Source organism: Thiomonas sp. FB-Cd, assembly GCF_000733775.1.
In the GTDB taxonomy this organism is placed as follows: domain Bacteria; phylum Pseudomonadota; class Gammaproteobacteria; order Burkholderiales; family Burkholderiaceae_C; genus Thiomonas_A.
On record NZ_JPOE01000002.1, the window covers coordinates 2,047,998 to 2,104,732 of the forward strand.

Annotated in this window: 54 protein-coding genes and 1 tRNA gene (2 of these 55 cut by a window edge); 36 read left to right on the forward strand and 19 right to left on the reverse strand. The window is 62.8% G+C overall.

The annotated features are described in order from the left end of the window. From CD04_RS0109900 to guaD, 6 genes are all read right to left on the reverse strand, one after another. A protein-coding gene (locus CD04_RS0109900; RefSeq protein ID WP_231480524.1) for a BMP family ABC transporter substrate-binding protein crosses the window boundary here: on the reverse strand, positions 1–160 show its beginning. It extends 983 nt beyond the left edge of the window; the window shows 160 of its 1,143 coding nt (coding positions 1–160); the start codon lies at positions 158–160; the stop codon falls past the left edge of the window. A 432-nt stretch (positions 161–592) separates the two neighbouring features. Continuing rightward, positions 593–1,681, reverse strand: coding sequence for a BMP family ABC transporter substrate-binding protein (locus tag CD04_RS0109905; RefSeq protein ID WP_051849079.1), 1,089 nt, complete (start codon positions 1,679–1,681; stop codon positions 593–595). A 115-nt stretch (positions 1,682–1,796) separates the two neighbouring features. After that, positions 1,797–2,717 (reverse strand): ABC transporter permease, encoded by a 921-nt coding sequence (locus CD04_RS0109910; RefSeq protein ID WP_031406358.1) that lies wholly within the window; start codon positions 2,715–2,717, stop codon positions 1,797–1,799. Beyond that, a complete protein-coding gene (locus CD04_RS0109915; RefSeq protein ID WP_031406360.1) occupies positions 2,710–3,783 on the reverse strand; it encodes an ABC transporter permease in 1,074 nt (357 codons plus the stop codon). The genes CD04_RS0109910 and CD04_RS0109915 overlap by 8 nt, the downstream gene beginning before the upstream one ends. Further along, positions 3,770–5,329 (reverse strand): ABC transporter ATP-binding protein, encoded by a 1,560-nt coding sequence (locus tag CD04_RS0109920; protein ID WP_031406362.1) that lies wholly within the window; start codon positions 5,327–5,329, stop codon positions 3,770–3,772. Before CD04_RS0109920 ends, CD04_RS0109915 begins: the two co-directional genes overlap by 14 nt. Positions 5,330–5,342: 13 nt before the next feature. Further along, positions 5,343–6,755, reverse strand: a complete 1,413-nt coding sequence (gene guaD, locus CD04_RS0109925) for a guanine deaminase (RefSeq protein ID WP_081858000.1) — start codon at positions 6,753–6,755, stop codon at positions 5,343–5,345. Between the two features lie 375 nt (positions 6,756–7,130). Here guaD and CD04_RS24145 point away from each other — a divergent pair, with 375 nt between their 5' ends. Continuing rightward, the gene (locus tag CD04_RS24145; protein ID WP_197033070.1) at positions 7,131–7,268 is read left to right on the forward strand and encodes a hypothetical protein; all 138 of its coding nucleotides are present in this window, start codon (positions 7,131–7,133) and stop codon (positions 7,266–7,268) included. 358 nt (positions 7,269–7,626) lie between these two features. Here the strand turns inward: CD04_RS24145 and CD04_RS0109935 are convergent, their stop codons facing one another. Then, positions 7,627–8,886 (reverse strand): MFS transporter, encoded by a 1,260-nt coding sequence (locus CD04_RS0109935; RefSeq protein WP_081857884.1) that lies wholly within the window; start codon positions 8,884–8,886, stop codon positions 7,627–7,629. A 516-nt stretch (positions 8,887–9,402) separates the two neighbouring features. On the opposite strand from CD04_RS0109935, the gene CD04_RS23145 reads away from it, so the two are divergent. Continuing rightward, entirely contained in the window at positions 9,403–9,531 is a 129-nt protein-coding gene (locus CD04_RS23145) for a DUF3563 family protein (protein WP_197033071.1), read from the forward strand. Between the two features lie 746 nt (positions 9,532–10,277). Here the strand turns inward: CD04_RS23145 and CD04_RS0109950 are convergent. After that, positions 10,278–10,354, reverse strand: a tRNA-Pro gene (locus tag CD04_RS0109950). A gap of 30 nt (positions 10,355–10,384) precedes the next feature. Continuing rightward, entirely contained in the window at positions 10,385–11,314 is a 930-nt protein-coding gene (locus tag CD04_RS0109955) for a polyprenyl synthetase family protein (protein ID WP_038167689.1), read from the reverse strand. Between the two features lie 485 nt (positions 11,315–11,799). Between CD04_RS0109955 and rplU the strand changes: the two genes are divergently transcribed. The 4 genes from rplU (at position 11,800) to proB (ending at position 14,728) form a co-directional block, all read left to right on the forward strand. Next, on the forward strand, positions 11,800–12,111 hold the full coding sequence (gene rplU, locus CD04_RS0109965) for a 50S ribosomal protein L21 (RefSeq protein WP_031406374.1): 312 nt from the start codon (positions 11,800–11,802) through the stop codon (positions 12,109–12,111). 12 nt (positions 12,112–12,123) lie between these two features. Beyond that, a complete protein-coding gene (gene rpmA / locus CD04_RS0109970; RefSeq protein ID WP_031406375.1) occupies positions 12,124–12,396 on the forward strand; it encodes a 50S ribosomal protein L27 in 273 nt (90 codons plus the stop codon). Between the two features lie 123 nt (positions 12,397–12,519). Then, on the forward strand, positions 12,520–13,584 hold the full coding sequence (gene cgtA / locus CD04_RS0109975) for an Obg family GTPase CgtA (protein WP_031406377.1): 1,065 nt from the start codon (positions 12,520–12,522) through the stop codon (positions 13,582–13,584). After that, positions 13,574–14,728, forward strand: coding sequence for a glutamate 5-kinase (gene proB, locus CD04_RS0109980; protein WP_031406379.1), 1,155 nt, complete (start codon positions 13,574–13,576; stop codon positions 14,726–14,728). The genes cgtA and proB overlap by 11 nt, the downstream gene beginning before the upstream one ends. A gap of 74 nt (positions 14,729–14,802) precedes the next feature. On the opposite strand, the gene CD04_RS0109985 is transcribed toward proB, so the two are convergent. Both CD04_RS0109985 and CD04_RS0109990 read right to left on the reverse strand, forming a co-directional pair. Continuing rightward, entirely contained in the window at positions 14,803–15,363 is a 561-nt protein-coding gene (locus CD04_RS0109985) for a CNP1-like family protein (RefSeq protein WP_051849080.1), read from the reverse strand. Next, a complete protein-coding gene (locus CD04_RS0109990; RefSeq protein WP_031406383.1) occupies positions 15,360–15,920 on the reverse strand; it encodes an RNA pyrophosphohydrolase in 561 nt (186 codons plus the stop codon). Before CD04_RS0109990 ends, CD04_RS0109985 begins: the two co-directional genes overlap by 4 nt. A gap of 145 nt (positions 15,921–16,065) precedes the next feature. On the opposite strand from CD04_RS0109990, the gene CD04_RS0109995 reads away from it, so the two are divergent. Beyond that, positions 16,066–17,805, forward strand: a complete 1,740-nt coding sequence (locus CD04_RS0109995) for a proline--tRNA ligase (protein WP_031406385.1) — start codon at positions 16,066–16,068, stop codon at positions 17,803–17,805. A gap of 82 nt (positions 17,806–17,887) precedes the next feature. Then, positions 17,888–18,508: a transglycosylase SLT domain-containing protein gene (locus CD04_RS0110000; RefSeq protein ID WP_051849081.1), complete on the forward strand. Its 621-nt coding sequence runs from the start codon at positions 17,888–17,890 to the stop codon at positions 18,506–18,508. A 7-nt stretch (positions 18,509–18,515) separates the two neighbouring features. On the opposite strand, the gene ffh is transcribed toward CD04_RS0110000, so the two are convergent. After that, positions 18,516–19,871, reverse strand: a complete 1,356-nt coding sequence (gene ffh, locus CD04_RS0110005; RefSeq protein ID WP_031406388.1) for a signal recognition particle protein — start codon at positions 19,869–19,871, stop codon at positions 18,516–18,518. 197 nt (positions 19,872–20,068) lie between these two features. On the opposite strand from ffh, the gene CD04_RS0110010 reads away from it, so the two are divergent. The 11 genes from CD04_RS0110010 (at position 20,069) to CD04_RS21675 (ending at position 33,070) form a co-directional block, all read left to right on the forward strand. Next, the gene (locus CD04_RS0110010; protein ID WP_031406390.1) at positions 20,069–20,896 is read left to right on the forward strand and encodes an inner membrane protein YpjD; all 828 of its coding nucleotides are present in this window, start codon (positions 20,069–20,071) and stop codon (positions 20,894–20,896) included. Beyond that, a complete protein-coding gene (locus CD04_RS0110015; RefSeq protein WP_031406392.1) occupies positions 20,893–21,114 on the forward strand; it encodes a PP0621 family protein in 222 nt (73 codons plus the stop codon). Before CD04_RS0110010 ends, CD04_RS0110015 begins: the two co-directional genes overlap by 4 nt. Further along, entirely contained in the window at positions 21,098–22,822 is a 1,725-nt protein-coding gene (locus tag CD04_RS21670) for an ATP-binding protein (RefSeq protein WP_231480525.1), read from the forward strand. Before CD04_RS0110015 ends, CD04_RS21670 begins: the two co-directional genes overlap by 17 nt. An 18-nt stretch (positions 22,823–22,840) precedes the next feature. Further along, the gene (locus CD04_RS0110025) at positions 22,841–24,316 is read left to right on the forward strand and encodes a sigma-54 dependent transcriptional regulator (protein ID WP_031406396.1); all 1,476 of its coding nucleotides are present in this window, start codon (positions 22,841–22,843) and stop codon (positions 24,314–24,316) included. Beyond that, positions 24,297–24,914: a 1,6-anhydro-N-acetylmuramyl-L-alanine amidase AmpD gene (gene ampD, locus CD04_RS0110030; RefSeq protein WP_081857886.1), complete on the forward strand. Its 618-nt coding sequence runs from the start codon at positions 24,297–24,299 to the stop codon at positions 24,912–24,914. The genes CD04_RS0110025 and ampD overlap by 20 nt, the downstream gene beginning before the upstream one ends. Before the next feature lie 377 nt (positions 24,915–25,291). Next, positions 25,292–28,183, forward strand: a complete 2,892-nt coding sequence (locus tag CD04_RS0110035; protein WP_051849261.1) for a ribonucleoside-diphosphate reductase subunit alpha — start codon at positions 25,292–25,294, stop codon at positions 28,181–28,183. A gap of 161 nt (positions 28,184–28,344) precedes the next feature. Beyond that, the gene (locus CD04_RS0110040; RefSeq protein ID WP_038167693.1) at positions 28,345–29,589 is read left to right on the forward strand and encodes a ribonucleotide-diphosphate reductase subunit beta; all 1,245 of its coding nucleotides are present in this window, start codon (positions 28,345–28,347) and stop codon (positions 29,587–29,589) included. Positions 29,590–30,084: 495 nt separating this feature from the next. Next, on the forward strand, positions 30,085–30,573 hold the full coding sequence (locus CD04_RS23150) for a hypothetical protein (protein ID WP_031406405.1): 489 nt from the start codon (positions 30,085–30,087) through the stop codon (positions 30,571–30,573). A gap of 50 nt (positions 30,574–30,623) precedes the next feature. Beyond that, the gene (locus tag CD04_RS0110055; RefSeq protein WP_031406407.1) at positions 30,624–30,959 is read left to right on the forward strand and encodes a DUF167 domain-containing protein; all 336 of its coding nucleotides are present in this window, start codon (positions 30,624–30,626) and stop codon (positions 30,957–30,959) included. Between the two features lie 126 nt (positions 30,960–31,085). Continuing rightward, the gene (dcd, locus tag CD04_RS0110060; RefSeq protein WP_031406409.1) at positions 31,086–31,655 is read left to right on the forward strand and encodes a dCTP deaminase; all 570 of its coding nucleotides are present in this window, start codon (positions 31,086–31,088) and stop codon (positions 31,653–31,655) included. 356 nt (positions 31,656–32,011) lie between these two features. Continuing rightward, entirely contained in the window at positions 32,012–33,070 is a 1,059-nt protein-coding gene (locus CD04_RS21675; RefSeq protein WP_369792796.1) for an RNA-guided endonuclease InsQ/TnpB family protein, read from the forward strand. Positions 33,071–33,175: 105 nt separating this feature from the next. Here CD04_RS21675 and argH read toward each other — a convergent pair whose 3' ends face one another. Further along, entirely contained in the window at positions 33,176–34,573 is a 1,398-nt protein-coding gene (argH, locus tag CD04_RS0110070) for an argininosuccinate lyase (RefSeq protein WP_031406411.1), read from the reverse strand. Between the two features lie 54 nt (positions 34,574–34,627). On the opposite strand from argH, the gene CD04_RS0110075 reads away from it, so the two are divergent. Beyond that, entirely contained in the window at positions 34,628–35,668 is a 1,041-nt protein-coding gene (locus CD04_RS0110075) for a sensor histidine kinase (protein WP_231480526.1), read from the forward strand. Next, complete coding sequence (locus CD04_RS0110080; RefSeq protein WP_031406415.1) at positions 35,665–36,444, forward strand: LytTR family DNA-binding domain-containing protein; 780 nt, start codon at positions 35,665–35,667, stop codon at positions 36,442–36,444. The genes CD04_RS0110075 and CD04_RS0110080 overlap by 4 nt, the downstream gene beginning before the upstream one ends. A gap of 11 nt (positions 36,445–36,455) precedes the next feature. On the opposite strand, the gene CD04_RS0110085 is transcribed toward CD04_RS0110080, so the two are convergent. Beyond that, complete coding sequence (locus CD04_RS0110085) at positions 36,456–37,283, reverse strand: undecaprenyl-diphosphate phosphatase (RefSeq protein WP_031406418.1); 828 nt, start codon at positions 37,281–37,283, stop codon at positions 36,456–36,458. A gap of 574 nt (positions 37,284–37,857) precedes the next feature. On the opposite strand from CD04_RS0110085, the gene CD04_RS0110090 reads away from it, so the two are divergent. The 9 genes from CD04_RS0110090 (at position 37,858) to purT (ending at position 46,695) form a co-directional block, all read left to right on the forward strand. After that, positions 37,858–38,193 carry a cytochrome c gene (locus CD04_RS0110090; RefSeq protein WP_031406419.1) on the forward strand — a complete coding sequence of 112 codons (336 nt, stop codon included), beginning with the start codon at positions 37,858–37,860 and terminating at the stop codon, positions 38,191–38,193. Positions 38,194–38,204: 11 nt separating this feature from the next. Then, positions 38,205–38,570, forward strand: a complete 366-nt coding sequence (locus CD04_RS0110095) for a cytochrome c (protein ID WP_031406421.1) — start codon at positions 38,205–38,207, stop codon at positions 38,568–38,570. 361 nt (positions 38,571–38,931) lie between these two features. Next, the gene (locus CD04_RS0110100) at positions 38,932–39,123 is read left to right on the forward strand and encodes a 4-oxalocrotonate tautomerase (protein ID WP_031406423.1); all 192 of its coding nucleotides are present in this window, start codon (positions 38,932–38,934) and stop codon (positions 39,121–39,123) included. Between the two features lie 563 nt (positions 39,124–39,686). Continuing rightward, on the forward strand, positions 39,687–40,178 hold the full coding sequence (locus tag CD04_RS0110105) for a heme-binding protein (RefSeq protein ID WP_031406426.1): 492 nt from the start codon (positions 39,687–39,689) through the stop codon (positions 40,176–40,178). A gap of 167 nt (positions 40,179–40,345) precedes the next feature. Next, entirely contained in the window at positions 40,346–42,100 is a 1,755-nt protein-coding gene (gene gcl, locus CD04_RS0110110; protein ID WP_031406428.1) for a glyoxylate carboligase, read from the forward strand. A 4-nt stretch (positions 42,101–42,104) separates the two neighbouring features. Then, a complete protein-coding gene (hyi, locus tag CD04_RS0110115) occupies positions 42,105–42,878 on the forward strand; it encodes a hydroxypyruvate isomerase (protein ID WP_031406430.1) in 774 nt (257 codons plus the stop codon). 29 nt (positions 42,879–42,907) lie between these two features. Then, positions 42,908–43,798: a 2-hydroxy-3-oxopropionate reductase gene (gene glxR, locus CD04_RS0110120; protein ID WP_031406432.1), complete on the forward strand. Its 891-nt coding sequence runs from the start codon at positions 42,908–42,910 to the stop codon at positions 43,796–43,798. 137 nt (positions 43,799–43,935) lie between these two features. Beyond that, entirely contained in the window at positions 43,936–45,243 is a 1,308-nt protein-coding gene (locus CD04_RS0110125; protein ID WP_031406433.1) for a glycerate kinase, read from the forward strand. A 237-nt stretch (positions 45,244–45,480) separates the two neighbouring features. Beyond that, entirely contained in the window at positions 45,481–46,695 is a 1,215-nt protein-coding gene (purT, locus tag CD04_RS0110130; protein WP_031406435.1) for a formate-dependent phosphoribosylglycinamide formyltransferase, read from the forward strand. A 152-nt stretch (positions 46,696–46,847) separates the two neighbouring features. Here purT and CD04_RS0110135 read toward each other — a convergent pair whose 3' ends face one another. Next, positions 46,848–47,870 (reverse strand): IS1595 family transposase, encoded by a 1,023-nt coding sequence (locus tag CD04_RS0110135; protein WP_051849084.1) that lies wholly within the window; start codon positions 47,868–47,870, stop codon positions 46,848–46,850. 54 nt (positions 47,871–47,924) lie between these two features. On the opposite strand from CD04_RS0110135, the gene CD04_RS0110140 reads away from it, so the two are divergent. Both CD04_RS0110140 and pilB read left to right on the forward strand, forming a co-directional pair. Continuing rightward, positions 47,925–49,208: an RNA-guided endonuclease TnpB family protein gene (locus tag CD04_RS0110140; RefSeq protein ID WP_031406439.1), complete on the forward strand. Its 1,284-nt coding sequence runs from the start codon at positions 47,925–47,927 to the stop codon at positions 49,206–49,208. Between the two features lie 491 nt (positions 49,209–49,699). Then, positions 49,700–51,433: a type IV-A pilus assembly ATPase PilB gene (gene pilB, locus CD04_RS0110145; protein ID WP_031406441.1), complete on the forward strand. Its 1,734-nt coding sequence runs from the start codon at positions 49,700–49,702 to the stop codon at positions 51,431–51,433. Between the two features lie 9 nt (positions 51,434–51,442). On the opposite strand, the gene CD04_RS0110150 is transcribed toward pilB, so the two are convergent. Then, positions 51,443–51,682 carry a hypothetical protein gene (locus tag CD04_RS0110150; protein WP_031406443.1) on the reverse strand — a complete coding sequence of 80 codons (240 nt, stop codon included), beginning with the start codon at positions 51,680–51,682 and terminating at the stop codon, positions 51,443–51,445. Between the two features lie 17 nt (positions 51,683–51,699). On the opposite strand from CD04_RS0110150, the gene CD04_RS0110155 reads away from it, so the two are divergent. From CD04_RS0110155 to CD04_RS0110170, 4 genes are all read left to right on the forward strand, one after another. Then, entirely contained in the window at positions 51,700–52,569 is an 870-nt protein-coding gene (locus CD04_RS0110155) for an A24 family peptidase (protein ID WP_156030207.1), read from the forward strand. A 12-nt stretch (positions 52,570–52,581) separates the two neighbouring features. Next, a complete protein-coding gene (gene coaE, locus CD04_RS0110160) occupies positions 52,582–53,220 on the forward strand; it encodes a dephospho-CoA kinase (RefSeq protein ID WP_038167697.1) in 639 nt (212 codons plus the stop codon). Positions 53,221–53,352: 132 nt separating this feature from the next. Next, positions 53,353–54,105 (forward strand): cell division protein ZapD, encoded by a 753-nt coding sequence (zapD, locus tag CD04_RS0110165; RefSeq protein WP_031406449.1) that lies wholly within the window; start codon positions 53,353–53,355, stop codon positions 54,103–54,105. Further along, on the forward strand, positions 54,102–54,341 hold the full coding sequence (locus tag CD04_RS0110170; protein WP_031406451.1) for a DNA gyrase inhibitor YacG: 240 nt from the start codon (positions 54,102–54,104) through the stop codon (positions 54,339–54,341). The genes zapD and CD04_RS0110170 overlap by 4 nt, the downstream gene beginning before the upstream one ends. Before the next feature lie 284 nt (positions 54,342–54,625). Here the strand turns inward: CD04_RS0110170 and CD04_RS0110175 are convergent, their stop codons facing one another. The 3 genes in view from CD04_RS0110175 to argJ are tightly spaced (at most 7 nt apart) and all read right to left on the reverse strand, a layout consistent with a single transcriptional unit that may run on beyond the window. Continuing rightward, entirely contained in the window at positions 54,626–55,072 is a 447-nt protein-coding gene (locus CD04_RS0110175; protein ID WP_031406453.1) for an NUDIX domain-containing protein, read from the reverse strand. Continuing rightward, positions 55,072–55,977: an ATP-binding protein gene (locus CD04_RS0110180; RefSeq protein WP_051849085.1), complete on the reverse strand. Its 906-nt coding sequence runs from the start codon at positions 55,975–55,977 to the stop codon at positions 55,072–55,074. The genes CD04_RS0110175 and CD04_RS0110180 overlap by 1 nt, the downstream gene beginning before the upstream one ends. Before the next feature lie 7 nt (positions 55,978–55,984). Continuing rightward, positions 55,985–56,735, reverse strand: the 3' portion of a protein-coding gene (gene argJ, locus CD04_RS0110185) for a bifunctional glutamate N-acetyltransferase/amino-acid acetyltransferase ArgJ (protein ID WP_031406458.1). Its footprint extends 485 nt past the window's final position; 751 of the gene's 1,236 nt are visible here — the last part of the coding sequence; its start codon lies off the right edge, out of view; the stop codon is at positions 55,985–55,987.

A 56,735-nucleotide genomic window follows, 5' to 3' on the forward strand; every position in this document is an offset into this window, starting at 1 on the left:
AGGCCACGCGCAATGGGGCACTGCGCACGACGGCCCGTGGGCGGCTCACCGATGGCGTGGAGTTCTGTGCCCGCGCCCAGGGTGCGGAAGCGCAGGCGCTTGCCAGGCCAGCGAGAAGCTGCCTGCGACTGAGGTTTTGCACCATGGTTGTCCTCAACATGGCTCCCAAAATGAATGCCGCCAGCGGCAGGGAGCGGCTGCGCTGAGGCTCAACGCTCTATTGTAGAAAGCGCCGTGGGCATGCCTGTACCCAAGTAGGCCGCGCAACCGGAGCAATCCGCAGCAGCCGTGGCCTGGACACCCGATGACATAGGACCGATTCGTGCGGTGCAGGTGTCGGGCAAGCCCGCGCGTTTTCGTACCGATGCTCGGCGTGCGCCTGATCAGTCCCCCTCCAACCAAGGAGCAACTCGGGAGCCGAAAAGGCGCAGGTGCTGCGCGACGCGTCGCCACACCATTGCGGCGCGCCAAAGCGAAGGCACGCTCGGGCGCGAGCGCCCCTTCGCTAAGCACGTCCAATTCGCCCGTGGGCAATCCCAGATTGCACGGATCAGGGACGCGCGCGGCACAGCCGCCGCGCGCGCCTGCCCCGCTATTTGCCCGGCACTTGGCCTTCCACACCCTTGACGTAGAAGTCGATGCCATGCAGGAACTTGTCGTCGCCAATGGCACCCGCCGCCAGCACTGTGGCGCCGTTCTGGCCGAGGATCGGACCTTGCCAAATATGGAAGCTGCCGTTTTTGAGTCCGGCCTTGACCATCTCCACGCGTTTGCGAACGGCAGCGGGTACTGCAGGATTGATCGAAACCAGGTCGATCGCGTCGTGACGCACACCCCACCAGATCTGCTCGGGCTTCCACGTCCCGGCAAGCACTTTGCCCGTTTCATCCACGTACACCGGGGTCCAGTTGATGACGGCCGATGCCAGATGCGCCTTGGGACCGAACTTGGCCATATCGCTGTCCCAGCCGAACGCATATTTACCGAGCTTTTCAGCGGTCTCCAGCACTGCGGGCGAGTCGGTGTTCTGAAAGAGCACGTCGGCGCCCTGGTTGACCAACGAGGTGGCCGCCTCGGTTTCCTTCGGCGGATCGAACCACTTGTTCACCCAAACCACTTTGGTCTTGATCTTTGCGTTGACCGACTGCGCTCCCAAGGTAAAGGAATTGATGTTGCGCAACACCTCCGGAATGGGCACCGAGCCCACGACACCCAGCACCCCGGTTTTGCTCATCCCGCCCGCCACCACGCCTGCCATGTACGCGCCCTCATAGGTGCGCGCATCGTAGGTTCCGACGTTGGCTGCGGTTTTGTAGCCGGTGGCATGTTCGAACTTCACCTTGGGGAAGTCACGCGCCACGCGCAACACCGATTCCATGAACCCAAAACTGGTGGCGTAGATCAACTCATTACCCTGCTGGGCCAAGTCGCGCAAGACGCGCGCCGCATCAGGACCCTCGGGCACATTCTCGACGAACTGGGTCACAACCCTGCCGCCAAAATGGGCCTGCATGGCCTTGCGCGCCTGGTCATGTGCGTAGCTCCAACCGGCGACGCCCACGGGGCCGACGTAGATGAAACCGACTTTGAGCGGGCTGGCGCTGCGCGCCAGTGCGGGCAGCCCGGCAGCACCAGCAGCAAGTGCCGCCCCCAGATAACGAATCCGATCCCTGTTTTGCATGATGCGAGTTCTCCGATGGTTGTGACAGCAAACTGTATACACGTTTCGTGCCTGGGTGAATGACACCCGCTTGCCAGGCCTCCCCTGGGCAGGCCGGTGCTGCGCCGAACCACGCTCAGGCCGTCGGACGGAACACCTTACCAAGAGACGCCGGCATGTTGATCCGAATCCAGGTCGGGTTGCGTGAGATCAGCGCCAGCACAACGATGGTGGCGAGATAGGGAAGCATCGACAGCAGTTGCGAAGGCACCTGCACGCCGCGCCCCTGAAAGTAGAACTGCAGCATGGTCACGCCGCCGAACAGGTAAGCGCCCAGGAGCACGCGGGCGGGCCTCCAAGTTGCAAAAGTGGTCAGTGCAAGTGCGATCCAGCCACGCCCGGCCGTCATCCCCTGCACCCACATCGGCGTGTAGATGACCGAGAGGTAAGCCCCTGCAATGCCGCATAACGCACCACCCACCATCAGGGCTGCCAACCGGATGCGACGCACCGGATAGCCCAATGCATGGGCGGACTCAGGCGACTCGCCCACTGCGCGCAGCACGAGCCCCGCGCGGGTGCGGTGCAGAAACACGTGAATGCCCCAGGCAAGCAGCATCGCCACGTAGACCATGAGATGGTGCGAAAACAACGCGGCCCCAAAAAAGGGCAGATCCGACAGCCACGGGATGTGAACGTGGCCGAAGGGTGCCAAGTTGCGACCGACGTCGTTCATACCCAGGAAGGCCGACAGGCCCGCGCCGAAGAGAGACATCGCAAGCCCCGTGGCATACTGGTTCGTGCCCAGCCACAGCACGAGCACGCCAATAGCCGCTGCCAGCACACTGCCAACCACGGCCCCCGCACCAAACGCCAACCACTGATTGCCCGTGGCAACGGCCACGGCAAAGCCAGCGATTGCGGCCATCAACATCATGCCTTCGGCGCCCAGGTTGACCACACCCGATTTCTCGTTGATCAGCAGTCCAAGAGAAGCCAGCGCCAACGGCGTGCCTGCCGATAGCGCCGAAGCCAACAGCAGTGCGTACTCATGCATGGCGCATCCCGCGGCCCGTGATCCTCACGCGATGCGTCACAAGCGTATCGGCCGCAAGCAGGCAAAACAGCAGCAGGCCCTGGAACACGCCGGTCATCGCATTGGGCAGACCCAGGCGTGACTGCGCGAGTTCACCGCCGATATAGAACATGGCCATCAACACGCCCGAAAACACAATGCCAATGGAATTGAGCCGACCAACAAAAGCCACGATGATGGCGGCGAAGCCGTAGCCCGGCGAAACATGCGGCGTGAGCTGCCCGAGCGGCCCGACCGCTTCGAGCGCACCGGCCAGCCCACTCAGCCCCCCCGAGAGCAGCAGCACGGTCCACAGCGACTTGCGCGCCGAGAATCCGGCGTAGCGCGCCGCATCTGCGGCCTGCCCACCCACGACCAGCCGAAACCCCTGCAACGTGCGGCTCATGAACAGGCTCATGGCTGCCACGGCCAGCAGCGCGATGGCGAAACCGATGTTCAGCCGTGTATCCGGAATCAATTTGGGAAGCGTGGTGCTGGCCGCGAACAAGGCTGTTTGCGGAAAGTTGTAGCCCTCGGGGTCTTTCCAGGGGCCATACACGAGATAGTCCAAAAGGTTTTGAGCCACATACACCAGCATCAGGCTCGTGAGGATTTCGTTGGCGTGGAAACGATCGCGCAGCACGGCCACAAGGGCAGCCCAGAGCATGCCGCCGAGGACTCCAGCGACCAGAATCGGCACCAGAATCCAGCGCGTGGTGTCGTCCGTCGCCTGCAGCGCCACACCACTTGCCGCGATCGCTCCAAGCAGCAACTGGCCTTCGGCACCAATGTTCCACACATTGGCGCGATAGCACGCCGCCAGCCCCAACCCGCAGAGGATGAGGGGTGTGGCCTTAAGGCCCAGTTCGGACAAGCCGTAAAGCCCTTTCAATGGTTCGACAAAGAACAGTGCCAGCCCGTCAAGCGGATTTTTGCCCAGCGCCGCAAACATGAGCGCACCAAACAGAACCGTCGCCGCCAGAGCAATGAGCGGTGAAAGCACCAGCATGGTGCGCGAAGGCGCCGGTCGCGCCTCAAGCTGCAACATGGGAACCCTCCGCGGGAGTCTCACACAGCGCGGCAGACGCTTCATCCTCACGCCAAAGGCCACTCATCCATTGCCCGATGCGCTCCACCGTGGCCTGGCCTGTGGGCACCGCCGGTGACAATCGTCCACGGGCGATGACTGCGATGCGATCGCAAATTTCGAACAATTCGTCTAGCTCCTCGGAAATAACCAGCAGCGCGCAGCCTGCATCGCGCAGTGCGAGGAGCTCGCCGCGAATCTGTGCCGACGCACCAACATCCACGCCCCAGGTCGGCTGCGCCACCGCCAGCACTTTGGGGTTGCCGGCGATTTCGCGCCCGACGATGAACTTTTGCAGATTTCCTCCCGACAGGCTCTGCGCCACGGCCTGCGGACCGGTTGCGCGCACACCGAAACGCGCAATGATGCCCCGCGCCTGCGCGGCCACAACGCCCCAACGGATCCAGCCTTTGCGCACAGCCGGCGCGTCGGCGTGAGTGAGAAGGGTGTTTTCGGCAAGCGTCATGGCGGGCACGGCGCCTCGGCCGAGGCGCTCCTCGGGGATCACCCGAAGCCCGGCATGCCGCCTGGCCTCGGGACGGCTCGCTCCAAGCTCCTGACCGAACAAGCGCACACGTCCGGCGAGCGGCGCACGCGCGTCCTCACCCGACAGCAGCGATAGCAGCTCCTGCTGGCCATTTCCCGATACACCTGCGATGCCGAGGATCTCGCCTGCACGCACTTTCAGGCTGACCTCGACGAGTGAGACCCCAAAAGGGTCGGCAGCGGGCTGGCTCAGCTTGTCCAGTTCCAGCGCAACCTCGCCGGGCTTGCGCGCGTGGCGCTGTGGCATCGTGATGTCAGCGCCGATCATCAACCGCGAAAGACTCGCGTTGCTTTCCTTCGCCGGATCGACTTCGCCCACGACTCTGCCCGCGCGCATCACCGTACAGTGGTGGCACAGGGCGCGGATTTCGTCGAGCTTGTGGCTGATGTAAAGAATGCTGCAACCCGTATCGGCCAACCGGCGCAGCGTGACAAACAGCGTGTCGACAGCCTGCGGCGCAAGCACCGAGGTCGGCTCATCGAGTATCAGCAGTTGTGGTTCCGTGAGCAGCGCGCGGATGATTTCCACGCGCTGGCGCTCGCCCACAGACAAGGTGTGTACCCGGCGGTCCGGGGCGACATCCAGGCCGTAACCAGCTGACACCTGAACAATGCGCTTTGTCACCGCAGCCAAGCTCGGACCTGGCGGCAGGCCCAACCAGATGTTTTCGGCAACACTCAGCGTGTCGAACAGGGAAAAGTGCTGGAAGACCATGGCGACCCCGAGCGCGCGCGCCACGTGGGGGCTGCGCATCGAGACGTCCTCGCCATTGAAACGGATGCTGCCTGCATCGGGCTGCACCACACCAAAGATCACCTTCATCAAGGTCGATTTACCCGCGCCGTTTTCGCCCAGGACGGCATGAATCTGCCCCGGCGCCACGCGCAGGCTCACGCTGTCGTTGGCGACGACGCCCGGATAGCGCTTGGTGATGCCCTGCAGTTCGAGTCGCCACGTCATGGTGGTGAGGGGGTCAAAGCGACGAGCAGTCCGCAGGACCGAGGTCTCCGTAAGCATGACTCTGCGCATGCACATCAGCCTCCGGCCACAGCTCGTCAGTCGGAATTTTGCATCCTCGCACATAGACCGCCGCGACGTTGCGTTCGTCGGCAAGCGTCATCCATGCGAACAACCGCTCATGCAAGCTGCGTGCCATGTCCTGCCGCCGCTGCTGCACCGCGCCATCAGCCCAGCGCCACACCACCACGTCAGCCATGGTGCCGGCGCCGAAATGACCGATCTCATGATCCAGCTCCAAACTGCGCGCTGCGCCCCGCGTCGCCGCATGGAGCGCAGCCCAGGCAGGCATGCTCTGGCCCTGCAGGGCCAGAACCTTGTAGCCATCGGCCAATGTGCGAAGCTGGCACAGGCTTGTGCCGCCACCTACATCACTTGCGGGAACAACCTGTACACCCGCCGCGCGTGCGCGCGCCCAGTCAAACAACCCGCTACCCAGGAACAGGTTCGATGAAGGTGAAAACGCGATACTGGTCCCGGTCTGCGACAGCAGCGCTCGGTCGGTATCGTCCACCCAGATTCCATGAGCCAGGATACTGCGGCTCGTGAGCAGCCCGGCCCGTGCGTAGACGTCGAGGTAGCTGCGGCTTTGCGGAAACAGTTCGGCGATCCACTGCACTTCGTCGCGGTTCTCGGCCAAATGACTCTGCATGTACAAGCCGCCCGCGCACCTTTCATAAGCCTTCAGCAGCCCTCCAGCCATGGCCAGCTGTGCGGGGCTACTCGTCGCGGCAAAGCGCGGCGTGACGGCATAGGCCAAGCGATCCACGCCGTGCCAACGCTCAATCGAATCGACACAGTCGCGCTCGGCCTGCGTGGCGTCGTCGCGCAGTTCCTCCGGACAATTGCGGTCCATAAGCACCTTGCCAGTGACAAGCCTCATGCCCAAGCGCTGCGCCACGCTGAACAGGGCCTCGCTGCTATTGCGGTGCACCGTCGCGAATACGACAGCCGCGGTGGTGCCATGGGAGAGCGAAGCGCGCAGAAAACGCTCCGCACCCAGACGGCATTGTTCGGGATCGGCATAACGCGCCTCGGCCGCAAACGTGTAGCGTGCCAACCAGTCGAGCAAGGGCGCGCCAAACGAGGCGATCACATCAAGTTGCGGGGCATGCACGTGCGGATCGATGAAACCAGGAAGGACAAGATGCCCTCGCCAGTCCTCACGCACCCAAGAGGCATCGGGCGGCGCATCGGCAGCACGCACCCCCAGAATGCGGCCGTCTTCTACCAGCAACCAGCCATCCGGCTCGAACTGCACAGCGTCACCCCCATCCTCGCCCCACCCCGGATCGCCGAGAAAGTGAAGGATGTCGCCCCGCAACGCAACGCGCAGGCTTGGACGGGGCTGGGCAGACGGCTCGGACATTCCCTGGTGCTCGACAATACGCGATTCGAAGAGATATTCTGGGCGCGCCACCCGGCCATTGCGCCTTAATGTGCCAAGGCTCAAGCGTACCGCACGAAACCCAGGGTCGTCGCCCCAGGAAATGGGATGCTTCTGGCCGGCATGCCAGCTTGCCATCGCCCGTCCTCGGCTTGCCGCCGCCGGTTGCGCGGCAAGGGCCAAGCGCCTTGCCGCGCAACGCATGCAGCAGCTCACAGGCAGTCGCTCAGCTAGGTTCCGGCTTCGCGAAACCGCCTGAACGCGCCCGGGAAAGGCAGGGGCTCGGCGACAACTACGAGGTGCATCCTACACTTCGCTCTTATCTGTGCCCAACGGACCACCCATCGGAGAATCATCATGGCCAAAGGTCAACAACGCAGCAACAAAGAAGCGAAAAAGCCCAAGCTTGATAAATCCCCCGCAAAGCCGATCTCGCCGCTTGCGGTCAAACCCGCGATCACCACGGTTGTACCGGATCGGCACAAGAAGAAATAAAAATGCGGCGCGCCGCATGCAGCACCGCGGCGGGGCGGCGCTTCCCGCAGCCGAAGATGCGCGACGGCAGGTCCATCGGACGACGCCCCGCCACGTTTTCGAGAGTCGGCCCGTCCCGAGCGGCTGCAGTCGGTACCCTAGGCGTTCCGGAGTTGCTGCGCGCAACCTCCGTTTGTGAATCGGGCCTGCCGTGCGAGAGGATTCGCGTGCCCGACACCCGAGCAAGCTGGCACCACGAAAGCCGAGCCACGATCGATGGCGAAGGCTTCGGCCGACACACCGCGTGCCGCGCACCGGCAGGCACGCTCACCGCTGCTATGCGCCATCCATAGAAGCACTTCTTTGTACGGAAGCCCGTCTACCCGGCACGACGATCAGAGGTGGACTTGCGCCGCTGGCGCCACAGCAGCAAGCCGCCGAGCGCGACGAGCACGCAGCCAATAGCGACGTAGCCGTCGCCCAGGCGGTGCGTGAACGTGGCCATGCCGGCAAAGGCCAAGGGCCCGGCGAAGGCACCGCAGAAAGTGAAAAACAGGGTCCCGCCCGTGAGCACGCCGGCCATGCCGGTAGGGGCCAAGCGCGCGACCTCTGCGAGGTATACGCCGTTCCAGCCGGTCGCCGTGGCGCCGAACGCGAGTGCCAGTGCGAACAGTGCCAGCGGCGGCCAGTCCGGGCGCATGCCGCCAGCGAGCACGGCACACCCCCCCATGGCCACCGCAAGCAGTGCCAGCATGCGCGACGGGCGCACCCAGTGGTCGCTGGCCCAGCCCCACGCGATACGCCCGAGCACTCCGGCGGCCTGCGCGGTCGCCAGCAGCAGCCCTGCGCGTATCGGCGTGAGCCCGGCGCCGGCATGCCCCTGCGCGACCAGGTACGTCGCCATGCTCGCCTGCATGGCCGCGAAGAACACCGTGCAGATGGCGAGTTCGCGTACCGCCGGGTGGCGCCACACCATGCGCAAGGTGCGCAGCGAACCGGCGAGCGCCAAGCGGTGTGCGGGCTCGCGGCGTGCATCGAAACGTTCGCGCACGGGCTGCAGCAAGCCCGAGCAGACCAGGCAGGCCAGTGCCAGCAGCGGCAGCGCGCCCTGCCAGCCCATGCGCTGCTCGGCGCCGGGCAGCAGGGCCCCGGCGAGCATGCCGCCGAGCGGCACGCCAGTCTGCTTGATGGAAAACACGAGGCCGCGCCAGCGAGGCGCCACCTCGTCGGCGAACAGGTGCGAGCTGGCCGGTGTGGCCGAGCCGTAGCCAATGCCGATGAGCAGAGCGCCGGGCAGCAGCAACGCCACGCGACCGCTGGCGACCAGTCCCAACCCGCAGGCACTCAGTCCGAGACAGAACTGCGCCACGCGCACCGCGCCGTAGCGCACGACCGGCCCGCCCACGTTGATCGCTGAAAGCATCGCGCCGACGTACAGCGCGCCGCTGAACACGCCCACCGCGCTCAGCGGCAGCGCAGTGGCCGCAGCCACCGCCGGAGCGATCGCCGGCACCGCAAGCGCGACCATGGACACCAGGGTCTGCACCGCCAACATGCTCACCAGCGCCAGCGCCGGGAATGCCCCGGAGCCCTGCGCCGGCGGCACGCCGCCGCTTTGCGAGGCGCTCAAGATTCCCATGCCGCCACTGCGTCGGCGGGACCGTTTCCGAACATATTGTTGCTCACCATTGCATCGTAGCTCGGGGGGTCATGGCCACGCGCAGGGCGATGGCGTCGACCGCGGAGATGGGGCCCGCCTGGAACGTCGCGAGCACGCCACGCAGGCGTGGCTATGCGAGCCCCTGGAGGACAGGCGCATCGCCTGGCCGTGCCACATGCCTATCGGCGGGTGCCAGCGCCAAGGAGCAGGCGGCTGCGCGCTGCAGCCGCAGCAGGATTTCCGGCAAGCGCGGCCACCCCGGCCGGCCGAGCTGACAGCGCAGCCTTCTCAAATGCACGGCGGACTGCCGCATAGCCACAATTTTCGAGCCAAGCATTCAGACTGGAAATCCGAGCTGATGGCGCCAGCGGGATGCTGTGATGACGGCAAAGCAACACAGGTGATGTGGATTCTTGAATCCTGGCGAATGGCCATTACGGTAGATTGGGGACGACCCTCACCTAAATGAGGGGCTCCTCACCTGGGAGGAACATCATGAGCACGTTCATACGATTTCTGCACAAAGCTTTTCCAGGCCTCGAGTCGCAAGAGGGGCTCAACGAGGATTACCTTGCGCAGTCTGTCGACACGGCAGACCTTGAGCGCCGCATGCACGACCTATAGTACAGCGGCATCGAGCATGAGCCTTACCCGCTGAGCACGTCAGTGCCCGGCGTTTCGGGCTGGAGGCCGATGTGGTAACCAGCGACACCTCTGATTACGCTTGAGCTCAGGGCGCGAAACTGTGGTCCGGCGTGGCAAACACTTACGACCCGGCACCCTTCTTTTCTGCAACCAAGATGCTGCTACGCGTGCCGTTTGATGCGCAGCGTGAGCAATACGCGAGCCCGGTTCGAGCAGGACTCGTCGAGCGCAATGCTACCCACGTAGGTGTGTCGTGAGTAACCGTGGGTGTTGCCAGCAGAGGCCCTCGGAACTAAGGATAAGCGGTAGAGCAACCCGCTGCCGCGGCAGAATCTGAGGTGCATGGCGACGAACTTGGTGACAGGTGATGCAGTGTGCAGTCACCAAGCCTCGCCCAGTCTCCCGCGCAACCACATCAGGACCCATGAACAAGCTGCGCGCATCAAGAGTTGGCCAGTCCGCCTGCCGATAAATCTGCTTGCTAGACAGGTGCAGAGCTGGGTGGTCTGCACCACCGAAGCACCCGCGGCGCATCGTCCAAGGCCTGATTCGAGTGGCTTCTTGTCGTCATAAGTGTCCTTGGAAATCCAAGAAGACCGTGCGCGCGGCACCAACCGCGCCGATTTGGCACCGATTTGGCACAGCGGGCCCCGGAAAGCACAAAGGCCGCAGAATCTGCGGCCTTTGCAAGTTCTTCATTTTCCGAAGAAAATTCAGGAAATTCATGGTCGGGGTGAGAGGATTCGAACCTCCGGCCTCTACGTCCCGAACGTAGCGCTCTACCAGGCTAAGCTACACCCCGATGAGGATTCGCAGCATATCAGCATGCCGATCATGCATTGCGATCCAAAGAGTAAGAACACAAGTTTATCAGAGCCTCACGAGCAGGAGTGACTGCTAGACCCTCGATCAGGCTTCGCGCGCGGTTGAGTTCGGTCTGCGCACTGGCGTAGACGACGTCAAGCGCGCCGCATTTCTGAACAATTTGCAGAACTCGGGGCATCTCATCCGACAGGCCTTCGCGGATGGCGTCTTCAATGACCTTGCGCTCGGGCGGCGAGCAGCGCTTCATGGCGACAATCAGGGGAAGAGTGGGCTTACCCTCACGCAAATCATCACCGACGTTTTTGCCCATCTCGGCGGCCTTGCCGCTGTAATCCAAAGCATCGTCAATCAATTGGAAGGCTGTACCGATGCACCGGCCATAGCTGGCGGCCGCCGCCTCATGCTCCGCGCTGGTGCCCGCAAGCACGGCCCCAATGCGAGCGGCAGCCTCGAACAAGGTAGCGGTCTTGTAATTGATGACCTGCAGATAACGCTCGTCGCCGATATCCGGGTCATGCATGTTCAGCAACTGCAGAACTTCACCTTCGGCGATGACGTTGGTGGCGTCAGCCAGGATTTGCAGAATGCGCATGTCGCCAGCTTTCACCATCATCTGGAAAGCGCGCGAGTACAGAAAATCCCCGGCCAGGACGCTGGCCGCGTTGCCGAAAGTGGCATTCGAGGTCTTGCGCCCGCGCCGCAATTCGGACTCGTCGACCACGTCGTCGTGCAGCAGAGTGGCGGTGTGAATCAACTCGACCACCGCCGCAAGCAGATGATGGTGCGGTCCCTGATAGCCGTGCGCCTTGGCGATGAGCAGCAACAGCGCCGGGCGTAATCGCTTGCCTCCGGCAGAAACGATGTAGGCACTGATCGCATTGATCAGCTGCACCTCGGACGTGAGATTGTGCCGGATGGTCGCATCGACCTCCAGCATGTCCGAAGCTATTGGAGCAAGTATCGACTGAATCGAGTGCGAGGAGGTCACGAAGTGCGCTGGTCTAAGGATGGGTTCGCGCTGATGGCGGCGCGGATCATGGCCAAGAAGGCCTGCGGCATTTTATAGGCCTCGCCATGGCAGCAGGCCGGCTTGAACCCACACGGCAGCAAGGTATGCCACGTACCGAACCGTCGCGCGCCGGTCCCGCACACGGCAGCGAGCGCGAACATGACGCAACCGCTGGGCTCTGCTATGATGCAATGTTCATCGGCCAATGGAGGACTTGCGTGCTCCATGCGCTGATTCGTCGAGCCCAGGTGAGGACCCGTGCTCGAAGTACGGACGTTTAGCGACGTCAATAAGCGGTGCTGGCGGAAAAGTCAGTTGCGCATGGGGCGCAGGCGCTCGGTAGCTTGATACGAGCGGGTGAACCCATACAGCCACGACTTGAACGACGCACATTCAATTTCAGGAGTTGTCATATGTATGCGGTCATAAAAACCGGTGGCAAGCAGTACAAAGTCTGCGCCGGCGAAAAGATCAAGGTAGAACAGTTATCCGCAGACATTGGCCAAGACATCGTGATCGATCAGGTGCTCGCCGTCTTTGATGGCGCGGACACCCGTATCGGCACCCCGCTATTGGCGGGTGCGGCGGTGAAGGCCAAAGTCTTGGCGCATGGGCGAGGCGAGAAGGTGCATATTTTCAAAATGCGCCGTCGCAAGCACTATCAGAAGCGGCAAGGACACCGGCAGAACTACACCGAGCTGCAAATCGAAAGCATTGCTGCTTGAGGAGCAAGAAACATGGCACAGAAAAAAGGTGGCGGTTCAACCCGCAACGGGCGTGACTCCGAAGCCAAGCGGCTGGGGGTCAAGGCCTTCGGTGGCGAGGCCATCCCGGCCGGCTCGATCATCGTGCGCCAGCGCGGCACACGCTTTCATGCAGGCGTCAACGTGGGCATGGGCAAGGATCACACGCTGTTCGCGCTGGTCGACGGGCAAGTGCAATTCGGCCGTAAGGGCGAGCACAACCGCCAGTACGTCAACATCACCCCGCTGAACACGGCCGAGGCCTGAGTTTGGCTGGTGCCGGAGCCTTCCGGCACCTTCACTGGCAGTGCTCAAGCCCCGGCTTGCGGCTCCCTGGCATTGCGTCCAGAGAGTGGCAAACCGGGGCTTGTGTTTTCGGGTCCAAAAATTGTGAAATTCATCGACGAAGCGCAGATCGAAGTCTTTGCCGGCAATGGCGGCAACGGCTGCATGTCCTTTCGTCGCGAAAAGTTTATCCCCTTCGGTGGCCCCGACGGCGGTGATGGCGGGCGTGGCGGCCATGTCTATGTGCAAGCCGACTCCAACCTCAACACCCTGATTGATTTCCGTTACCAGCGCCTGTACCGGGCACGCAATGGGGAACATGGTCGTGGTGCCGACCAATTCGGGGCGGCTGGCGAGGACATGCTGTTGCGTGTGCCGGTGGGCACCCTTGTTCGGGATGCGGAGACCGACGAGGTGGTGGCGGATCTCACCCAATCGGGGCAGCGCATTGTGCTTGCCCACGGCGGAGCAGGCGGCCTTGGCAACCTGCGCTTTAAGTCCAGCACGAACCGCGCCCCGCGTCAAAGCACGCCGGGTCAACCCGGGGAACAGCGCAAGCTGCATCTCGAACTCAAGGTGCTTGCCGATGTGGGCCTTCTGGGCATGCCCAACGCAGGCAAGAGCACATTTATCGCCGCAGTGTCGAACGCACGCCCCAAGATTGCCGATTACCCCTTCACGACCCTGCACCCGCAACTAGGCGTCGTGCGTCTGGGCGAAGGCCAGAGTTTCGTCGTTGCTGACATACCCGGGCTCATCGAAGGCGCGGCCGAAGGTGCTGGCCTCGGGCACCAGTTCCTGCGCCATCTGCAGCGCACCCGTTTGCTGCTGCACCTCGTGGATGTGGCTCCTTTCGACCCCGCAGCCGATCCCGTGCGCGATGCGCGTAGCGTAGTTGCTGAGTTGAAGAAATACGACCCTGAGCTTGCGGCCAAGCCCCGCTGGCTTGTACTCAACAAGATCGACATGGTTCCGGCCGAGGAACGCAAGGCGCGCACCGCAGACATCGTGCGCCGCCTGCGCCATAAGGGGCCCGTGTATGTGATCTCGGCACTGGCGCGCGAAGGCCTTGAGCCCCTCCTGCGCGACATATTCGAGGCTGTTCGGGCCGCTGCACCCGCCGAGCCGGAGCCGCCGACCGATCCCCGCTTCGCCCAACATGAGCAATGAGTCCGTGCCTCCCACATCCGTGATCGCCGGGGCACGCCGGTTGGTCGTCAAGGTCGGCTCGAGCCTGGTCACGGATGAAGGTCGTGGCATCGACCATGGCGCCGTGGCGCTTTGGGCGCAACAGATTGTGGCACTGCACGCTCTGGGCAAGGAAGTCATCCTGGTGTCCAGTGGCGCCATCGCCGAGGGGATGAAACGTCTGGGTTGGGCCAAGCGACCGAGCGAAATCCCTGAACTGCAGGCGGCGGCTGCCGTCGGTCAGATGGGACTCGCACAGGCCTACGAAACAGCATTCAGCGCGCATGGCCGGCATTGCGCGCAGATCCTGCTGACGCACGCCGATCTTGCCAACCGCCAGCGCTACCTGAACGCCCGAAGCACCCTCGTGACCTTGCTCGCGCACGGCGTCGTGCCAGTGATCAACGAAAACGACACGGTGGTCACCGATGAAATCAAAGTCGGCGACAACGATACGCTTGGTGCGCTGGTGACGAACCTGGTGGAAGCCGACGCGCTCATCATCCTGACCGACCAGCGCGGCTTGTACTCGGCCGATCCCCGCAAGGACCCCTCAGCACGACTGATCGCCGACGCACGGGCCGACGATGCTTCGCTCGCCGCCATGGCCGGGGGCGCAGGCAGCGCCATCGGCAAGGGCGGCATGCTGACCAAGGTCTTGGCTGCGCGGCGTGCGGCGCAAAGCGGGGCGCACACGGTCATTGCCAGCGGACGGGAGCGCGAGGTGCTGCTGCGCCTGGCAAGCGGCCAGTGCATTGGCAGCCAGTTGCGCGCGGGTGCCGGGAAACTGGCTGCGCGCAAGCAATGGATGCTTGATCACCTGCAGACTGCCGGACGCGTGGTTGTGGACGCCGGTGCGGCCCACCACCTGCGCGAAGGTGGCGCCAGCTTGCTGCCCGTGGGGGTCGTCGATGTGCTTGGCGAGTTCGAGCGCGGCGATGTGATCGTCGTGCTCGACGATCAGGGCCGGGAGATTGCACGGGGACTGAGCAATTACGCGTCTGCGGAAGCCCGGCTCATCCGGCGCGCTCCAACCGCGCAGATCGAACCCATTCTCGGATTCATCGAGGAATCCGAACTCATTCACCGCGACAACATGGTCCTGACACAGCTTGCCGCCGGGTGACCGCCGCGCCGAGCCACACGCCGCACGGCCCGGGTCTGTCGCCGAGCACCTGGAAGGACGCTCAGCCCACGCCGTCAAGGCGTGGGCTGAGGGCCATGCAAACCCTGCCTGAGGTTTTCCACGATGGTCTCAGCGGAGCCCGCTGCGCGCCCATTCTCGCAAAGGTAGTCCGAGGCAAGCACTCCATGGATGCGTGTGAATCCGCCCACGTTCACGGCGATCCAATCCGTCTGCGGATTCCGAACCCACTGTTGTCCACCCGCACTCCAAACCCCGTAAACATGCCAGGCGTTTTGCGCGCAGTCCAAGCCCTCATAGCTGACATTGCGCACGCCTTCCGCGCTTTGCGCCACCAGGACGTAACGCACCACGGTGTCGCTGGCGACGCTGATACTGGACAGATCGACAAAAAATCCCATCGTCGAGCCGCCAGTGACGGAAACCTTTTGCAGCGCGGCCTCTTGCGGAGCCTTGGGAAATTGAACGGCGACGGCGCTTGCAGGGGGCTTCAATGGCCCGAACAAGCCCTCTTGATTTTCCGAGGCTTGGGCAAAGGCAAGACTGGTTGCCGAGCACAGCAGCAGGCTGCATGCCAGCGCACGCGCGGCCTGCCGCAATGGGAACGAGTGGATCATTCGGGAACCGGTTCGTGAGTGAAGGCGCCATGCAAAGGACGCCCATGGCGTAGATTGGCCCGCAAATAGCGCGTACGCGGCTCCAGTCTCGGCAGCAAGTGCGAAAGCTCCGACAGGGCCTGCTGGTAGACGTCACGCTTGAACTCGATCACGCTATCCAGTGCAATCCAGTAGTCATTCCAGCGCCAGGCGTCAAACTCCGGGTGGCTGGTCGCACGCAGGCACACATCACAATCGCGCCCGGTAAGCTTGAGAAGAAACCAGATCTGCTTCTGGCCTTTGTAAATGCCCCGGCTGTCGCGCCGCAGGTATTGCTGCGGGACGTCATAGCGCAACCAGTTGCGGGTGCGCCCCAGCACATGCACATGGCAGGGCTTCAGCCCGACCTCCTCGAACAGTTCGCGGTACATCGCCTGCTCGGGGTTTTCTCCGGCGTTGATGCCACCTTGCGGGAATTGCCAGGAATGCGCACTCACCCGCTTGCCCCAAAACACCTGATTTTTGGTGTTTAGCAGGATGATGCCGACGTTGGGACGATAGCCTTCGCGGTCCAACATGGCCAATATCCTTCATCTTTTAGAATCGTGATTTGATTATAGGCACCGGCTTGCGCGTTGCCGATCCCCTCTGGCCCTTTCCGCAAGACCGGCAAGGTCGGACACTGCAGCATCCCCTTCCCCACTGTCTCCAGGCAAACCCTTCATGCGCGTTTCCCGCTTTTTCATTTCGACCCAGAAAGAAGCCCCGGCTGATGCCGAAGTCGCCAGCCAAGCCCTGATGTTGCGTGCCGGGATGATCAGAAAGCTCGCAGCTGGCCTGTACACCTACATGCCGCTGGGGCTGCGCAGCATCCGCAAGGTGGAGGCCATCGTGCGCGAGGAAATGACGCGTGCCGGCGCCATCGAACTGCTGATGCCCGTGGTGCAACCGGCCGAACTCTGGCAGGAAACCGAACGCTGGGAACACTATGGCGCGGAACTCCTGCGCATCAAAGACCGCCACCAACGTGACTTCGTCGTTCAGCCCACGTCCGAGGAGGTGGTCACCGACATCGCGCGCGGCGAGATTCGCTCCTGGCGGCAACTTCCCTTGAATTTCTTTCATATTCAGACCAAATTCCGCGACGAGCGGCGGCCGCGCTTCGGCGTGATGCGCGCACGTGAGTTCACGATGAAGGACGCCTACTCCTTCGACCGGGATTACGCCGGCGCCCAGCAGAGCTACCAGACCATGTATGCGGCGTATCAGCGCATCTTCCAGCGTTTTGGATTCGAGTTTCGCGCCGTGGCGGCGGACTCCGGTGCGATCGGGGGCTCGATGAGCCACGAGTTCCATGTCATCGCCGAGACGGGCGAGGATTCGATTGCCTACTGTCCGCAGTCCGACTTCGCAGCGAACGTGGAACTGGCCGAGGCGCTGCCGCTGATTGCCCGGCGCGCAGCCCCTATGGCTCCGCTGCGCAAGACGCCTACGCCGGGCGCGGCGAAATGCGAGGACGTCGCCGCCCTGCTTGGCATCCCGCTTGAGCACACGGTCAAGTCGGTGGTCATGGCCGTGGAGGCGCCCCTCGGCGAGTCCCGCGTCGCGTCGACGGCTATCGTGCTTCTGCTGGTGCGTGGCGACCATGCGGTGAACGACATCAAGGTCAGCAAATTGCCTGGCATGAAGGACGCACGCATGGCCACGGAGGCGGAAATCATCGAACATTTCGGATGCAGCCCTGGCTACCTTGGACCCATCGGGACTGCACGTGCAGTGCGGATCGTGGCCGACCGCACTGTGGCGGCCATGCACGATTTCGTGGTTGGCGCCAATGCCACGGACTTCCACTACACCGGCGTGAATTGGGACCGTGATCTTCCAGAGCCCGAGGTTGCTGACATCCGCAACGTGGTCGCTGGCGATCCGAGCCCTGATGGCAAGGGTCAACTTGCCATTTGCCGCGGGATTGAGGTGGGCCATGTGTTCTACCTCGGCACCAAGTATTCGGCCCCGATGGGCGCAACGTTCCTTGATGAGAACGGGAAATCCAAAACGCTGGAAATGGGCTGCTACGGCATCGGCATCACCCGCATCCTCGGCGCCTGCATTGAGCAGAATCACGATGCGCGCGGCATGATATGGCCCGAAGCGATCGCACCGTTCACCGTGGTGATCTGCCCGATCGCCTACGACCGGAACGCCGCCGTGCGTGAGGCGGCAGACCGGCTGTACCTGCAACTGTTGGACGCGGATATGGACGTCGTCCTCGACGACCGCGGCGAGCGCCCGGGGGCGATGTTTGCCGACTGGGAACTCATCGGAGTGCCCCACCGATTGGTGGTCTCTGAACGGGGACTCAGTGCTGGCACGCTGGAATACCAGCACCGACGCGATGCGCAGGCCACCCCCATTGCGCTGGATGCGGTGCTGACGCATCTGCGCGCTCGCAGCGCCGCCTGAGCTGCGCCGCCCGCAAACGCACGACATACGCGCCGTGAATCTGCACCGATCGGGTTGGCTGCGCCGCCTCGCCACGTTTGCCATGCTGATGGGCATGCTGGCCAGGAGCGCGGCGCCCGCCTGGGCCGGTGACCAAAAAGAAGAACAGCTCTCGGACGCGGTACGCCTGGCGCTCGCCGGCCAAATTGCCGCCTCCACACCACAAACGCCCGATTTTCGAGACCCCAATCACCTTGTGACCTACCTGCTGTGGCTGGCCACGGAATCGACCCGGCTGCGCGGGCGTATGCCCAACCCTGTTGTGCGCGAGGCGTTTCTTCGCACCGTCTGGTACGAGGCGCACCGTGCAGGGCTTGAGCCGGCGCTCGTGCTCGGGTTGATTCAGGTGGAAAGCGGCTTCAAGAAATACGCCATTTCACCGGTCGGTGCCATGGGCCTGATGCAAGTTATGCCGTTCTGGACCAAGCAGATCGGCAATGGCGACAAGTTGGCCCTGTTTCGCATGCAAGTGAACCTGCGCTACGGCTGTGTCATCTTGCGCCATTACCTCAATGAGGAGCATGGTGACCTTTTCATGGCATTGGGACGCTACAACGGCTCGCGCAGTCAGGCCGCCTATCCCGATGCAGTGCTTGGGGCACGTCGAGAGTGGGTGGTGAATCCCCCAAGCGAACAGTTCGCCAGCCGCAGTCGCGCGCGCTGACCCGCATTCAGCGCCGCATCAATCCGGCGCCACCCATGCGCTGCATCATCTTGAACATCTTGCCGCCCTTCATTTTTTTCATCATGTCGCGCATTTGCTCGAACTGGCCGAGCATGCGGTTGACTTCCTGCACCTGCACGCCAGCGCCGGCGGCAATTCGACGCTTGCGCGATGCCTTGATGACGTCCGGCTTGCGACGTTCCTGCGGGGTCATCGCGCAGATGATGCCCTGCATGCGGCGCACGTCGCGTGCAGCCTTGTCCATGTCGGCCTGACCCGCGCGCGCCTGCATTTCCGCCGGGAGTTTGTCCATCAGCCCCTGCAGCCCCCCCATCTTGTTCATCTGCTGCAACTGCATGAGGAAGTCGTTGAGATCGAATTGTTCACCCGACTTCACCTTCTGTGCGAGTTGCTGCGCTGCCTGAATGTCAACGCTGCGCTGCGCCTCCTCCACCAGGGCCAGCACGTCGCCCATGCCAAGGATTCGATCCGCCATGCGCGACGGGTCGAAGGCTTCCAGTCCGTCAATTTTTTCCGACACGCCAGCGAACTTCACGGGAGCACCCGTGACGTGGTGGACGGAAAGCGCCGCGCCGCCGCGCGCGTCGCCGTCGAGCTTGGTCAACACAATGCCCGTCAGTGGCAGCGCATCATGGAACGCTCGCGCTGTGGCAAGCGCATCCTGGCCCTGCATGGCGTCGACCACGAAAAGCGTCTCGATCGGCTTGAGCACGCCATGCAGTTCGGCGATCTCGCGCATCATGTCCGCATCCACCGCCAGGCGGCCGGCGGTGTCCACCAGCAGCACATCGAAGTGGTGGGCGCGCGCATAATCCAACGCCCGCTTTGCGATGTCCAGCGGCTTTTCGCTGGGAGATGAGGGCAGAAATTCGGCCCCGGCCTGTTGTGTGACAGTCTGTAGCTGCGCGATGGCAGCTGGGCGGTACACGTCGCACGACACCGTGAGTACCTTTTTCTTTTGACGCTCCGTCAGCCACTTTGCCAACTTCGCCGTGGTCGTGGTCTTGCCCGCGCCCTGCAGGCCGGCCATGAGTACAACCGCTGGCGGCTGCACCGCGAGGTTCAGCCCAACGGCCTCGGGCCCCATCAGGGCCGCCAGCTCTTTGTGCACCACGGCGACCAGCGCCTGTCCGGGCGAGAGCGACCCTACCACCTCCTGCCCGAGCGCTTTCTCCTTCACGCGCGCGGTGAACTCGCGCACCACAGGCAGCGCGACGTCCGCCTCCAGCAAGGCCAACCGCACCTCGCGCATCATGTCGGCGATATTGGACTCGGTGATGCGTGCCTCGCCTCGCATGGTCTTGACGACTCGGGACAGGCGCTGGGTCAGGTTATTGAGCATAGAGTGGTCTGCGGTAGTCTGGCGTGTCCATGCGCTGGGGCAACGGACGGTGTAAACCGGATGGCGGGCCGGTGCGCCGGACCGGACTTGCCGAGGTGTCATCCAGCCGGGACGGGCCCCAGGTTCCTGGATGCGGGACAATGGGCCTTCCTCGCACGGCGGCAAAAATCGGCAAGGCCCTCGGTTAAACTCAAAACATGTGGATTTTAGTCAACGGCTCGGCCTTCGTACTCTACCTGCTGGCTTCGTTTCTTGCCCGTCCGCGGGGTGGGCGAGCGCGCGCGACCCAAGCCTCGGGTGAGCATTCCTATCGTGATGCGGCCACGGTAGCCATGCTGCTCGCGTGGCTTGCCCATGCCAGCAGTTTTGTTCTCGTCCTTCAGGGTTTGCATGATCCGGATTTCGGGTTTGCCCCGGCACTGTCGCTCACGTTCTGGCTGGTTGCTGCCGTGTACTGGGTGGAAAGCCTGTATTACCCGTTACAGGGTCTGCGGTCATGGATCTGCCTGCTGGCGGCGATCTCCCTGCTATTGACCTGGTTCTTTCCCGGTGACCGCCTGGCTCCACCGGGTGCGGGCATCGCGTTTTCATTGCATTGGGCCATGGGCATAGCGGCTTATGGCCTATTTGGTGCGGCGGTGCTGCATGGGTTCATGCTGTGGTCGGCCGATCGCGCATTGCATCGACGCCGGCCCACCCTGGCGGGGCTCGGCCCGGCCCTTCCCCTGCTGACCCTTGAAAAGCTTACCTACCGGTTGGCGGCGCTCGGCTTCGCCTTGCTCACCGCTTCCCTGCTCTTCGCCATCAGCTTCAGCGAACGACTGTTCGGGCACGCCTTCGAACTGAACCATCAGACGGTGTTCGCCGTGGCGGCATGGCTGCTGTTTGCGGTTCTTCTTCTGGGACGAGGCGTGCTGGGCTGGCGCGGGCGGCAGGCATTACGCTGGTTGTTCTCCGGTTCGGCCCTGCTGTTGCTGAGCTATGTCGGCTCGCGCTTCGTCCTTCAGGTCATCCTCCACCGATGAAATACCTGCTCGTATTCGTGGTTGTCATCGTGGGACTGACTCTGTTGAAGAAGAGCCACCAGCACCGCGAGATTCCCGGCGCGCGTAAGCCCCGCAAGCCTGCTCCTCCGGAGCACATGTACGCCTGCCACCATTGCGGCGTGCACGTGCCCCAGAGTCGCTGCGTGTGGAAGGGCGACAACCCCTACTGCTGCACCGAACATGCCCGCTTGGGGTGAATTGCGCTACGGCGACGCTGAAGGCAAGCCCGACAGCGGCTTTGCCTTCCAACCTGAACACCAAGCCAACGCCCACGCCTCCGCCCTGATTGACCGCATGATCTCGGGTGTGGCGCCAAGCCGGGAGCGCCTGCGCGCCTTCCGCTTGCTCGGCGCCGCGCGCCTGATGATGGGCGGAATTTTGCTGGGGTGGTTTTTGCTGACCGAGATGGGCCCGGCGCATGCGAGCCATCGTCTGGGGTTGTGGATCGCCCTGGGTTACGCCGTGGTGGTTGTGCTGCAGTTCGTGTTGAGCCTCAGCACTTCGCGCGGCTTTGCATGGCAGGTTCTGGCAGCCGTACTGACCGATTTGGCCGGTTATGCCACCCTGCAACTTTTGGCTGGCCAACCCTCGCGCGAGTTCGTCCTCAGCTACACGCTACCCGTGTTGGCAGCCGGCGTGTATGGGACCCTGCGCTTTACGCTCGCCACTGCCGCTGCCGTGTCGCTCATTCTCCTCGCGCAGGCCCTTTGGATGTTTACTGGCGGCACCAACCTGGCCGACCCTCAATTCCTCGGCGCCGGCTTCGTCGGCGCCGCCTATTTCGCCATCGGCGTGCTGGCCTGGCAGCTATCGCAGCGGCTGGTGCGCCAGGAGGAGCGAGCCCGTGCGAGTGAAATTCGAGCCAAGCGCCAACTCGCCATCAACCGCCATGTGCTCCTTGAGCAGCCCGACGGCGTGATGGTGCTCGACGCCACGTTGCGGGTGGAAACGGCGAACCCTGCAGCCGTTCGCATGCTGGGCTTGAGCGACCCCAACACCGCTGAGACGGAGCCTGTGCTCCTCACAGGCCACCCCGGCGCCCGCGTGCTGGCCGACGCAGTACGCCAGCACGCTGCATTGGGCCTTCCCCCTGCACCAGTCATTTTCGAGGGGCCTGGCGGACTGCGCCTGCAGGCGCGTGTGCAACTCCTGCGCCAATTGCCGGGCGAGCCAGGGTACGTCGTGTTTGTCCAGGATCTCCGGGAGATCAGCCATCAGATCCAGCAGGACAAACTTGCGGCGCTGGGGCGCCTTGTCGCCGGTGTCGCGCACGAGATTCGCAACCCCTTGGGTGCCATTGCCCAGGCGAACCAGCTCTCGGCCGAGCCCGGACTGAATGACGTTCAGCGCGAGCGCATGTCGGCGTTGATTGCACAGAACGTGGACCGGCTCAACCGTATCGTGGAAGACGTGCTTGACCTCGGACGATCCACCGCGCGCGAAGGCATCGATCTGCAACCCATGCGCATGCTGCGCGAATTGGCCACAGAGTTCGACCACGACGGGCAGGGACGTGTTGCACTGCTGGCTGACGACGAGGCGGCGACCCTGCATTTTGATCCGCAGCACCTGCGCCGCGTGCTGGTGAATCTGCTCGGCAACGCACGCCGCTTTGCCAGCACTCGCGCAGGCGCCATCCGCGTGCGGCTGCGCGGCACTGGACGAGTGCGCGAACTCAGCGTGGCCAATGACGGCCCGGTCGTGGCCCCGGAAAAACGCGCGCAGATGTTTGAGCCCTTCTTTACCACCGACAGCCGCGGCACGGGCCTGGGTCTGTATATTTCCCAGGAATTGTGTTCGCGCTACGGCGCCCGACTGGAGTACCGCGTCAGGCGCGAGCATGACCCGAAGGCCTTCGGGGAGTTCGTCATCATTACCACTGCCGCACTTGAAAACCGGCCCTGACCCAAAGCAGCCCGATCCATGTCCGAAGCAGCAGCCCCGATTCGCATCCTCATCGTCGATGATGAACCTGATTTGCGCGAACTCTATACCTTGACCCTCGTGCGTGAAGGCTGGCAGGTGGAAGAAGCCGAGAGCGTCGCTGAGGCGCGCGCGCGCATGAATCAGCACCGCTTCGACGTCGCCATCGTCGACATGCGGCTGCCCGATGGCGAAGGACTCGACATCCTGGCTTGGTCGGCCGCTCTCAAGCGCGGTGAGCGCATCATCATCGCCACCGCCTACGGCAGCGCCTCCACCGCTGTGCAGGCGCTGAAGATGGGCGCCTTCGACTACCTCACCAAACCCGTGGACTTGCGCCAATTGCGTCAAGTGGTTCGCTCGGCCATCGCTCAGGGTGCGGTTGCCGGAACACCGGAAAAGCAGACGGCAGCGCTGCAGGCCATGGTGGGCGAATCCGCGCCGATGCAGGCCGTCAAGGACACGCTTCGCCGCTCGGCCCGCGGCATGGCCCCGGTGTTGATCCACGGCGAATCGGGAACTGGAAAGGAGTTGGCGGCCCGCGCGGTGCATGAACTGAGCAATCGCGCTGCCGGGCCGTTCGTGCCGGTGAATTGCAGCGCGATTCCCGAGCAGATGTTGGAGGCCGAATTCTTTGGCTACCGCAAGGGGGCGTTCACCGGAGCAATGGCCTCGCACGACGGATTTTTCGCCGCTGCCGGTGGTGGCACGCTCTTCCTCGACGAAATCGGCGAACTTCCCCTGTCCATGCAAGCCAAACTGCTGCGGGCCGTGCAGGAACGCAAGATCCGTGCATTGGGCGAAACCACCGAAACGCCGGTCGACGTGCGCCTGGTCAGCGCCACCCATCGAGACCTTCAGCGTTGCGTGGCAGAGGGTCTGTTCAGGCAGGACCTGTATTACCGGCTCAACGTCATCGGGGTGGCCCTGCCACCGTTGCGCGAACGCCTGGACGACCTGCCCTTGCTCGTCGACGCACTGCTTCGACGCATCCGCTCCGACCACGAGCGCCCGGAGCTGCGTCTCAGCCCGGAGGCCCTCCTGCAGCTGCGCATGCATGCCTTTCCAGGCAATGTGCGCGAACTGGAGAATCTTCTGCACCGCGCGACCGCCCTGTCCACTTCTGACATCATCGGGCCGCAGGACCTGGATCCCCCGCCCGAGGATCTTTTTGCTGGACGCGGCGCCCCGCCGACCCGTGCACCCGCCGTCGACTTCCCGGCACCGGGATCCGGCTCGCCTGCGGTTGCGCCTCCCTCCCCCGCAGCGGCACCGCCGACCTGGCAGGCACCCGTCCTGCCGCTGGATTTGTCCACCTACCTCGATCGGATCGAGCGCGGCATCCTTCTCGAAGCGCTGCGCCGAACGCGTTTCAACCGCACGGCCGCCGGCCAGCTGCTCGGGTTGAATCTGCGCCAGATCCGCTACCGCATGGAGCGCCTGAACATACGCGACGATGGGCCCGACGCGTTCTGAACCCGCAGCACGCGCGCAGCCGCGTGCCCGGGCGCTGTTCGACCATGGCTGGTATCGCCACGCGCAGCACCGGCCGTCACCCCATTGCGATGCGCGGCCCTATGGCACGACACTGGATCTGGTGGTGCTGCACAACATCTCCTTGCCCGCAGGGCAGTTCGGCGGCGACTTCATCGATGCTCTGTTTCTCGGCACGCTCGATAGCCGCGCGCACCCCAGCTTCGCCGCGTTGGAGGGTCTGCGTGTATCGGCCCATTTTCTGGTGCGGCGCGATGGATCGCTTGTGCAATACGTCGGGTGCGAGCAGCGTGCCTGGCATGCCGGCGCTTCCTCGTTTCAAGGCCGCAGTCGGTGCAACGACTACAGCCTGGGCATTGAGCTTGAAGGCAGCGACACCATCCCGTTTGAGGCGGCGCAGTATGACACGCTCGCGGCCCTGGTCGCCGCATTGGTCGAGGCTTATCCCATCCGTTTCATCGTGGGTCACAGCGACGTCGCACCCGGGCGTAAGACCGATCCCGGCCCTTGCTTTGACTGGGCCGCGCTGCGCCGCGCAAGCGGCCTCGCTTCCACAGGTTTTCCCTTAGTCAAAACCTGATTTTTCCGGTTTTGCGGGGGGCGGCGATGTGGACAAGCTGTGAAAATGCTGTGCACTAGCTATGGGGTCTTGCTATCCTCCCCAACGCTAGATATAGTGCGAAACGAGTGCATCCCGCATGACGGCCGATCAGCTCTTCGGAGCTGAATCGGCAACGTTCTGCCCCGAGACGAGCCCGGCCCTGATCCACGAGACATACCTGTGCATCCGCCCGACAACCCAGCACGATCTTCGCCCCCCGATGCACGAGCCTCACATGCCCCTTCATCCCGCTGCCGCCTGTTCATGCGGCAGCGCCCCCGATGCCTGACCAAGATTCAAGGAGACCTTGCATGAACCTCGATTCCACGCCCACCGCCGCCGATGCACCCGCTGCGATGCCCATGCAAGCTCATGGCCCCGACGCTTCCCAACCGCAGGTCTATGGCGACTACAAGATCATCCGTCGCAACGGGGCTGTTGTGGGTTTCGAGCCGGCCAAGATCCACATTGCGCTGACCAAGGCCTTCCTCGCCGTGCAGGGCGGCCAAAGCGCAGTCTCCGCCAGCATGCGCGAGCAGGTGGAAGATCTGACGCAAGCCGTGGTGCGCGCCCTGATGCGCAGCCGCCCGGGCGGCGGCACGTTCCACATCGAAGACATTCAGGACCATGCAGAGCTTGCGCTCATGCGCGCCGGCCAGCATGAGGTGGCGCGTGCCTATGTGCTGTATCGGGAGAGACGCGCGCAGGAGCGCGCCAAGCAAAAGCAGGACGCCGCGACACCGGCGCCTCATGCTCTGCATGTCACCGACGAGGGCGTGCGCAAGCCGCTGGATGCGGTGGCACTGGAAGCTCTGGTGCGTTCGTGTTGCGCAGACCTCGGGGCCGATGTCAAGCCGGAGCCGATTCTCGGCGAGACCCAGCGCAATCTCTATGACGGCGTCCCGATGGCCGAGGTGTACAAGGCTGCCATCCTGGCTGCCCGGACCCTCATCGAGAGCGACCCCGGCTATGCCAAGGCCACTGCGCGTCTATTGCTGCACACCATTCGCAAGGACGTGCTCGGCGAGGAGGTTGTGCAGGAGCAAATGGCAACCCGCTACCCCCAGTACTTTCCCTATTTCATCAAGGAGGGCGTTGAACTCGAGCTCCTTGACGATCGATTGGCTCAATACGATCTGGCACGCCTGGGCGCCGCGCTCAAGCCGGAGCGCGATTTGCAGTTCGATTACCTTGGCCTGCAGACCTTGTATGACCGTTACTTCCTGGCCAATCGCGCCGACACCCGTCACAACAAGGATGGCCGGCGCATCGAGTTGCCACAGGCGTTTTTCATGCGTGTGGCCATGGGCCTGGCTCTCAACGAGATCGACCGCGAAACCCGAGCCATCGAGTTTTACGAGATCCTGTCGAGCTTCGACTTCATGTCCAGCACGCCCACGCTGTTCAACGCGGGAACACGCCGCTCACAACTGTCGAGCTGCTACCTCACCACGGTTGCCGATGACCTCGACGGGATTTACGAGGCGATCAAGGAAAACGCGCTGCTTTCGAAGTTCGCAGGCGGCTTGGGCAACGACTGGACCCAGGTGCGGGCTCTGGGCAGCCACATCAAAGGCACCAACGGCAAGAGCCAGGGTGTGGTGCCATTCCTGAAAGTCGTGAATGACACTGCAGTCGCCGTGAATCAAGGTGGCAAGCGCAAGGGAGCCGTCTGCGCCTACCTGGAGACTTGGCACCTCGACATCGAAGAGTTCCTGGAACTGCGCAAGAACACCGGCGACGACCGCCGCCGCACCCATGACATGAACACGGCCAACTGGGTGCCCGACCTGTTCATGAAGCGCGTGATGGAAGGCGGCAACTGGACTCTGTTTTCACCATCTGATGTGCCCGATCTTCACGACAAATTCGGCAAGGCATTCGAAGATGCCTATCTGCGCTACGAAGAAAGGGCGGCCCACGGCGAGATCAAGCTGCACAAGACCGTTCCCGCTGCGCAACTCTGGCGCAAGATGCTGACCATGCTGTTCGAAACCGGCCATCCCTGGATTACCTTCAAGGATGCTTGCAACGTGCGTAGCCCGCAGCAACACGTGGGCGTGGTGCACTCAAGCAATCTCTGCACGGAAATCACCCTCAATACCAGCGCCACGGAAATTGCCGTGTGCAATCTCGGTTCGGTCAACCTCGTCGCGCATCTCAAACAGCAGGGGGACGGTGCCTATGTGTTGGACCACGACAAACTCAAGCGCACTGTGTCGGTGGCCATGCGCATGCTGGACAACGTCATCGACATCAATTACTACGCCGTCGCCAAGGCGCGTAACTCCAACCTCAAGCACCGCCCCGTCGGCCTGGGCATCATGGGCTTTCAGGATTGCCTCCATCTGGCACGCATCCCCTATGGGTCGCAGGCTGCTGTGGAATTTGCCGATCGTTCAATGGAAGCGGTGTGCTACCAGGCCTACTGGGCATCCACGGAACTGGCGCAGGAGCGTGGCCGCTACAGCAGCTATCCGGGCTCACTTTGGGACCAGGGCATCCTGCCGCATGACACGCTCAAGCTTCTGGCAGATCAGCGCGGTGGCTACGTCGACGTCGATCTTTGCACGAGCCTGAACTGGGATGCGCTGCGCGAGCGCGTGCGCACCCATGGCATGCGCAACTCCAACTGCGTCGCCATTGCGCCGACTGCCACGATCTCCAACATCATTGGCGTGGACGCCTGCATCGAACCCACCTTTCAGAACCTGTATGTCAAGTCCAACCTGTCGGGTGAGTTCACCGTCGTCAACCAGTACCTGGTCCGCGACCTCAAAGCCCGCGGTCTTTGGGACCAGGTCATGCTCGCCGATCTCAAGTACTTCGACGGCAGTGTCCAGCCCATCGATCGCATCCCCGCCGATCTGAAGGCCCTCTACGCCACCGCATTCGAGGTCGACACGCAATGGATCATCGAGGCCGCGGCCCGACGCAGCAAGTGGATCGACCAAGCACAGTCGCTCAACATCTACATGGCCGGCGCTTCAGGCAAGAAACTCGACGACACCTACAAACTCGCTTGGCTGCGCGGTCTCAAGACCACGTATTACCTGCGCACGATGAGTGCGACGCACGCAGAAAAATCCACGGTGAAATCCAGAAAACTCAATGCCGTGCAGCAACCCGCGGGGAGCACGCCCATGTCCGCTGGCGCTGCAGCACAACCGTCGGTTGCACCGCCCACGGCTGCAACCGACATCAAGTTCTGCGCAATCGACGATCCTGGATGTGAGGCCTGCCAATAAATGTGAGGCCTCTGGATACTTGGCCCTTTACCTGCCTGCAAGGTTGATCGTTGGTTTTGCGCATCAGAGTGCGTTCCACGATCTCCCGATTTGCGAATGATTGATGCACAGCATATTGAATGTGCTTCATAAACAATTGATAATTGACCGAAGGAACAGACATGCTGAGTTGGGAAGAAAATACCGTAAACCCAAGCGCGCCTTCTGCAGGCAAGCCGGCGGGCTTTTCGCCGTCGTCTTTTACCTCCCCCTCTGATTTTCTCCATCCCGCAGCTTCCGCATCAACGGTTCGCCAGACGGACACCATGGCGGGAGTATTGGATGGGTCACCCGCCCCCGACGTCGCCACTGCGTATAGCCAACGGTCGGCATCCACCAGTCGCGTGAATGCCGAAGACAAGCGCATCATCAATTGCCGTGCTGATGTGAACCAGCTCGTGCCATTCAAATACAAGTGGGCTTGGGACAAATATCTGGCTTCCTGCGCAAACCACTGGATGCCGCAGGAGATCAATATGTCCCGGGACATCGCGCTGTGGAAAGATCCGAGCGGTCTGACCGATGACGAGCGCCGGATTGTCAAACGCAATCTCGGCTTCTTTGTCACGGCTGATTCGTTGGCGGCCAACAATATCGTTCTGGGCACCTACAGACACATCACAAACCCCGAGTGCCGACAGTTTTTGCTCCGCCAAGGTTTTGAAGAGGCAATCCACACCCACGCCTACCAATACATCGTCGAGTCCCTGGGCTTGGACGAAGGGGAAATTTTCAACGCGTACCACGAAATCCCGTCGATTCGGAACAAGGATGAATTCCTCATTCCCTTCATCGATACCCTCACCAATCCCGAATTCCGCACGTCGGCGTTCGGCGGTACTGAGCGCAACGATCAGGAACTCCTGCGATCGATCATCGTTTTCGCATGCCTGATGGAAGGATTGTTCTTTTACGTCGGGTTTGCCCAGATTCTGTCCATGGGTCGTCAGAACAAGATGACGGGCGCGGCTGAACAGTATCAATACATCCTGCGCGATGAATCCATGCACTGCAACTTCGGCATTGATCTCGTCAACCAGATCAAACTCGAAAACCCTCAGCTGTGGACCCGCGCGTTCAAGGAAGAAATCACGGCGCTGTTCCATAAGGCGGTTGAACTCGAGTATGCCTATGCGGAAGACACCATGCCCCGAGGCGTCCTCGGCCTCAACGCCTCGATGTTCAAAGGATATTTGCGCTTCATTGCCAATCGCCGCGCGCAGCAAATCGGACTGGATGCGATCTTCCCGAGTGAGGAAAATCCATTTCCCTGGATGAGCGAGATGATCGACCTCAAGAAGGAGCGCAATTTCTTCGAGACCCGCGTGATTGAATACCAATCGGGCGGGTCGCTGTCCTGGGAATAATCCTCAATTTGCAATTGACAGGCAAATCCAACCACATGTTCTTCAATTTCCCAGGATCCGTCTCTTGAAGCAGTGCGGAAGCCACGAATCGATGCACGCGTGCCGACCTCCATCTGCACCGTGGAGCCGCCTCCGCTCCCCCGTTTCGGCCGCGTCCAAAGGTGGTTTTACCCTTTGTTTGCATCCTGATCGTGATCATCCAGGCCTGAATATCCCAGTTGCGGGATACGCGCTTGGCATGGTTCAAAGTCCCGCGACGTTCGGAATCTCCATAATCCGGATCGCGGGTGTCCCAACATTCATCGAAGCGCAAAACCCTATAGCGCGCTTCGTGAGTGGCTCTTGGCCAACCAGCGCTGGTTGGCCCGGGGTTTTGCCCATGAGCGCGTCTGCAAATGTCCCGTATCGGAAACCGCCGGGAGGCGGGGCCATGAGGAGCTTTGGATGCTGCTGATGCGGATTGGCATTCATAACACTTGATCAAGGAGAATCACAATGGCAACTGCAACGAAGAAACCAGCGGCGAAGAAGGCGGCTCCGGCGAAGAAGGCGGCTCCGGCGAAGAAGGCCGCTCCGGCGAAGAAGGCTGCTCCGGCGAAGAAGGCTGCTCCGGCGAAGAAGGCTGCTCCGGCGAAGAAGGCTGCCCCGGCGAAGAAGGCCGCTCCGGCGAAGAAGGCCGCCCCGGCGAAGAAGGCCGCCCCGGCGAAGAAGGCCGCTCCGGCGAAGAAGGCTGCTCCGGCGAAGAAGGCTGCCCCGGCGAAGAAGGCTGCTCCGGCGAAGAAGGCTGCTCCGGCGAAGAAGGCTGCTCCGGCGAAGAAGGCTGCTCCGGCGAAGAAGGCTGCTCCGGCGAAGAAGGCTGCTCCGGCGAAGAAGGCCGCTCCGGCGAAGAAGGCCGCTCCGGCCAAGAAAGAACCTGCCCCTGCAGCGAAGACCGCCCTCAGCCCGCAAGCCGCATGGCCGTTCCCGACGGGCGACAAGCCCTAAGAGTGAGGTCATTCTGAAAAGCCTGGGCCTTGCGCCCAGGCTTTTTTTGTATGCATTCCGACTATCCAAGCTGGCTGCGCGTAGACAAATTCGGCGTGACCCTCATGGTCGCGGCACAGCCCGGCGCAAAAACCACGGCACTGGTGAGGCTCCACGACGGGGCCCTGCGCGTGCGCATCGCGGCGCCTGCACTGGATGGGCGAGGCAATGCTGCCCTGTGCGCCTGGCTGGCCCATGCGCTTCACCTCACACGCCGGGACGTGAGCATCAAGCGCGGCGAGAAGTCGCGTCGCAAACAGGTCGCACTGCAACTGTCGGCACAGGAAGTGCTTGCCAGACTGGGTCCGCTGCTTGAACGCGCGTGCACGCATCGCGAACCCGAGTGACGATTGATGCGTCGTGGCGAGATCACACCAGGCATGCCGCACCTGTTTCAATGCTGATCTGCGCGCCCGATCGTTGGCTGCGCAATTCGTCTCGTTTTAGCTGGATCAAACGTAAAGGCTCCGAGCATGACCATCAAATCAGACCGCTGGATCCGCCACATGGCCGAAGCACACGGCATGATCGCGCCGTTCGAGCCGCATCAGGTTCGGCATGCGGCCGACGGCCATCGCATCGTCAGTTATGGCACAAGCAGCTATGGGTACGACATCCGCTGCGCCCCGGAATTTAAGGTGTTCACCAACGTGCACAGCACTGTGGTGGACCCCAAGAATTTTGATGAACGCAGCTTCGTTGATATCGAGGCCGACGTGTGCATCATCCCGCCGAACAGTTTCGCGCTGGCACGCACCGTCGAGTATTTCCGCATCCCACGCAACGTGCTCACCATCTGCCTGGGGAAGAGCACCTACGCTCGTTGCGGCATCATCGTCAACGTCACGCCCTTTGAGCCCGAATGGGAGGGCTACGTGACATTGGAATTCTCCAATACCACGCCGCTACCGGCGAAGATCTATGCCGGTGAGGGATGCGCGCAGGTGCTGTTCTTCGAGAGCGACGAGGTCTGCGAAACGAGCTACAAAGACCGCGGAGGCAAATACCAAGGCCAGCAAGGCGTGACCCTGCCCAGGACTTGACCCGATGCGCGACAAGCCCGGCCGTTCAGGGCGGGGAAGCAAAGCGCGGATGCCACAGGCATCCTTGTTTGGCTTGAAGTGGCGCCGCATAAGCTGCACATTAAACCAGTCATGCAGCGACTCCAGGCGTTCAAGTTCGAGCTTCGTCCGAACGGCCCGCAGCAGCGCCAGATGCGCCGCTTCGCGGGCTCGTGCCGGGTCGTGTTCAATGAGGCGCTGGCGTTGCAAAAGGCCCGCCACGAGCGGGGTGAGAAAAAGCGCGGCTACGCCAGGCTGTGCAAGGAACTCACGGCATGGCGTAACGGGGGGCGCCGCTGCCTTCGGGGCGCGTCGCACCCTGGCTGGCCGAGGCGCCCGTGCATCCGTTGCAACAGGCGCTCAAGGATCTGGAACGCGCCTACACCAAATTCTTCGCCAGGCGCACGGACTTTCCGCGATTCAAGAAGAAGGGCCAGGGCGACAGCTTGCGCTATCCCGACCCGAAACAGATCAAGCTCGATGCAGGGAACAGCCGCATCTTCTTGCCCAAGCTGGGGTGGCTGCGCTATTGCAACAGCCGGGACGTTCTCGGTGTGGTGCGCAATGTCACGGTGTCCAGCAGCGGCGGCAAGTGGTTCATCTCGATCCAGACCGAGCGTGAGGTTGAGCAGCCCATCCCGAGCGCCACCCGCGCCATCGGGATCGACGTGGGCATTGCCCGCTTTGCCACGTTCAGCGACGGTGCGTTTCTGCCACCGCTGAACAGTTTCAGGACGCACGCGGTGCGGCTTGCGCGGTACCAGCGGGCGATGAGCCGCAAGGTGAAGTTCAGCAAGAACTGGAGGAAGGCGAAGGCCAAAGTCACAAAGCTCCACCAGAGGATTGGCAATGCCCGAGGCGACGCCCTGCACAAGGCCACGACCACGATCAGCCAAAACCACGCGATGGTGTGTATCGAGGACTTGCAGGTGAAGAACATGTCGCGCAGCGCTGCGGGCACGGCCGAGAGACCGGGCAGGAACGTTCGGGCCAAGCGCGGCCTGAACAGGTCCATCCTGGACCAGGGCTGGGCCGAGTTCCGCAGGCAACTGGACTACAAGCTGGCGTGGAGCGGCGGCTGTCTCATCGCTGTGCCGCCGCACAACACGAGCCGCACCTGCCCATGCTGCGGCCACATCGCGGCCGACAATCGCCGCACGCAGGCGCAGTTCAAGTGCGTCGCGTGTGGCTACGCGAATCATGCCGATGTTGTCGGCGCGCTCAACATCCTTGCTCGCGGGATGGAAATACTGCGAGACGAAGGGCAGGACACGGCGCACGCTTGCGCCGGGCGCAAGAGCGCAGCCCGGATCGCCTGTGAAGTGAGTGGAGCAGTCAGGCCGCCAGCAGCAGGAACCCGCCGAAGCGACTCAGGGACGGTTCAATGCCGCACCTGAGCGCCGTAGGAATCTCCGCCCTTCCCGCGCAAGCGGTGGCCGCAGGCCAAGGGGGGGATGAGGTCAACCGCGATTGCTGAGCGACAACGCCGCGGCTGCGCCCTCTCAGCCAGGCAACTCGGCGCGCAGCTTCGCGATTTGCGCGCGAACCTGCTCCGGAGCGGTGCCCCCAGGCACCGCTCGCGACTGCACCGATCCGTGCAACGTGAGCACATCGGCCACATCGGCCCGCACCGCCGGGTGCAGGGCTTGGAGCTCCGCAAGGCTCATCTCGCCCAGATCTCGCCCTGTTTGCATGCACGCGCGCACGGCATGCGCCACCACCTCATGCGCATCGCGGAAAGGCAAACCCTTTTTCACGAGGTAATCCGCAAGGTCGGTCGCCGTGGCATAGCCCTTGCGCGCGGCGCTTTGCATCGCCTGTGCATTCACGCGGATGCCCCGGATCATGTCGGCAAACAAGATCAGGGTATCGAGCAGGGTATCAGCGGTGTCGAACAGCGGTTCCTTGTCTTCCTGATTGTCCTTGTTGTAAGCCAAGGGCTGGCCCTTCATCAGCACCAGAAGTGCAGTGAGGTGCCCCACCACGCGGCCGGTCTTTCCGCGCGCAAGCTCAGGCACGTCAGGGTTCTTTTTCTGCGGCATGATGCTTGACCCCGTGCAGTAGCGGTCCGGCAGATCGATGAAGCCAAAGGCTGGCGACATCCACAAGACAAGCTCTTCGCTCAGACGCGACACGTGCACCATCGCCACGCTGGCCGCAGCGCAAAACTCAATGGCGAAGTCGCGGTCGCTCACGGCATCCAGCGAGTTCGCCGTGATGCCATCAAAACCGAGCTCTCGCGCCACCATCGCGCGGTCTAACGGATAGCTCGTGCCGGCAAGCGCCGCGGCACCCAGAGGAAGGCGGTTGACCCGGCGGCGACAATCGGCAAGGCGCTCCGCATCGCGCCCAAACATTTCCACATAGGCCAGCAGATGGTGGCCCAAGGTCACGGGCTGGGCCACCTGCAAATGCGTGAAGCCGGGCATGATCGTGTCGGCATGGGCCTCGGCCACATCCACAAGGCTGACACGCAAGGTCCCGAGTGCAACCTGAATGCGATCGATGGCATCGCGCAACCACAAGCGAATATCCGTGGCCACCTGATCGTTGCGACTGCGCCCCGTGTGCAGACGCTTGCCGGCATCACCCACCAGTTGCGTCAGGCGTGCCTCGATGTTGAGGTGCACATCCTCCAACTCCAGCTTCCAGTCGAAGCTGCCCGCCACGATATCCTTCTGGATCTGAGCCATGCCGCGTTCGATCTCAGCCAGGTCTTGGGAGCTAATAATGTGTTGGGCAGCCAACATGCGCGCATGCGCCAGCGAGCCCTGGATATCGAATCGGGCCAAGCGCTTGTCAAAATCCACCGAAGCCGTGTAGCGTTGCACCAACGCATCGACCGGCTCGGAAAAAAGGGCCGACCAGGCCTGCTGCTTACGGTCGAGGGATGAACTCATGGGAGATGAAATGGTTGCGTACAGCGCAATGGCGGTCAATGGCTGGAGATTGTATTGAGCGAACCGCAGTCACCGCACGTTGGGACGAGCGCGCCGCCCCTGCTTCCAATGCCCGACGCCTGTAACGCGGGCACAGCCATTCGCGCCTACGTGCTGGTGAACGCGGTCGTGCTGTTGCTCCCTCTCGCCTTTAGCCCGCGACCAAGCGAGTGGTGGGGCCTCCTGTTGCAAGGACTTGCCGTGGCTGAGCCTGGGGCAGCCATCTGGCTCAGCGTGATGTGTCTGTCGCGGCGATCCTGGCGCAAGCTGGGTGGCCTCATGCGAGTCGGTGTTGGCATCAGCGCGGGAGCGGCAGCCGGCTGGATCGCACAGGCCCTTGTGGACTCCGTGATCGCCGTGGGCGCTGGCAGCGCACTGCCCGACTGGCGTAGCGCGCTGGTGGGCGCCGTCCTAGCAGGTGGATTCCTGCATTACCTGAGCCTGCGCGCACAGGCGCTGACCCCGGCGACGGTCCAGGCACGCCTGGATGAGTTGCAGGCGCGCATCCGCCCTCACTTTCTATTCAACGCGCTGAACGCGGCAAGCGCCCTCGTGCGCGAGCAGCCACAACGCGCCGAACAGGTGCTTGACGACCTGGCGGAGCTGTTTCGGGCGACCGTGAGTCGACCCGGCACATTAAGCACGGTCCAAGAAGAGGTTGACCTCGCGCGCCGATACCTGGACATCGAGTCCGTGCGTTTCGGCGCACGCATGCAAATACGATGGGCGGTAGAGCCCGGGCTGGAGCATCTGCGCATCCCTTCCCTGACACTGCAGCCGCTCGTGGAAAACGCCGTACGCCACGGGGTCGAGTCCGGCACCGGGCCCTGCCTTATCGACGTGTGGGTGACGCCACGCGCCGGCATGGTCGAACTCGGCGTCGTCAACGACTACTCGCCAAGCGCCGCGTCAAACGGGCGCGGCACCCGCATGGCCCTGTCCAACATTGCCCAACGCCTGCACCTGCTCTACGACATCACCGCTGACCTTCACCATGGCCCTGTTGATGGCTTGGTGCCGCCACGCTACCGTGTTCGCATCCGCCTGCCGCTATGAACATCCTCATCGTCGACGACGAGCCTTTAGCCCGCACCCGCCTGCGCCGTCTGCTCGACGAACTGCCTCAATGTGCACAGTGCCACGTGGATGAGGCAGCCGACGTGGATACCGCCCGCCGGATGATGCGACATGGCGCGTACCACTTGTTGCTTCTCGATATTCAGATGCCGGGGGCTAGCGGGCTGGAACTCGCGGCCGAACTGGCGCAGCGCCGCCCGCAGCCAGCGGCGCTTCCTGCGGTGGTGTTCGTCACGGCGCACGACGAGCACGCGCTGGCCGCGTTCGACCACGCTGCAGTGGACTACCTCACGAAACCCGTGCGTCGGGAACGCCTGGCACAGGCGATCGAGCGGGTACGGCCTCTCCTGCTCAACGGCATGGCGCCGCAGGATGCAACTGCGCGCAACAAAATCGTTGCCCCGGCACTTTCCGTGATTGAACGCGGCGCACTCCTGCGCGTGCCTGTTGCCGAAGTCCTGTACTTTCGGTCTGACAACAAATACACGCTGGTGCGCACGGCTGCACGCCATCATCTCATCGACACGGCTCTTGGCGATTTGGAGGAACGCTTTGCCGCGCAATTTGTGCGGACCCACCGCAGCGCCCTGGTAGCAGTGGAGGCCATCGCCGGTCTGGAGCGCGTCACTGCCGCAACCATGCGAGCGACCGATGACAATGCCGACTGGGTGGTGCGCGTGCGCGGCGTCGCCGAGACCCTACCCATCAGCCGCCGCCAGCTTCCTGTGCTGCGTGGCCTGTTGCGGCAGGTTTAAACCTGCCGCAATCAGCCAATCAGCAACGCGATCACCCCAAACACCAGGCAATAGACCCCAAAAGGCCGCAGGGCCTTGACTTCGTGGCCATGGAACCAGCGCATCAGAAACCACGTTGACAGCCACGCGCACACGCCGGATAGGACTCCCGCGGCCAGGATTGTTCCCAGCAACCCTTGCGGAATGCCAGCGTGCATCAACTTTGGAACCTCCAGCAGGCCGGCAGCTGCGATGATGGGTGTGGCTAAAAGGAACGAAAAACGCGCAGCAGCCTCGTACCCGAGCCCTACGCCCAACCCTGCGACGAGCGTGGCACCGGAGCGCGAGAATCCCGGAATCAGGGCAAGGGCTTGCGCTGCGCCGATCAACAGTGCTCGCCCGTAGCCCATGGCCGGGAGATCGGCACTTGCGCGACGGTTTTTCCAGAAATCGCCAACCATCAGCATCGCCCCGTTGAGCATGAGCGCGACAGCAGCAAAGGTAAATCCGCCGAATAGTGCCTTGATCTTGTGCGCCAACACAAGCCCCAACAGCCCGGCCGGAATGCTGCCCACGACCAGCAGCCACAGCAACTGGGCTTGGGGATTGCCGGTTCCGCCGCGCGCCCTGAGCCAACCGGAAATGAGCTGCACCCAGTCCCGCCAAAAATACAGGAGCAAGGCTGCCGCAGTGCCCAGATGCAGGACCACCACAAACGGGAGAAACCAATCGGCATCGCGCGCGATGGGCCAATGCAGCAAGGCGGGCACCAAGATGCTGTGACCCAGACTTGAGATCGGGAAAAGCTCGGTCACGCCTTGCAGCGCAGCCATGGCCAGCAGGTAGATCGACGAATGCATGCATGCTCCAGAAAATTTGTGCGGATCGGCTGATCGCTGCACTGGATTCTTGCAGCTTCGCGCAATCCGCGATGCTTTTCTCGTTTTGGCGCCCCATTCGTCGCGCCCTTGCGATGGCCGCGATGGCCTCGCGTCTCAACAGGATCCTGGCGGGCTCGGGCCCAATTTCGTGCCGCTCACCTTGGCCCCAGACGAGACCGTGCGCAATTGGCATGGCCCAACACCTGCAGGCGCGGGTCACGGCGCGGCGGCACCCTGCTCACAGCTCTTGGCGCGTCTCGTTGGAGCAACGCGTCGGACAGCCATCAGCAGCGCGCAGGCGCTGCGTCGGCCCATCGACATGAGACACGCACGCAACGGGGCCGGGCTGCCCGGTCCCGTTGCGCCGAGACATCGCCTCGACAGATCTTGTTGCATTTCCAGCTGTGTTTTCAGCGTATTGCACTGCGCATGGTCAATTTGAGCGCTGATCTTCCATCGCTGCTTGCTCGAAAGGTGTCGCACATGAACGAGCTCCCTATAATCAGGAACTCCCACACGTCTCCTTCCCTTCAATGACTTCGTCAAGCCCGCGATGAAAAAGCTGATATTTGCGATCTCGCTCCTGCTTGCTGCCGGCGCACAAGCCCAAACCGTCACCGGTGATGCGGCCGCTGGCAAAAGCAAAATCTTCATGTGTGAAGGTTGTCACAACGTTGGCGGCGGCTACAAGGCCTCCTTCCCAGATGTCTACTACGTCCCCATGCTCAACGGGCAAAGCGCCGGCTACATCGTGCAGGCTCTGCAGGACTACCGCAGCGGGGCGCGCCGCAATCCAACCATGAAAGCTGTCGCCAGCTCACTGACCGACAAGGAAATGGCCGACATCGCCGCCTATTACGCCCTGCCGAAGGGCCAGAGCGCCAAGTGAGGAACGCATCCATGAAACGACTGTTCGCACAACTGACCGCTGCTTCCCTGGTGGTCGCCTTCTCTGGCGCCGTGCATGCTGCCGATATCAAGAAGGGCGAAGACCTGGTCAATAAAGGCGGCTGCATCGCCTGCCACGGCGCCGGACTGGATAAGCCGATTGCCCCGAACTATCCCATCATTGCGGGCCAGTACGAGTCGTACTTGTTCCATGCGCTTCAGCAATACCAAGCCAAGAGCCAGACCCCTTTGTATGGGCGCAACAACCCAATCATGGGTGGCATCGTGGGGCAATACAGCTCGCAAGATCTGCACGACATTGCCGCATATGTGGCCAGCCTGAAAGGCCCACTCTACATTCGCGACGAAATGCACTAACCAATCTCGGCTCGGATCCCCGGGGATTGACCGCCATTGAGGCGAATTTGTTGAGCTGAATCTGAATCCCGTGACACCCTGCAGGACCGCTCCTGCGGGGTTTTTTTATTGCGCCGACTCTCCACCGCGGTCCAGCGACGCGGCGCGCGACGAGCGCCCCGCGAAGCAAGCGTGAGGTGGACCGATTGCCGTCCGCACGCGCCGTCTTTGAGCGGCGCGCCCAGGACGACAAGGCGCAACGGGCGAGATCACACCAAATGGCGAAGGCTCGCGCCATGCGCCTGGCGCGCCCTCGCCCACCTCGTCATAATCGAGCCCTTGAGTCCGGTAGCGTGCCGGCTCGCTTTCAGGAGATGACTTAATGCCCGCGATCCGTATCGACATGTTTGAAGGCCGCAGCCCCGAGATCAAAAGGGAACTCGTGGAGAACATTACCCAAGCGGTGGTCGACACCCTCAAGTGCTCACCCGAAGCCGTTGACATCATTCTCAACGAGGTCTCCCGCGCACACTGGGCTACGGGCGGCAAGCTATGGAGCGATCGCCAAGGCTGAGCCAGATCCGGCATGCAGCTTCGCACGCGCGCTCTCTGCGAAGCTGCATGCGTCCCCCGGGGGCGTGGCCACTGTCCGATCACCCCTCTGATCGATTGGACCAAATCCTCCGAGCTGTAGCGACAACGCTCCTCGACACCGCGCGATCGGACGGGACGCAGGGGCCGCTCGCAGCCCCCTGCGGCATCCACTCGGCTCGACACGCCCGCCTGCCGTTGTGACCTTTTTGGCGCGACCATCTTGCTGAGTACAGGCTGCGACATCTTCGGAAAACCGTGAGCAAACCTGATCCAGCGGGCGCCACACCCGTCGAGCGTGTTGTGCTGCGTGCGCCCCGTATGGACAGCACGTCTGCCGTTTCCGCAAGCACAAGGCGTCGCTCGACCGCCAGATTGGATCATGCGCATGCCCGTCCACGTCGCATTGGCGCTCTTGCCTGGCCTGCTCCAATGCTCAGGCGGTCAAGGGACAATGCTCCGCGTATATGCTCTGTACACGTCGGGCGATAGCCGCCCCGTGCGAACCGCAACCTGCATTTCAACCGTCGAGGCGAGGAAAGTCCGATGCCAAACAAGCTCCTTCTGAGCCTATGCTCAACCCTTGTTGTTACGTCTGGCATGGCGCACGCGGCCGAGCCCATGGCCATCACGGTCAGCCGTCTGTCGATGGAAACAGCACTGAAGGCCGCCCAGAAAGCCATCCAAACCTGCCGCACAAAGGGCATCCAGGTTGGCGTGACTGTGGTGGATCGCAGCGGCCAGCCGCAGGTGATGCTCCGTGACGTGCTCGCGCCGGACCTCACCGTGCGCGTGAGTGCACTCAAGGCTTACACCGCTGTGTCGTTCAACGCTCCAACCTCGGCATTGAAGGCGCAGGCGCAAAGCAGCTTGGCGCATGTGCCGGGTTTGCTCTTTTCAGCCGGCGCCGTGCCGATTGCCGCCGGTGGCACCCTTTACGGCGCCATCGGCGTGAGCGGTGCGCCGTCCGGCGACACCGACGAGGAATGTGCCAAAGCCGGGGCGGCGGCCATCGAGTCTGACTTGGACATGCAATGAAAGCCGCCTCCTGCATCACATTACCCCCGTGCAGGGTTGTAATCCTTCGCCTTTCCCCCTATTTTTCGGCGCGTCGGTCCTGACTACAGTCTCGTGCAAGCCTTGCGGGCCGACCCGGCCCGCAAGCTGTGCCCCGTCGGGCACGGCCCAGATTCAGGAGATGACTCATGCCCAAAATGTCCGCGGCCGAAGCCGCCGTCTGCATCCTCGAAAAAGAGGGTATCCACCAAGCCTTCGGCGTGCCCGGTGCCGCAATCAATCCCTTTTACAACGCGCTGCGCAAGCGGGCGTCCATTGCGCATGTGCTGGCGCGCCACGTGGAGGCGGCATCGCACATGGCAGAGGGCTACACGCGGGCTGCCAGCGGCAATATTGGCGTGTGCATTGGCACGTCCGGGCCGGCGGGAACCGACATGATTACGGGTCTGTACTCGGCCAGCGCCGACTCCATCCCCATTTTGTGCATCACCGGCCAGGCGCCGCGTGCGCGGCTTTACAAGGAAGACTTCCAGGCGGTTGACATCGAGTCCATCGCCAAGCCCGTGACGAAAATGTCGGTGACGGTGCGCGAGCCGGCGCAGGTCCCGGGCGTGCTCCAACAGGCTTTTCACTTGATGCGGTCGGGCCGCCCGGGGCCAGTGCTGATCGATCTGCCATTCGATGTGCAGGTGGCGCAAATCGAGTTCGACCCCGACTTGTATGAGCCTTTGCCCGTGCACAAGCCGCGCGCCACACGCGCCCAAATCGAGCGGGCGCTGGACATGCTTGAGGCTTCCGAGCGGCCGCTGATCGTCGCCGGTGGCGGCATCATCAACGCCGATGCGTGCGATTTGCTCGTGGAGTTTGCCGAGATCACCGGCGTGCCGGTGGTACCCACGCTGATGGCTTGGGGCGTGATCCCTGACGAACACCCGCTGATGGCCGGCATGGTGGGCCTGCAGACCAGCCACCGGTACGGCAATGCCAGCATGCTCGCATCGGACTTCGTGCTCGGCATCGGCAACCGCTGGGCCAACCGCCACACCGGCTCGGTCGACGTCTACACCAAGGGCCGCAAGTTCGTGCACGTGGACATCGAGCCGACCCAAATCGGACGCGTGTTCATGCCTGACCTGGGTATCGCATCCGACGCCCGGGCGGCGCTCGAACTGTTCGTGCAGATTGCTCGCGAACGCAAGGCCGCCAGCCGCCTGAGAGACCGCAACAGCTGGGCCGCGGAGTGTCTGCAGCGCAAGCAGACCATGCTGCGCAAGAGCGACTTCGACGATGTGCCGATCAAGCCGCAACGCGTCTATCAGGAGATGGTTGCTGCATTCGGTGACAAAGCGCGTTATGTGACGACGATCGGCCTGTCACAAATCGCTGCAGCCCAATTCCTCAAAGTGGGCCAACCGCGCAACTGGATCAACGCCGGCCAGGCCGGCCCGCTGGGCTGGACGTTGCCGGCCGCCCTGGGCGTGCGCGCAGCCGATCCCAAGAGCGAAATTGTCGCGCTCTCCGGCGATTACGATTTCCAGTTCCTGATTGAGGAGCTCGCCGTGGGTGCGCAGTTCAAGCTGCCGTATATCCACATCGTCGTCAACAACGCCTACCTTGGCTTGATTCGTCAAAGCCAGCGCAATTTTGACATGGACTACTGCGTGCAGCTCTCTTTCGAAAACATCAATGCGCCCGAGCTCGACGGGTACGGCGTCGATCATGTGAAAGTTGCCGAGGGCTTGGGCTGCAAGGCCATTCGCGTGCGCGACCCGAGCAAGATCCAAGAGGCTATCGCCCAGGCGCGCGCCTGGATGGCCGAGTTTGCGGTGCCAGTGGTCGTGGAAGTGATTCTTGAGCGTGTCACCAATATCGCGATGGGCACCGAAATCGACAATGTCACCGAGTTCGAGCCGATTCTCGACCTAACCCCAGTGGAGGCCTGAAGCCATGCCCAAGTTCGCAGCCAACCTCACCATGCTCTACACGGAGCTGCCGTTTCTCGATCGCTTCGCCGCGGCTTCGCAGGGCGGCTTCAAGGCCGTGGAATTCCTGTTTCCCTATGCTTACACGGTCGAACACATCCGCGACAAGGCACTCGCCGCCGGCGTGCAGATCGTGCTGCACAACCTGCCAGCGGGTGACTGGGACGCAGGCGAGCGCGGCATTGCCTGTTTACCCGACCGCGTCAGTGAATTTCGCGAAGGCGTGGGCCGTGCGATTGAGTATGCCACGGCACTGGGGGTGCCTCAGCTCAATTGCCTGGCGGGCAAAGCACCGGCCGGCGCCGACCCGCAGCATCTGCACAACACGCTGGTGGCCAACCTGCAATACGCCGCGCGTGAACTGCAGCGACACGGCATCAAGCTCCTGATCGAGCCGATCAACATCCACGACATCCCCGGTTTTTTCCTCAACCGCTCAGCGCAAGCGCTCGCCGTCATGGACGACGTCGGCAGCCCGAATCTCTACCTCCAATACGACATCTATCACATGCAGCGCATGGAGGGCGAACTGGCCGCGACGATGGAAAAAAACCTTCCGCGCATTGCCCACATTCAGCTGGCCGACAACCCGGGACGCAATGAACCGGGCACGGGCGAAATCAATTATCGCTTCCTGTTCCAGCACATCGACCGCATTGGCTATCAAGGCTGGATCGGCTGCGAATACAAGCCCAAAACCACGACCACAGCCGGACTGGGCTGGCTGGCTGCACCTTGAACAGCGACACGACACATACGGAGATCGACATGGCAACTCTCGGATTTATCGGCCTGGGCATCATGGGCGCACCAATGGCAGGGCATCTGCTCGCCGCGGGCCACCAACTCTACGTCAACACGCGCGGCAAGGTGCCTCAGGCGTTGCTCGATGCGGGCGCGAATCCCTGCGCGAACAACACCGAAGTCGCGCAGAAGGCCGACATCATTTTCATCATGGTGCCCGACACGCCCGACGTGCAAAAGGTACTGTTTGCTGAGGATGGCGTGGCCAAAGGCTTGAGCACGGGCAAGATCGTGGTGGACATGAGCTCGATCGCGCCGATGGAGACGAAAGAATTTGCCAAGCAGATTAACGCCGTGGGCTGCGCATATCTGGACGCACCCGTTTCAGGCGGTGAGGTAGGCGCCAAGGCTGCCACGCTCACCATCATGGTGGGCGGCCAGCAAGAGATCTTTGAGAAGGTGCTGCCGCTGTTCCAGCTCATGGGCAAAAACGTCACCCTGGTGGGCGGCAACGGCGACGGGCAGACTTGCAAGGTCGCCAATCAGATCATCGTCGCGCTCAACATTCAGGCCGTGGCCGAAGCCCTGCTTTTTGCAAGCCGCGCCGGTGCCGATCCGGCCAAGGTGCGCCAGGCACTGATGGGTGGCTTCGCGTCGTCGCGCATTCTTGAGGTACATGGCGAGCGTATGGTCAAACGGACCTTCCAGCCCGGCTTTCGAATCAACCTGCACCAAAAGGACCTGAACCTGGCGCTCGCTGGTGCCAAGCAACTCGGGCTTTCGCTGCCCAACACCGCCATCGCGCAACAATTGTTCTCGGCCTGCGCTGCCCACGGCATGGACGGGCTGGACCACTCCGCCTTGTGCCGCGCGATTGAGATGATGGGCAACCACACAATCGCTCCTGACGCTTGACTGGTGGTTCATTGGCCATGGAAATGCCACGATTAGCCGAGGTGCGAATCTCCGCGACTTGACTCCATGGGCGGACTGCACGCGTTGCAAGCTGCAGACTTGCCCCCTTGCAATGGTGGATCCCCACGTTTTCGACCATGTCCCTGCCCAATCCCTCCACCGAGCCTGTTCGCTTTCTCCGCGCCCTGTTCGACGTGGCCGTCGCGCGCGCTCAGCCACGACAGGCCATGGCCTCGGTCCTGCCCCCGCCCCCCAAGGGCCGTACGCTTGTTCTGGGTGCCGGCAAGGCTGGGGGTGCGATGGCTGCAGCTTTGGATGCGCTCTGGCCGGAGCATGCGCCGCTGTCGGGGCTCGTTGTGACGCGCTACGGCTATGCACCTCCGGAACTGCGCGCACAAGGTGGGCGCATCGAGGTCGTGGAAGCCGCACATCCGGTGCCCGACGCCGCCGGCGAAGCGGCTGCAGCCCGCATGCTCGAATTGACCCGCTCCCTGACTCCGGACGACCTGGTGATTGCCCTGATATCCGGCGGCGGCTCGGCGCTTCTGGCGCTGCCAGCGGCAGGCCTGAGTCTGGCGGACAAACAGGCGATCAACCGCGCGCTTTTGCTCAGCGGCGCCACCATTACCGAAATGAACTGCGTGCGCAAGCATCTGTCCGCCATCAAAGGTGGACGCCTGGCCGCGGCCTGCGCCCCGGCGCCGGTGCTCAGCCTGTTGATTTCTGACGTGCCCGGCGACGACCCTGCCGTCATCGCCAGTGGGCCCACCGTGCCCGATCCCACCACCTGCGCGGATGCACTGGTCGTCCTAGACCGCTATGCGATCGACGTACCCCCGGGGATTCGGGAACGACTGCAGGCCGGCGAACTGGAGACGCCCAAGCCGGACGACGCAGGGTTCGCCCATAACCGGGTGGAGATCATTGCCACCCCTGAGCAGATGCTGCAGGCGGCGGCCGCGGCCTGCAGGGAAATGGGCATTGGAGCGTACGTCCTGGCCGATGACGTCGAGGGAGAGTCGCGCGACGTTGCACTGGTGCACGCGGCGCTGGCGCGGCACGTGGCACGCACTGGCCAGCCCTTCGCCAAACCATGCGTGATCCTCTCTGGCGGGGAAACCACCGTCACTGTGCCCAAGGGCACCACGCCTGGCCGTGGCGGGCGCGGCAGTGAGTTTTTGCTGGCACTCGCACTCAGCCTCAAAGGCCAGACCGGGGTTTGGGCACTGGCTGGCGACACCGATGGAATCGATGGCAGCGAGAACAATGCCGGCGCCTGGATCACGCCCGATACGCTGCACCGCGCCGCAATCGCGGGTGTCAAAGCGCGCGTCATGCTTGAAGCGCATGACGCTTACGCATTCTTCGAGGCCTGTGGGAACTTGCTCGTGACGGGGCCAACCTATACGAATGTGAACGATTTTCGAGCCATTCTGGTGCAATAAGCCATCCTGTGTCCACCGCGCCGCTCGCTCGGTTTGTCGCAAGCGACGACCGATCGCCGACGTGAGCATCCCTGCGCAGTCGCATGGCTATCGTCCTGGAATCAAGGGTCGTGTCATGAGCCTGCACGATGCGGGCCGGGGAGTTTCCGCATGGCGGGTTGCGGGCGTAGCCTCTGGCGTACCTGCAGTCCGATATGCTTCCTGTTTGCACCGTCACCTAGGCTCAGGAGCCAATGCATGACCCCGACTTACCGTATCGGCACTCCGCTCACCGCTTCTGCCCTGCGCGTCATGCTGCTCGGCGCCGGTGAATTGGGCAAGGAGGTCATCATCGCCTTGCAGCGTCTGGGCGTTGAGGTGATCGCGGTGGACCGCTATCCGAACGCCCCCGGGCATCAAGTCGCGCACCGCGCCCATGTCATCAACATGGCTGACCCACAGGCCTTGCGATCGTTGATCGAGGCGGAGCGGCCCCATTTGATCGTGCCTGAAATTGAAGCCATCGCCACTGACGCGCTGGCGGCGATCGAGGCCGAGGGCCTGGCGGAAGTCATCCCCACAGCGCGCGCTGCGCAACTGACCATGAACCGTGAAGGGATACGGCGACTGGCTGCCGAGGAACTCGGTCTTGCCACATCTGCATATGCCTTCGCCGATTCGCTGGAAGCCCTGCAATCCGCGATCGATCACGGCATCGGATACCCCTGTGTCGTCAAGCCGGTGATGTCGTCGTCAGGCAAGGGGCAATCCGTCATTCAGGGCGCGGGCGACGTGACGGCGGCTTGGAACCACGCGATGACCGGTAGCCGCATCAACTATGGTCGCGTCATTGTCGAGGGATTCATTCGCTTTGATTATGAGATCACACTTCTGACCGTGCGCGCCGTGGATCCGAGCACGGGCAAAGTCGCCACATTCTATTGCGAGCCCATTGGCCATGTGCAGGTGCACGGTGACTACGTCGAGTCCTGGCAACCGCAGCCGATGTCGACCTTGGCCCTCGAGCGCGCGCGGGACATTGCCCATCGCGTGACGGCGGCTCTGGGTGGACGCGGCATTTTCGGTGTCGAACTGTTCGTAAGGGGTGATTCGGTATGGTTCTCGGAAGTCAGCCCCCGTCCTCACGATACGGGTCTGGTCACGCTGTGTTCGCAGCGCCAGTCGGAGTTTGAACTGCATGCGCGCGCGATCCTTGGCCTGCCAGTTGACACAACGCTTCGAGAGCCCGGGGCCTCCGCCGTGATCTACGGGGGCCTGGATGGTCGGGCCATCGCCTTCGAGGGAGTGGCCGAGGCTCTGGCCATCCCACGCTCGGATCTGCGACTCTTCGGCAAACCTGAAAGCTTCGTCAAGCGACGCATGGGCGTAGCACTCGCAGCCGGCGCAAGCGTTGAGCAGGCCCGCGAGCGTGCGAAACAGGCTGCGGCCTGCGTCCGACCGGTCAGCGGCTAAGCTTCGCAGGGCAATTGAACACATGCACGCGCATTCCCCTTCCTGGCCCGGCCCGACGCACAGCGTCGCTCAGGCGAAGCCGTCCGGGCAGGAGGGGGTCAAGCGGGCGGGTTTCGCTTGTTGTTCCTTGCGAGGCTGGATAAAATAATGGGCTATCCATTTAGCTCCACAGGTCGAGCAAACCGGTTGGCGGCCGGTTCCGAGTGCACGTTGTCCCGTATGTTGACGTAGGTCGCTGGCGTTGTGGCGGCCGATTGCTGCAATAGCCGGTAGAACATCATGCCTCGTGATCGTGATGAGCGTCGGTTGAAGCGGAACGCAAATTCGTCGAGGTAATAGTCCACGTGTCGCGGATCGACGGCTCCCTGATGGGTGCCAAGCAACCAGCGTTTGAGCAACGAAATGACGCGATGGACCCCCGGCAAGGACACGTGCGCAGGGATCTTCGAGCCGAGTTGGACGAGCGGTTCATGAGCGAATCCGCCTTCCTGAAGTGGCCCGTAGATCGCCGATCCGTCAGTGCGGATCGTTGCGCCTGGCATGACGTTTTCGCGCACGAACGGGATCAAGGCGCCGATGGTTGGACCCTGCACGCGGTGAATCCGGATGCGGCCAAAGCCCTTGGGATCGTGTACTTCAACGGCCACCGCAATGGCGACCAGATGGGACGTTTTGTGCGCCTTGGAGCGCGCCTTGCCAGACTTCACCCGGGGGCCTCTGCTCAGGGGCAGATAGGCCTCGTCAACTTCAACCGTTCCGGCGAGCTTGTCGCGTTGCGGGCGGACCATCGCGCGCCGGAATCGGTGCAACATCGCCCAGGCCGTCTGGTAGCTGCTCAAGCCAAGCACCCGCTGCAGTCCGAGAGCGCTCACGCCATGCTTCTGACTCGTGATGTGCCAAGCGGCGGCGAACCAAACCCGCAGGGGCGTGCGGGTCTTGTCAAAGATGGTGCCCGCCGTCACACTGCTCTGGTGCGCACAGGATCTGCAGACCAATCGGCGCCGGCTCGCGCGAACGGGTGAGTCCATCACGCCGCATGCAGGGCAGCAAAATCCCCCCGGCCACCTCAATTTCTCGAGGTAGGCAACACACGCGTCTTCGGTCGCGAACCACTCTTCAAATTGCACCCATGTCTTCGGGTAGTCGCGACCAGCTACGGGGCTGACATCAAACATCTGACCATTGTCCGCCTTGTGGAGCTAAATGGATAGCCCATATAAAATACCAGCATGCAACGGCGCAAAGTCACGCTCAAGCTGTATCCCAATGCCGCGCAATCCGCGCGGCTTGAGGCGTGGACGCGGCTGCACTGCGAGTTGTACAACGCGGCGCTCGAGGAGCGCATCGACGCCTGGCACAAGGCCCGGAAGTCCATCTCTTACTACGACCAGCAGAACGTCCTGCCGCAGATCAAGGCTGATCGGCCCGAGCTCAACGAACTCGGCAGCCACGCCTTGCAGCAGACGCTGCGGCGGCTGGATCTCGCCTTCCAGTTGTTCTTTCGCCGGGTCAAAGCTGGTCAAACGCCCGGATTCCCGCGGTTCAAGGCCGCCAAGCGGTTCGCGGGCTTCGCCTATCCCGATTCCGCTGGATGGAGGCTCATGCAGCATGGCGGCAGTGGCGCCACGCTGCGCATCGGCACTGGCGAGGCTGCGATGTCCATCCGGGCGCGCGGCCGGCACCGCTTCGGGGTTGAGGCCAAACCCAACGACATCACGCTCACGCGCAGGAACGGTCAGTGGTTCGTGTCGGTGACGCTGCGCGTGCCCGAGTCGGCCTGTGCGCGCCGGCGCACGGGCGATCAGCGCCGCGGGGTGGATTTCGGGATCAACGACTGGGCGACGTTCGATGATGGACGGACCATCGATAACCCGCGCTGGCTGCGCGAGGAACTGCCGCGCCTTGCCGCGCTGCAGCGGCAGCGCGCCAGGAAGAAGGGATCGCTGCGCTTCAAACGGCTCGGGCGTCGCATCGCCCGGCTGCACGAGCGTATCGGCAACCTGCGCCGGGACTTCGTGCACAAGGAAACAACCAGGATGGTGCGGCAATGCGCCATCCTGGCGACCGAGCAATTGGCCCCGAAGACCATGAGCCGCAGCGCACGCGGCACGGTGGATGCACCGGGCCGTCGCGTGCGGCAAAAGGCCGGACTCAACCGGGAGATCCTCTCGGCAGGGTTCGGCATGGTGCATCCGATGCTCGCGTACAAAGCGGAAGAAGCTGGTACGCGGCTGCATCTGAGCAATACGCGCCAGATCAAACCGTCGCAACGCTGCTCGGCGTGCTGGGAACTCGTTCCCAAGACGCTGAGCCAACGCATGCATGTGTGCCCGTGCGGGCACACGGCGCCGCGCGACCGCAACAGCGCGTTGGTGGTGCTCATCGACGCATTCAATACGCAACACACGCCTGGGACGGGCGTGGCGGCGAGACCGAAACCTCTGCCCCGGCAACGTGGCAAGTCCAAGTCTGTGACCCGCGAAACCCCCACTACAGCGCCGTTAGGCGCTTAGTGGCGGGAGAGTTCATTCGCGGCGCCGATCGGCAGGCTTGGTCGGTGCATCATCTTTGGATTCCAGAGCACCGCCCGTCAGCTGGATGGGTGGTCAACGGCCGGACCGACGGATCGCCCGAGGCTCACCGGATGTGCGATCCCGATTGGTGCTGGATCGCGTTGCGAGGCGATGCAGCACCGGGAAACCACCAGAATCCCCGACGCCCTTCCGCACAGATGGTCCACGAAGGAACCGCGCTTGGGCGGCATCGGCCAGCACGCTGTGCCGGGAAGTGCGCTCGCCGGTGTTTGACCCCACGGCGCATCGGGTTCGCGAGAGTCGGCCATAGCGTCGGATGCATTTGGCCGAACTTGGCAACCGGACCCCAAAAAATGCGAAACTACGACATATTTCGCCTTTTGAGCCCTCATGGGCCGGTCGCCTGATTTACAAAGTGGCGCTCAGCCCGCATCATTGAATAGCCGTCTTTCCGAGCCATGTCTACTGTCATTGCACCCTCACCAACGCAGATCCGTGGGCCCTCGCAGCTTGCCGGGCTCGCGCATGCGCTGGTGCAGTCAGACCAGTTGCAGCGCGCTGTGGCCGAGCAAATTCAGAAGCGGGCGCTCGAATCGCGCGCGAGTTTCATCGCCACATTGCTGGCAAGCGGATTGATGAGTGCATCGGATCTTGCGCATTGGGTCAGCAAGACTTTCGCGCTGCCCATGCTCGATCTGGATGCTTTTGATCCGTCGCGGGTTCCTGCAGGCGCAATCGATGCGAAAATCGTCAAGGCCTACAAGGTTCTTCCCCTGATCAAGCGCGGGAACAAACTGGTGGTGGCTACCGCCGACCCGGCGGATCATGAGGCCGAGGACAAGATCAAGTTCCAGTCGCAGTCGGCTGTCGATCTGGTGGTCGTCGAGTACGACAAGCTTGCGCGGTGGATCGACCAGAGCACGCAGTCAGCCACCAGCCAGATCAGCGCGCTGATCGGCGACGACTTTGATCTTGCCGACTTGGACGACGGCAGCCCCGACGTCGCTGCTGAGAAGGATCTCGGCGCCGACGTCGACGACGCGCCTGTCGTCCGCTTTTTGCAGAAGATGCTGGTCGATGCGATCAATATGCGCGCATCTGACCTTCATTTTGAACCCTTTGAGAATTTTTACCGCATCCGGTTTCGCGTTGACGGGGAGCTGCGCGAAATCGCGCAGCCGCCCGTGGCGATCAAGGAAAAGCTTGCATCGCGCATCAAGGTGATTTCGCGTCTGGACATCGCGGAGCGGCGTGTGCCACAGGACGGACGCATGAAACTGCGCTTCGGCCCCGATCGCGCCATCGACTTTCGTGTGAGCACGCTGCCCACCATCCACGGCGAAAAAATCGTCATCCGGATTTTGGATTCCACGATGGCGAAGATGGGGATCGAATCGCTGGGCTACGAACCGGAAGAGAAGGAGCGTGTCCTGCGTGCGATCAAGCGACCTTACGGAATGGTTCTGGTCACCGGACCCACGGGAAGCGGCAAGACCGTATCGCTTTATTCGTACCTGAACCTTCTCAACCAACCGGGGGTCAACATCTCGACCGCGGAGGACCCGGCCGAAATCAACCTGCCCGGTGTCAACCAGGTCAATGTGAACGAAAAAGCCGGGTTGAATTTTGCGACCGCGCTGCGCGCGTTCCTGCGGCAAGATCCAGACATCATCATGGTGGGTGAGATCCGTGACCTGGAAACAGCCGACATTTCGATCAAGGCAGCCCAGACTGGCCACATGGTGTTCTCCACCGTGCACACCAACGATGCGCCCACCACGCTGACTCGCCTCATGAACATGGGGGTGCCAGCGTTCAACATCGCCTCCAGCGTCATTCTCATCACGGCCCAGCGCTTGGCGCGCAAGCTCTGCCCCCAGTGCAAAACCCTGATCGACATCCCCAGTACGGCGCTGCTCGAGGCCGGTTTCAAGGAGAGCGATCTGGATGGAACCTGGAAGCCCTACAAACCCGGCAAATGCAACGCATGCAACGGCAGCGGATACAAGGGTCGCCTGGGCATCTACCAAGCGATGCCGATCAGCGAGGAAATCCAGCGCATCATTCTCAACCACGGAACCGCGTTGGACATTGCCGAGCAGGCAAAGCGCGAAGGCGTGCGTACTCTGCGCGAATCCGGTCTGATCAAGGTCAAACAGGGACTGACCTCGCTTGAAGAGGTGTTGGCCGTCACCAACGAATAGACGATCGGCTTAAACCGGAACGTTGATGGCCACAACTGCAATGCGGACCCCCGCCGCCTTCTTCTTTTCTTGATTGCATGCATGCATAGGACAAGCAGCACGGGGCGGACCGCCACGCAACCGAATAAGGGCGGCTGGCGTCGAGAAGGTAGGCATCGCCTCGCTCAACCAGGGTTTGAACGCCATCTGCACTGCGACTTCATCCGCAATTTCGTAATCATCGTGCCTGTACCATTTTTCAGCAGCCATGGGGCCAAAGCTTAGCCATGCAGCACATCTTCATGGGTGTTCCCCCCGGCTTTTGGGTGTTCGCCGCCGGGGTTGCCGGCCTCGCCGTGGGCAGCTTTCTGAACGTCGTTATCTACCGGCTTCCGGTGATGCTGGAAAACGCCTGGCAGCGTGACGCCCAAGCCACCCTGCACCCGGAACTCGAGCCATCCAAAGGCGAGCCCTTTAACCTGTTGCATCCGCATTCGCGCTGCGGCCACTGCGGACATGCGATCCGCTGGTGGGAGAACGTTCCTGTCCTGAGCTGGATCCTGCTGCGGGCGCGCTGCTCGGGTTGTGGCACACGCATCGCGGCACGTTATCCGTTGGTGGAACTGCTCTCCGGCATCCTGAGTGCCTCGGTGATTGCGCTGCACGGCTTGTCGCCCTGGTCCTTGGGACTGGTGATGCTCCTGTGGGCCCTGATTGCCCTGGCCTTCATCGATTACGACACCACGCTCCTGCCGGACAGCATCACGCTGCCACTCCTGTGGCTGGGCCTGCTGCTGCACGCAACCCTGGATCCCAGCTTTCTGCCGCAAGCCGTGTGGGGGGCTGCTGTTGGCTATGCCAGCCTTTGGGCTGTGTATCAGGCGTTTAAGCTGCTCACGGGCAAGGAAGGCATGGGCTACGGCGACTTCAAGCTCTTCGCAGCGCTTGGCGCCTGGTTCGGCGTGGTCGCCTTGCTGCCGATCATTTTGCTGTCGGCGGTCGCCGGCGCCGTCATTGGCATTGTGCTGCAGTTCAGCGGACTGGCCGAGCGCGGCAAGCCCATCCCCTTTGGTCCATTCCTGGCAACCGCTGGCCTGATCATGCTCTTGCTCGGCCCCGCACAACTCATCGCCTGGGTGCTGCCCGGTGGCGCCTGATCGGGTACAGGCATGGTGGCGTCGTCCCCGGAGCTGACCCCGCGTCGTTTCACGGTGGGTCTCACAGGAGGCATCGGCTCGGGCAAATCTGCCGTGGCCGAGCTTCTTGCTGAAATGGGTGCCGCCGTATTGGATGCTGACCGCATCTCGCATGAACTCACCGCCCCTGGCGGCGCCGCCATCGCGCCCCTGCGCGCAGCGTTTGGTGATGCCATGATTACTGCACAAGGCGCACTTGACCGTGCCCGCATGCGCGCTGCCGTATTCGCCGATCCGGCGCTGCGCCACCAGCTTGAGTCCATCCTCCACCCGCGCGTGGGCGAAGTGCTGCGCGAACGGGCAGCCATGGTGAAGGGCAACTACCTCGTTCTCGTCGTTCCGCTCCTGGTTGAGGGCCTCGCGCGCTGGCGCGCTTACCTGGACCGCATTGCTGTGGTCGACTGTCCGCAGGCCCTTCAGGTCGCGCGCGTGATGCAACGTTCAGGGCTCAGCGCCGAAGAGGTGCGCGCCATCATGGCAACCCAGGCCACGCGCGAAGCCCGACGCGACGTGGCCGACGACCTGATCGATAACAGTACCAGCCTCGATGCATTGCGGTCGCGCACGCGCGCGCTTCATGCGCAGTATCTGCAGATGGCCAGCGCAATTTGAATTCCCGTGCCACATGCATGACAATGTCAACGAGCGTGCTTGACGCCTGCCCTTTTTTCTTCTGACTCTGAAGGGCGCGTGGTGGCATGGGCGTTTCACCCGATCGCTGCGCATCCAACCCCCAACCGGCCCGTGATCCTTTACGAATATCCCCTGAGCGAACGCGTTCGCACCCTGTTGCGCCTCGAATACCTGTTTCGCCGGGTGAATTTTCTGCTACAGCGTGCCCACCCGTTTGATCACCATTACGCTCTGCTGTCGATGTTCGAGATCATGGACGTCGCCACACGTCAGGATCTCAAATCGGATCTGTTGAAGGATCTGGAGCGTCAACGGCAGCAATTCCTTGCCTTTCGCGGCAATTCAGCCGTGTCTGAGCAGGCGCTGGACGAGGTGCTGGCGGAAATTGATGCTGCATTCCAAGGCTTGAGCCAGCAGCTCGGAAAACCTGGTCAGCCGCTGCTCGAGAACGAGTGGCTGATGGCCATCCGCAGCCGCGCCAGCATTCCCGGGGGAACCTGTGAATTCGACTTGCCCGCGTACTACGCATGGCAGCATCTGCCGGAAGACCAGCGACGGCTGGATATGGCGCGCTGGATGGAGGTCTTCAGCCCGCTGGCGATGACTGTTGAACTGCTTCTTCGCCTTCTTCGGGATTCCGGGACCCCCCACAAGACGCTGGCCGCGGGCGGCACGTACCAACAGAATCTGGCGGGACGCACGTACCAGCTCATGCGCTTGCGGGTGGACGGAGCGCTAGGCGTGGTACCCGAGACCACGGGTCATCGCCTCATGGTGTCGGTACGCTACATGCGGCCGGACGCTGATTGGAAGTTGAAGCCCGTGACAACGGACGTCGCCTTTGAAATTGCTCTTTGTCCATGAGTGCCTCTGAGAAATCACCCACGATACGCACGGTGCGCTGCCCGGCTTGCGGTGGAGCCAGTCGTTATGCCGTTGACAATCCCTGGCGCCCCTTTTGCAGCGAACGCTGCAAAAACATGGATTTCGGCGCCTGGGCCAGTGAGCAGTATCGTGTCGCGACCACGCCCGTCACAGGCGAGGAGACGGACGATCCATCGGCCCGGGCGTCCGAGCCACAGCAGGCGCCCAAACACTGACCCGGCGCGCGACAAGCCACGCCGTTCAGGGCGGAGAAGGATAGCGCGGATGCCACAGGCATCCTTGTGAGGCTTGCCGCTGGTTCGCTGGATGCTGTGTATTTATCCTGCCATGAAGGGCGGGACACGCCCGGTTCGCCTGTGAAGTGAGTGGTGCAGCAATGCCGCCAGCAGCAGAAACCCGCCGAAGCGACTCATTCCGGCTCGAAGCCGGGATGAGCGCCGTAGGAATCCGCATCCTTCAGGTCGGGGAGGATGTCAACAAGTGCGCGGTAAGCCCCGGGTCAATCCAGGGTCAAACGCCGAGCACCCGTCTGGTCACGCTCCTCGGCCAGCCATTGCAGCACGGGGAGGGTCCCAGGCAACACTGGCGTTACGCGCACCGGCAGGCGTTCCCAAGAAAGAGCTTGCCCCTCACAAGGCCGCAGATCACCCTCCCACTGCGTGACCTTGCAGAACTGGAGTTCGACCCGGGCGTGGGGGTAGTCCATCACGCAAGATCGCCAATAAGACGCCTGGACATGGGTGATGCCGAGTTCCTCGCGCAGTTCACGTGCCAGCGCCTGCAGAAGCGTCTCGCCTTGCTCGATCTTCCCGCCGGGAAATTCCCAATAACCTGCGTAAGGCTTGCCCGCAGGCCTGCTAGCCAACAGGAAACTGCCGTCTGCCCGCACCAGCACGCCGACCGCGACGGGCACGAGCGGACGCTGGACCTGCGAAGGCTCCTGCATCAGCGCGCCTTGCGACCGGCATAATCGCGCGCGAACTGCCACGCGATGCGCCCGGAGCGTGAACCCCTCTCGAGTGCCCACACCAGCGCCTCTGCGTGCGCACTGCTGGCCTGTTTGGGTGTGGCGCCGAACGCCTGCAGCCAATGCTCGACGATTCGCAGGTAGTGATCCTGATCGAAGGGATAAAAGCTCACCCACAGGCCAAATCGGTCGGAAAGGCTGATCTTTTCCTCCACCACCTCGCCTGGGTGCACCTCGCCACTTTCGGTATGCTGGTAAGTGAGGTTTTCGTGCATGTACTCGGGCAGCAGGTGACGTCGATTGGACGTGGCGTAGATCAGCACGTTGTCGGCCTGCGCTGCGATGGAGCCATCGAGCACGGACTTGAGCGCCTTGTAACCGACTTCCCCCTCATCGAACGACAGATCGTCGGCGAACACGATGAAACGCTCGGGGCGGTCCATGAGAAGATCCATCAGGTCGGGCAGATCGACGAGATCCGTCTTGTCCATCTCGATGAGGCGCAACCCCCTGGGCGCGTATTTGTTCAAACAGGCCTTGACCAGCGAGGACTTGCCCGTACCCCTGGCACCCGTCAACAGGACGTTGTTCGCAGGCCTACCTGCTGTGAATTGACCCGTGTTGCGCTCCACGCGCCGCTTTTGCTCGTCAATGCCCTGCAAGTCGTCGAGCGCGATCGGGGAGAGGTGGCGCACTGCCTGGAGCCAGGTGTGGTTGCCACGCTTGCGCCAGCGAAAGGCTGCAGCAGAGTCCCAATCCGGGGCAGCCGGAGCAGGCGCGAAAGCCTGCTCCAGACGGGTCAGAACCCGCTCGGCCTGATCAAGCAGCGCCGATAGTTGTCCTCCCCGATCCGCACCGGCGTGGGCATCATCGCGCTTGGCCATCGTTTTTTCAGCTCCGGTAGTCGGCGTTGATCGAGACGTACTCGTGCGAGAGGTCGCACGTCCATACCGTGGCGTGCGCGTCGCCACGGCCAAGAACGATGCGTACGCCAATTTCCGGCTTCGCCATCACCCGCTTGCCATCAGCCTCCTGGTATTGTGGGTGGCGGCCTCCAAGCGTGGCGACATGGACCTCGTCAAGATAAAGGTCAACCCCGCCCACGTCGAGATCCTCGATTCCCGCATAACCGACCGCGGCCAGGATGCGGCCGAGATTCGGGTCACTCGCGAAGAAGGCCGTCTTCACCAAGGGTGAGTGTGCCACGGCGTACGCGACCAGGCGCGCCTCATCGCGCGTTTTTGCACCTTGTACCGCGACGGTGATGAATTTGGTTGCACCCTCGCCATCGCGCACGATGGCCTGCGCCAATTCGAGCGCGACCGCCGTGAGCGCTTGGCGCAACAACTGCGCCTGGGGGCTGGCGACCGCGCTGATGACGGCAAGCGCTGCTCGGCCCGTCGCTGCGACGATGAGCGAATCGTTGGTGGAGGTGTCGCCATCGACCGTGATGCAGTTGAACGACGCGTCGGCCACCTCACGCGCGAGCTGCGCCAAAACAGCGGCATCCACCGGCGCATCGGTTGCAATGAAACCCAGCATGGTGGCCATGTTCGGGCGGATCATGCCCGCGCCTTTCGCAATGCCCGTGACCGTCACGGGCACCCCGTCAATGACGATGCGCGCGCTTGCCGCCTTGGGC

Excerpts from the sequence above, each read along its gene's own strand:
- CD04_RS0110090 (WP_031406419.1), top strand. The coding sequence starts at position 37,858 with ATGAAAAAGCTGATATTTGCGATCTCGCTCCTGCTTGCTGCCGGCGCA.
- CD04_RS0110000 (WP_051849081.1), top strand. The coding sequence starts at position 17,888 with ATGCTGATGGGCATGCTGGCCAGGAGCGCGGCGCCCGCCTGGGCCGGT.
- CD04_RS0110150 (WP_031406443.1), bottom strand. The coding sequence starts at position 51,682 with ATGGCTGCTGAAAAATGGTACAGGCACGATGATTACGAAATTGCGGAT.
- CD04_RS23150 (WP_031406405.1), top strand. The coding sequence starts at position 30,085 with ATGGCAACTGCAACGAAGAAACCAGCGGCGAAGAAGGCGGCTCCGGCG.
- CD04_RS0109985 (WP_051849080.1), bottom strand. The coding sequence starts at position 15,363 with ATGATCCACTCGTTCCCATTGCGGCAGGCCGCGCGTGCGCTGGCATGC.
- CD04_RS0110180 (WP_051849085.1), bottom strand. The coding sequence starts at position 55,977 with ATGGCCAAGCGCGATGATGCCCACGCCGGTGCGGATCGGGGAGGACAA.
- CD04_RS0110170 (WP_031406451.1), top strand. The coding sequence starts at position 54,102 with ATGAGTGCCTCTGAGAAATCACCCACGATACGCACGGTGCGCTGCCCG.
- CD04_RS21670 (WP_231480525.1), top strand. The coding sequence starts at position 21,098 with ATGCCCGCTTGGGGTGAATTGCGCTACGGCGACGCTGAAGGCAAGCCC.
- CD04_RS0110105 (WP_031406426.1), top strand. The coding sequence starts at position 39,687 with ATGCCAAACAAGCTCCTTCTGAGCCTATGCTCAACCCTTGTTGTTACG.
- CD04_RS0110140 (WP_031406439.1), top strand. The coding sequence starts at position 47,925 with ATGCAACGGCGCAAAGTCACGCTCAAGCTGTATCCCAATGCCGCGCAA.
- CD04_RS0110095 (WP_031406421.1), top strand. The coding sequence starts at position 38,205 with ATGAAACGACTGTTCGCACAACTGACCGCTGCTTCCCTGGTGGTCGCC.
- CD04_RS0110040 (WP_038167693.1), top strand. The coding sequence starts at position 28,345 with ATGCTGAGTTGGGAAGAAAATACCGTAAACCCAAGCGCGCCTTCTGCA.
- purT (WP_031406435.1), top strand. The coding sequence starts at position 45,481 with ATGACCCCGACTTACCGTATCGGCACTCCGCTCACCGCTTCTGCCCTG.
- CD04_RS0110025 (WP_031406396.1), top strand. The coding sequence starts at position 22,841 with ATGTCCGAAGCAGCAGCCCCGATTCGCATCCTCATCGTCGATGATGAA.
- CD04_RS0109955 (WP_038167689.1), bottom strand. The coding sequence starts at position 11,314 with ATGCTGGAGGTCGATGCGACCATCCGGCACAATCTCACGTCCGAGGTG.
- hyi (WP_031406430.1), top strand. The coding sequence starts at position 42,105 with ATGCCCAAGTTCGCAGCCAACCTCACCATGCTCTACACGGAGCTGCCG.
- CD04_RS0110100 (WP_031406423.1), top strand. The coding sequence starts at position 38,932 with ATGCCCGCGATCCGTATCGACATGTTTGAAGGCCGCAGCCCCGAGATC.
- CD04_RS0109920 (WP_031406362.1), bottom strand. The coding sequence starts at position 5,329 with ATGACGTGGCGACTCGAACTGCAGGGCATCACCAAGCGCTATCCGGGC.
- CD04_RS0109935 (WP_081857884.1), bottom strand. The coding sequence starts at position 8,886 with ATGGGAATCTTGAGCGCCTCGCAAAGCGGCGGCGTGCCGCCGGCGCAG.
- rpmA (WP_031406375.1), top strand. The coding sequence starts at position 12,124 with ATGGCACAGAAAAAAGGTGGCGGTTCAACCCGCAACGGGCGTGACTCC.
- ampD (WP_081857886.1), top strand. The coding sequence starts at position 24,297 with ATGGGCCCGACGCGTTCTGAACCCGCAGCACGCGCGCAGCCGCGTGCC.
- CD04_RS24145 (WP_197033070.1), top strand. The coding sequence starts at position 7,131 with ATGGCCAAAGGTCAACAACGCAGCAACAAAGAAGCGAAAAAGCCCAAG.
- CD04_RS0110035 (WP_051849261.1), top strand. The coding sequence starts at position 25,292 with ATGCCCATGCAAGCTCATGGCCCCGACGCTTCCCAACCGCAGGTCTAT.
- ffh (WP_031406388.1), bottom strand. The coding sequence starts at position 19,871 with ATGCTCAATAACCTGACCCAGCGCCTGTCCCGAGTCGTCAAGACCATG.
- proB (WP_031406379.1), top strand. The coding sequence starts at position 13,574 with ATGAGCAATGAGTCCGTGCCTCCCACATCCGTGATCGCCGGGGCACGC.
- CD04_RS0110055 (WP_031406407.1), top strand. The coding sequence starts at position 30,624 with ATGCATTCCGACTATCCAAGCTGGCTGCGCGTAGACAAATTCGGCGTG.
- dcd (WP_031406409.1), top strand. The coding sequence starts at position 31,086 with ATGACCATCAAATCAGACCGCTGGATCCGCCACATGGCCGAAGCACAC.
- argH (WP_031406411.1), bottom strand. The coding sequence starts at position 34,573 with ATGAGTTCATCCCTCGACCGTAAGCAGCAGGCCTGGTCGGCCCTTTTT.
- CD04_RS0110015 (WP_031406392.1), top strand. The coding sequence starts at position 20,893 with ATGAAATACCTGCTCGTATTCGTGGTTGTCATCGTGGGACTGACTCTG.
- CD04_RS0110125 (WP_031406433.1), top strand. The coding sequence starts at position 43,936 with ATGTCCCTGCCCAATCCCTCCACCGAGCCTGTTCGCTTTCTCCGCGCC.
- CD04_RS0110175 (WP_031406453.1), bottom strand. The coding sequence starts at position 55,072 with ATGCAGGAGCCTTCGCAGGTCCAGCGTCCGCTCGTGCCCGTCGCGGTC.
- CD04_RS0110080 (WP_031406415.1), top strand. The coding sequence starts at position 35,665 with ATGAACATCCTCATCGTCGACGACGAGCCTTTAGCCCGCACCCGCCTG.
- rplU (WP_031406374.1), top strand. The coding sequence starts at position 11,800 with ATGTATGCGGTCATAAAAACCGGTGGCAAGCAGTACAAAGTCTGCGCC.
- coaE (WP_038167697.1), top strand. The coding sequence starts at position 52,582 with ATGGTGGCGTCGTCCCCGGAGCTGACCCCGCGTCGTTTCACGGTGGGT.
- CD04_RS0110085 (WP_031406418.1), bottom strand. The coding sequence starts at position 37,283 with ATGCATTCGTCGATCTACCTGCTGGCCATGGCTGCGCTGCAAGGCGTG.
- CD04_RS0109990 (WP_031406383.1), bottom strand. The coding sequence starts at position 15,920 with ATGTTGGACCGCGAAGGCTATCGTCCCAACGTCGGCATCATCCTGCTA.
- CD04_RS0109995 (WP_031406385.1), top strand. The coding sequence starts at position 16,066 with ATGCGCGTTTCCCGCTTTTTCATTTCGACCCAGAAAGAAGCCCCGGCT.
- glxR (WP_031406432.1), top strand. The coding sequence starts at position 42,908 with ATGGCAACTCTCGGATTTATCGGCCTGGGCATCATGGGCGCACCAATG.
- guaD (WP_081858000.1), bottom strand. The coding sequence starts at position 6,755 with ATGTCCGAGCCGTCTGCCCAGCCCCGTCCAAGCCTGCGCGTTGCGTTG.
- CD04_RS23145 (WP_197033071.1), top strand. The coding sequence starts at position 9,403 with ATGAGCACGTTCATACGATTTCTGCACAAAGCTTTTCCAGGCCTCGAG.
- CD04_RS0110135 (WP_051849084.1), bottom strand. The coding sequence starts at position 47,870 with ATGTTTGATGTCAGCCCCGTAGCTGGTCGCGACTACCCGAAGACATGG.
- CD04_RS0109910 (WP_031406358.1), bottom strand. The coding sequence starts at position 2,717 with ATGCATGAGTACGCACTGCTGTTGGCTTCGGCGCTATCGGCAGGCACG.
- CD04_RS0110155 (WP_156030207.1), top strand. The coding sequence starts at position 51,700 with ATGCAGCACATCTTCATGGGTGTTCCCCCCGGCTTTTGGGTGTTCGCC.
- CD04_RS0109905 (WP_051849079.1), bottom strand. The coding sequence starts at position 1,681 with ATGCAAAACAGGGATCGGATTCGTTATCTGGGGGCGGCACTTGCTGCT.
- CD04_RS0110010 (WP_031406390.1), top strand. The coding sequence starts at position 20,069 with ATGTGGATTTTAGTCAACGGCTCGGCCTTCGTACTCTACCTGCTGGCT.
- CD04_RS0109915 (WP_031406360.1), bottom strand. The coding sequence starts at position 3,783 with ATGTTGCAGCTTGAGGCGCGACCGGCGCCTTCGCGCACCATGCTGGTG.
- gcl (WP_031406428.1), top strand. The coding sequence starts at position 40,346 with ATGCCCAAAATGTCCGCGGCCGAAGCCGCCGTCTGCATCCTCGAAAAA.